Here is a 57,356-nt window from a genome sequence, read left to right on the forward strand (position 1 = left end):
ATAGATTCCCCCGGGCATGCCCGGGGTTCTTTCTGTTACAGCTCCATTCGGAGCTGATCTGAATCCTTCCGACCTTGATGCTCAACGTAGTTCCGTATTGTGTGCTCGTCTAAGCCTACGCTGCTTACAAAGTAACCCGGCGACCAAACAATATTTTCATTCCAATAGACCTTTCCTAGCCATTTGAATGTCTTTCTCATGTTTGACGCTGACTGGGCTTTGAGTTTACCCATCACTTCTGCTATCGAGTATTTCGGTGGAATGACCATCAACATGTGCATATGGTCATTATCAAAGCCCATTCGCTCTATCGTTACGCCGGGCATACTTCGAAGCAGCTTCGGCAACACTTTGCGCAAATACTCCACGACGAAAGGCTTCAGTATCCGACGCCTGTATTTGGTTACCCAGACGACGTGATATTGAAGTCTATATAGACCATGTGATGAGACTCGAACTTCCATCTTCGTAGCATACAGGCCTCGGACTCATTCATCCACGGGTAAACCCGTGGTGTTCTGTCGCTTCGCGACCGGTCACATAAAAAAACCGGCCTGCTGGCCGGTTTTTGCTACAACTTACTGTGGTTACTTACCAGAGCGCTGGTTCATGTAACGGAAGAAGTCACTGTCTGGTTCAACTACCAGAATATCCTGCTTGCTGTTAAAGCTGGCTTTATAGGCATCCATACTACGCAGGAAGCCATAAAACTCCGCGTTCTTTGAGTACGCTTCAGCATAGATTTGCGCCGCTGTTGCATCACCTTCACCACGAAGCTGACGCGCATTACGCTCGGCATCTGCCAGCATTACCGTTACTTTCGCTTCGATGTTAGCTTTAATCACCTCAGCCTGCTCCTGACCCTGTGAACGGTGTTCACGAGCAACGGCAGCACGCTCGGCACGCATACGCTGGAAGATTGAGTTGCTGACTTCGGTTGGCAGGTTGATTTGCTTCACCCGCACGTCAACGATCTCAATACCCAGTTCGTCTGAAGAGCTGGACGCCTGTTCCATCGCTTGCTCCATCAGTTCGGTACGCTCACCAGACACGATTTGTGCAATAGTGCGGCTACCAAACTCAGTACGCAGACCGTTGTTAACCTTTTGCTTAAGCAGCGCTTCTGCCTGCATCTTATTACCGCCGTTTGTTGACAGGTAATAACGGGCAAAATCCTTAATACGCCATTTCACATAAGAATCAACTATCAGGTCTTTCTTCTCTGACGTCACAAAACGATCCGGAGAATCATCCAGCGTTTGGATCCGCGCATCTAACTGACGCACCGAATCAATAAAAGGCAGTTTAAAATGTAAGCCTGGCTCAAATACTGTGGTTTCACCGGTAGCGGCGTCACGCTGTACTTTACCAAACTGGATAACTATCGCGCGCTCGCCCTCTCTCACTACAAACAGTGAGCCGGTTGCCAGCACCAAAACGGTAATTAATGCTGCAATAATTAAATTTTTCATCTGTGCTTATCTCCCACCACGGCCGCTGTCACTTCTCAGGCCGGAGCTTGAAGAAGTCGTATTACGGGAGTTGTTGCCGGTTGAGTTGGCGACATTATTCTGTAATCCCTCCAGCGTGTTGCGCATACGGTTTAAAGTAGCGCTATCGCTGTTCTGATTTTGCATTAGCTTGTCCAGCGGCAGGTACATGATGTTGTTTCCGCCTTTACCGCTGTCAACCATGATTTTACTGGTGTTAGAGAACACCTGTTCCATGGTTTCCAGATAAATCCGCTGACGGGTTACTTCCGGTGCTTTCTCGTATTGTGGCAACAGTTCTTCAAAACGCGCCACTTCACCCTGAGCTTCCAGAATCACACGCTCTTTATACGCCTGGGACTCTTCGTTCATACGGTTAACCTGACCACGGGCACGAGGCTCAATTTCACGGGCATAAGCTTCGGCTTCACGAATAAAGCGCTGTTCGTCTTCCTGAGCGGCAATCGCATCGTCAAACGCGTCTTTTACCTGCTCTGGCGGACGTGCGTCCTTAAAGTTCATATCAAGAATTGCCACGCCCAGGTTGTAAGGCTCCAGGATCGCTTCCAGCTCTTCCCACACCCGCTGCCGGGTAACTTCACGGCCATCGGTAAGCACGTCATCCATGGTTGAGTGACCCACTACGTAACGAATTGCACTATCAAGGGCCTGACTCAGACTCATTTCCGGGCTGGTCACTGCAAAAGTCCAGCGATACGGGTCGACTACCCGGTACTGAACTTCCATTTGTACGCTAACTACGTTTTCATCTTCGGTCAGCATAGAACCAGATGAGGACTGATAACGGATAGACTGCACGTCAACCGGGATCACCGCATCTACGAAGGTAGGCTTCCAGCGCAGGCCCGGTTCTACCAGCGAGTTATACTCACCAAAACGCAGTACCACACCGGATTCGGCTTCACGAATGGTGTAAAAGCCAGATACGACATAGATCACACCCAGCAGAACTACCAGCAGTGCTGCGCCGATACCACCGAGCTTTTTGCCAGAGCCACCGTCGCTGCCGCCGCCCATTTTACCGAGCTTGCCAAACAGGTTTTTAAATACATCATCCAAATCCGGAGGACCTTGGTCTCGTCCTCCGCGATTTTTCCACGGGTCATTATTTTTATCACCCGGCTCGTTCCAAGCCATGCTAGTACTCCGAAAATTTAATAATTTAATACTGAATTCTATTAGTTTTAGATTTCAAAATATATAAAACAGCTAAATCAGTGCTTTACCACAAACTCCGACAAGCCATGATCCAGGCGTTTCTCCAGTCGGTTCCAGTCGGCTGCTGGCATTCGCACATCAACCACCCAGTCACCCTGCTCGTCATAAGCCTGTTGCGAGATACAGTCCAGTTCAAACAACACACCGCGCAAACGACTCTGCGCCGGCGGAATCTTTAAAGTGTAGCTCACCATGCTTTGCGCCAGGCAATCGCTGATAGCTTCCAGCAGCAGCTCAACGCCCTGACCCGTTTTAGCGGATAACCATACCCTGATAGGCGTTCCGTCTTCATCCCGATCAATTTTAGGCTCAACTTCTTCCAATTGATCGATTTTATTGCAAATAATCAATTGTTGAATTTCACCGGCATCAATCTCGTCCAGTACGGCATTAACCTCGTCCATGGTTTCAAGGTAGTTATTGGCCGAATAATCCACCACATGCAGCAACAAGTCCGCTTCCTGGGTTTCTTGTAGCGTGGCTTTAAATGCGGCAACCAGATCATGCGGAAGATGACGGATAAACCCAACGGTGTCGGCCAGGATCACCGGCCCGACTTCCTTCAGCTCCACTTTACGCAGAGTAGGATCCAGTGTTGCAAACAACTGGTCCGCCGCATAAACATCGGCCTGGGTAATATGATTAAAAAGCGTGGATTTACCGGCGTTGGTGTAACCAACCAGTGATAATGTAGGGATTTCAGCCCGCTTACGGGACCGCCGTCCCTGCTCGCGTTGCTTGGCGACTTTTTCCAGGCGCCGTAAAATCGTTTTAATCCGTCCACGCAGAAGTCGACGGTCGGTTTCCAGCTGGGTTTCACCCGGACCACGCAAACCAATACCACCTTTCTGACGCTCAAGGTGTGTCCAGCCTCGAATCAGACGGGTAGATATATGTCGTAACTGCGCCAGCTCAACCTGTAATTTACCTTCGTGGGTCCGGGCCCGTTGAGCAAAGATATCCAGAATCAAACCGGTGCGGTCGATAACCCGACATTTACATATGGCTTCAAGATTTCGCTCCTGTGAAGGAGAGAGGGCATGATTAAAGATCACCACATTAGCCTCGTGGGCTTTCACCGCCGCGGCAATTTCCTCAGCCTTCCCCGAGCCAACAAAAAATTTGGAATGAGGAGAGCTTCTGGACGTGGTTAATACATCTACAGCATTGACACCCGCCGATGAAACCAGTAATTCCAGCTCAGCCAAATCTTCGCGACTGTCTTCATCGGCAAAATTTACATGAACAAGTATAGCCTGTTCACCGGCTTCATAACGGTCAAACAAGCAGATTACCTTTGCAATTACTCACTTTTGCTCTCTGAATCCCCTTGCGCACTTGGCATCGTAAAAGCTCGTGCAGGCACGACAGTTGAGATAGCGTGCTTATATACCATTTGGCTTACGGTATTTTTTAACAGGATAACAAATTGGTCAAATGACTCTACCTGTCCCTGGAGTTTAATTCCATTTACTAAATAAATAGAAACCGGAATACGCTCCTTCCGTAATGCGTTTAAAAATGGGTCTTGTAATGATTGCCCTTTAGCCATTTCAGATCCTTAGTTTTTATTATTAAACCGACAACTTCAAAAATTGTCCCAGCGCTTTAAATATATACCACACCTAATACAACTAAAGTGTGACTTTTGCAGTAATTTTAGTCAAATTATCTTTAGCAAATGTGTCCAGCCAGGTTAATTCCGGCCAACCACGTAACCAGGTGAGTTGCCTTTTTGCTAACTGCCTGGTAGCAATGATACCTCTATCACGCATATCTGCATAGCTTAACTCACCTTTAAGATACTGCCACACCTGACGATAACCTACCGCCCGGATAGATGGCATCTCTTCGTGAAGGTCACCACGCTGATACAACGCCTGTACCTCCTCGACTAATCCTTGCTCTAGCATCAGATCAAATCGTTCTGCTATACGCTCGTGTAACACGGACCGGTCATCCGGCGCAATGGCAAACTGGTCAATCTTGTAAGGACAGCGATAAGTTTCCTTTTCCTGCCAGTGAGTTAACGATTTCCCGGAACTTCTGAAAACTTCCAGTGCCCGGGTCAATCGCTGCGGATCATTTGGATGGATCCGCTTTGCACTGACCGGATCGACCTGCGCCAGCTCATCATGTAATGCCTGCCAGCCCCGTTTCTCAGCCTCTTGTAAAATAGCGTCACGGATCTCCGGATTCGATTTAGGTAGGGGCGAAATACCATTTATCAAGGCATTAAAGTACATTATTGTGCCGCCGACCAGAATTGGCAGGTTACCGCGAGCCTGAATTTCGCCAATCAGCCGGGTGGCATCGGCCACAAAGTCGGCCACCGAATAGGCCTCAGAGGGGTCAATAATATCGACCAGCCAATGCGGCGCTACCGCCATTTCCTCTGCTGTCGGCTTGGCAGTACCAATATTCATTTGTTTATACACCAGTGCCGAATCCACGCTGATTATCTCGGCCGGCAAGTGACGCGCCAGCTCCAGCGCGAGGCCGGTTTTACCGGAAGCGGTGGGCCCCATGATAGACACCACTGGTCCTGTTTGTTTCATCATTTGTTGTTGTTTTCTTTTATCCAGTGAATAACGTCTTGTGGTGCCACGCTAAAACCGTGTTGTTCAAGTATGTCAGTTTGTGCAGAAACTGCCAGCTCATCAAACCACTGCCATAACGGAGCAGGATCAGCTTGCTGTACCAGTAATGCCTTGCCAAGAGCGCTAAGCAATGCATTTTGACTCTGTGGTGATGCCGCGATCATTTCAGGAAATAATGCCGCCCAGGGCAACTGACGTAAACCACCGGGTACCTTTAGCAGGCGCGATTTACCGCCTGCCAGACTCACTTCAAAACCAGCAGAGCTGAGCAACGCCAGACTCTCGGCCACCAGCGGCTGGTTAACTGCCACCGGCATTAATAGCGGCTGGGCAACGCTACTGGCAGCTAGTCTGGCCGTCAGCCAGGGTTGCCACAGCCCCCCGGCGTCGAGCAGAATACACTGCTGCGGCAGACTGTAAAGGCGCTGCTGCAATAAAGTCACAAAAGACAAAGCGTTAGCCTGAGCAGTCCCGGCCTCAGTGGTCGGCGTCATTAGTGCCTGATAGTGTTGCTGATAACGTCCGCTAACGCCACGGGTTGCCGGCGGTGTGTACTGACCACGAGAGGAAGATGCTGCTGCAGGCGCTGAGCGCACCTGAGCTGGTGCCATATCATCCTGAGGGTAATCGCTTGTCGTACGCTGCGCTAATGGTCTGATATAGTCATGGGAAGGCTCATCGCTGGTGACCCCTGACAACGACGATTGATATTCTTCGGTGCTGACCAGCGCATCACACACGGCTTTACAAATAAAGTCATGCACCAGGCGGCTTTGCTGGAATCGTACTTCGTGTTTAGCGGGATGAACATTGACATCCACTTCCCGGGGATCGATAGTCAGATAAACCACAAACGCTGGCTGCTCGGCACTGGCCAGCACTGACTCATAGGCCTGACGCAACGCGTGTAATATTAATTTATCCCGCATGCCGCGCCCATTCACGAAGCTGTACTGACAATCATTACTACTGCGCATCTGGCTGGCATCCCCCAACCAGGCTTCCAGTGTAATACCATCGTAATCGCAACGGGTATGCAGCGCCTGCTGCAAAAATGACTGGCCACAAACCTGACCCACGCGCATGGCCAGCTGGTCCTGTCCCACCGCATTAAAACGTTTAGTCATCTTGCCGTTATGCCGAAGTACAAAAGCCACGTCCGGACGACTCAGGGCTATCCGCTTGATAACCTCTTCGATATGCTGATACTCGGTTTTCTCGGTACGTAAAAACTTACGTCTGGCCGGCGTATTGTAAAAAATATCCACCACATCAATTGTGGTGCCATCCGGATGCGCCGCGGGCTGCAGGGTAACGGCCATATCCCGGCCCTCGCAATTGGCCTGCCAGGCCTGCTCCTGACTATTGGGTTTAGAGGTCAGTGACAGTCGGCTGACCGATGAAATACTGGCCAGCGCCTCGCCCCGAAAGCCCAGAGAGAGAATCTGCTCAAGGTCATCAAGGGTCGCAATTTTGCTGGTTGCATGACGTGACAATGCCAGTTCCAGCTCGTCTTTTGCAATGCCACTGCCGTTATCGCGCAGGCGAATGCGCTTGTGACCGCCTTTTTCGATATCCAGTTCAATTCGCGTCGCCCCGGCATCGAGACTGTTTTCCACCAGCTCCTTGACCACCGAGGCTGGTCGCTCGACAACCTCACCGGCAGCAATCTGGTTGGCCAGTCTGGGGGGCAATAATTTAATTGGCACAGAAAATCCTGTTTGTATGACTAAGCTTAGGTGCTGGGAATAGTAAGAATCTGACCGATCCGGACAATATCACTACTCAGATTATTAGCCGCTTTAATGCTGCTCACTTTTACATTATACCGTTGTGCAAGTAACGATAAAGACTCACCGCTACGCACTTTGTGGGTGCGGGTTTCTGACTTGATGGACGCCCACAGCGTGCCATCGGGTGGCGTTTGCCTGAAGTAGCGTTTAGTAGCCGTTAACATAGCATCGGCCAATTGCTCACGATACTTGGACCAATTCAGGTTTTTCTCTTCCTGGGGATTAGAAATAAACCCGACTTCAACCAGAATCGATGGAATATCCGGCGCGGTTAATACCGCAAAACTGGCGGCCTGAGGCGCTCGTTTATGCAACCGGGTAATCCCTTTTAGTTCGCTAATTACTTTTTTACTGAGGTCGTAGCTGGTCGACATGGAGTGATCCATGGACAGTCCTAAAATTGTTTCAGCCAGATAGCGTTCTGAAGCATTATCTGAAATGACCTCGGCAGCACCACCGAGTAATTCTGAGTGGCGTTCGCTTTTTTCCAGCCAGCGGCCCAGCTCACTGTCGGCACGACGCATGGACAACACCCATACAGAGGCCCCGCGCGGTTCGGGCTGGCTGAATGCATCAGCATGAATGGAAATAAGTAAGTCAGCTTTGTGCTTACGCGCCACTTCAGGGCGACCGTTCGGTGATATATAAAAATCACCACTTCGGGTCATAACCGCGCGCATACCGGATTCAGCATTGATTCGGCTTTCCAGCAGTTGCGCGATACTCAGGGTAATGTTTTTCTCAAAGGTACCGGCGGGTCCGATTGACCCCGGGTCTTTGCCGCCATGGCCGGCATCAATGGCTACGATAATGTCACGATCGCGGCTGGACTGATTCATATCCAGTACCACATCGCTGTTACCCGATGGCGCAGAATCCACCAGATCAACCACTAAACGGTGACCTTTGTCCTCAGCCGGAGGGATGGCAAATAAGGTTGGTTTGGCCTGACGATTCAGCTCGATAACAATGCGGGTGTCTGAATTTTCTCTTGGCGTAGAGTAGCGAACACGTTTTAGCAAAGGGCCTTTTTTATTGATATCCAGTGCCGTGTCGCTTTGTAAATCGGCCAGGTCAATCACCACCCGGTCAGGATTACGCAGGGTAAAATAAGTAAACTCAGGGGAATTTTTGAGATCGAAAACCACCCGCGTACTGCCTTCGGATGGCCATACACGCATATTATTTATATCGTTTGCTGCCGTAACCTTCAAGGTTAGTAAGCACAAACTTATAACAAGCAGTAATTGGTTGCGCAACATACCTAGCCTTGGTGTTAATTTATATTTATCAGGCCGTAAATTCCCCCGAATGACGGTTGGATAAATGAGTCGCTTATATCCTTTTACACAGTTGCAACGCTGAACGTCCTGTCAGTGTCATTGCATCAATGTTAAACCGTCTTCCAGACTTGTCTGGTTCTATACTAATCACTAAATCTGCTGGTGCCAAGTTTTGACCACCATTTTGCGGCCACTCGATCATACATACGCGATTATCGCCGAAGTAATCGCGTATTCCCATAAACTCCAGTTCTTCCGGATCCGCCAGTCGGTACAGGTCAAAATGGTAGACGTCGAGTCCGCTCAGAGAGTAAGGCTCCACCAGCGTATAAGTGGGACTCTTAACATTACCTGAATGACCCAGCGCCTGAATAAAATGGCGACTGAAGGTGGTTTTTCCGGCACCCAGATCGCCCTGTAGATAAACCACAATTCCTCTGGGTAACTGTTGCTTAACCGCCTGCGCCAAATCCACCGCCAGTCTGGCGGTATCCTGTTCCGTTGCCGCGTAAAACGCCCCTTGCGCTAATGCCATAGTGCCTACTGCTAAATTACTGGTTAACCAACGCCCGCAGCGATTCAAACAAATCACTGGCAAGCATGCCGCGCTGACCGAACAAACGGGCCACTTCATCACCCGCTTTAGCATGCATTGAAACGCCATATTTGGTGGCGATGTCCTTGCTTAGCCCCTGGGCCAGCAGCGAACCGAGAATACCACTTAATACATCACCCATACCAGCGGTTGCCATGCCCGGATTACCGTGCTGGCACACCCAGGTCTGGCTTTCGTTATCAATAATGGAGCCTGCACCTTTTAACACACAGGTTGCATGAAATTTTTGCGCGCATTGCTTGGTGCTGTTAAACCGGTCAGCTTCCACGTCATCGACCGAAGTATTCAGCAAGCGCGCTGCTTCACCAGCGTGTGGCGTGATAATACAATCGGTAATGGTATACGACAGCGCATGTTTACTTAAAAGGTTGAGTGCATCGGCATCAATAACCATTGGCTTAGGGTGTGTCTGGCAATGCTTCATAGCTTGCTCGAATGCCGCTAAAGCCCAGTCATCCTGTCCCAGCCCCGGGCCAATAACCACACAGGATGCCCAGTTTAACGCTTCCTGCAAATTCTCGTGAGAAACCATCAGTTCCGGCCGCCCGGCGCTAACCTGCACGGTTGAGCCTTCATGACAAAACACCTTAACCAAACCAGTACCACAGCGCAGTGCCGCTTCACTGGCCAGACGAATAGCGCCGGCAGTACCGCGGTTACCACCAATACACAGCAGTCGTCCGTAAGTACCTTTGTGACTGTTTACCTCACGCGGTGCCATGCCCTTGAATTGCTCGATAGTCAATAAAGTCGCTGTCGACCTGGCCATTTCTACAAAGGCTTTGCCGATGCCCAGATCATCAAATACCAGGCGGCCACAGGACTGTTTACCAGCGCCGGTGGTCAGGCCCGATTTTATCCCCACAAAGGTCACCGTCACGTCAGCTTCAATGCAACGGCCAAGCGATTGCCCGGTGTTAGAATCCAACCCTGATGGAACATCAATGCTCACTACCGGCTTACCGGATTGATTTACCGCATCAATGATGTCAGCAAATTCGTTGCGAATGTAACTGTTAATCCCGGTGCCCAGCAGTGCATCGATGATCAGTTCACATTTTTCAATGTGGGCGGTGCTAAAAGGTTCTATTTTACCACCGGCATCCAGCCATTTTTGTTGCGCCGCTCCGGCGTCGCCCTCCAGAATTCGGTGCGGTTCTACGGCGCATAACAGCACTTGTTTGCCAGCTTCTTTAGCATGTAAAGCTGCAATGTACCCATCGCCGGCATTGTTTCCCTGCCCTACCAGTACCAAAAACACATCGGTATTGGGCAACAATAACTGACACTGTTTAAACACTGCCTTACCGGCACGTTTCATTAGTTCAAACATCTCTACGCCGGACTTTTCTGCCGCTGCGCGCTCATTATCACGAACCTGGTCGGCGCGGTAGAGTTTATATGGTAAGCTGTCGAGGAGTTGAGTATCTAGCATGTGTACATGTCCACTTTACAATCGATAGATCTGGTCAATTTGGTAGACGATATCAAGGCTTGGGCCGTTGCGCTAGGCTTTCAGCAGGTTGGTATCAGTGATATTGATCTTAGTCAGCATGAATACTACCTGCAACAATGGCTGAATAATAATTACCATGGCGAAATGGATTACATGGCCAGCCATGGCATGAAACGCGCCCGGCCCGATGAACTGGTGCCCGGTACGCTAAGGGTTATTTCCGTGCGCATGGATTATCTGCCGCCGGACGCCTCTTTTGCCAAACACCTCAAAGATGGTCACACCGGCTATATTTCCCGCTATGCACTGGGCCGGGATTACCACAAAGTTCTGCGTAAAAAGCTTAAACAGCTGGGCGAACAAATCAGCCAGCATCTGGCCACCACGGCGTATCGCCCTTTTGTTGATTCAGCGCCGGTGCTGGAACACGCCATTGCCGAAAAGGCTGGCATAGGCTGGACAGGAAAACATACCCTTACGTTAAACAAACAGGCTGGCTCCTGGTTTTTTCTTGGCGAATTGTTTATTAACCTACCTCTGCCCGTAGACGAACCGGCACAAGAAAACTGTGGCACTTGCAACGCCTGCATCACCATGTGTCCTACTCAGGCCATTGTCGCACCCTACCAGGTTGATGCAAGGCGCTGCATTTCTTATCTCACTATCGAATACAACGGCATAATTCCGGAATCGTTGCGTCCGGCGATGGGCAATCGCATCTATGGCTGTGATGATTGTCAGCTGGTTTGTCCATGGAACCGCTACGCCCCCTTAACCAGCGAAAGTGATTTCCACGCCAGGGGAGTGTTACATGGTCAGTCATTGTTAACCCTGTTTCGGTGGGACGAGGACACCTTCCTGCGGCATACCGAAGGCTCGCCCATTCGGCGTATTGGCTTTGCCAAATGGCGGCGCAATTTGTGTGTTGCCATTGGTAATGCGCCCTTCGCAACAGATTACCTTACGGCACTGGACGAAGCAGAAGAAACCGCCTGTGAGTTAGTCAGACCGCACCTGTTGTGGGCACGCCAGCAGCAGATTAGCAAACAACATGCGGCATTAACGACCAATCGTCAGGTAGCCAGATTAACCCGCAGCATAGAGAAAGGACTCCCGCGCGACGCGTAAGGCACGCGGGAAGCAGATTATTTGTGGTACTGCGCACTCAGGCGGTGAACAGCTTCAACGAACACACCGGCATGCTCTGGCGGCACATCCAGATGAATCCCATGGCCTAAATTAAAGACGTGGCCACTGCCATCGCCAAACCCGGCCAGAATGTCTGCCACTTCCTGCTCAATGCGAGCTGGCGGCGCGTATAACATTGAAGGATCCATATTGCCTTGCAGTGCGACCTTGTCGCCAACACGGGCTTTTGCATCAGCAATATCGATTGTCCAGTCAAGACCTACCGCATCACAACCTGTTGCGGCAATGGCTTCTAACCACATACCACCATTTTTGGTAAACAGGGTTACCGGCACACGGCGTCCCTCGCTTTCGCGGGTCAAACCTTCAACGATGCGCTGCATGTATTGCAGTGAGAATTCTTTATAATCTCGCGGTGACAACACTCCACCCCAGGTATCAAACACCATGACAGACTGGGCACCGGCGGCAATCTGGGCATTTAAATAGCTGGTAACGGAATCGGCCAGCTTGGCCAGTAACGCATGTAAAATCTGCGGCTCGGCAAATGCCATTTTCTTAATTTTGGTGAACGCTTTACTGGAACCGCCTTCCACCATATAGGTAGCCAGCGTCCACGGACTGCCGGAGAAGCCAATTAAAGGCACCTCTCCTTTTAATTCACGACGAATAGTGCGAACCGCGTTCATCACATACTGCAATTCACCTTCCGGATCAGGAATACCAATACAATCAACATCGGCTTTGCAGGTGATCGGTTTTTCAAAGCGTGGACCTTCACCGGCTTCAAAATAGAGTCCCAGCCCCATGGCATCCGGAATGGTCAGAATGTCAGAAAACAAAATGGCGGCATCCAGCGGGAAACGACGTAATGGCTGCAGCGTCACTTCACAGGCCAGCTCGGCATTTTTACACAGTGACATAAAGTCACCGGCAACAGCCCGGGTAGCCTTATATTCTGGTAAATAACGCCCTGCCTGACGCATCATCCAAACTGGTGTCACATCTACCGGTTGCTTTAGCAACGCTCTTAAATAACGGTCGTTTTTTAATGCTGGGCGCTCAATGCTGCCATTGGTATCTGCCATGGGGTTCCCCGGAATTATTTACACTACAAAAAATTGGCGGCGAGTATAGCAAGATTTAACGAATGTTGCGTAAAAATGAACTCACCGATGCAAATTGGGCCAATTTGCTTGATTTATCGCAAATGCTTTGCTACTACTAGATTCATAAATACAGAAGCCTGACCACAGGCCCCGACGCTAAACAAACTCAAACCCCGCTCTTGCGGGGTTTTTTATGGCCTTTATTCCGCCCTGGCGCGAAGTCGCTCAATTAATACATCCAGCATTTTACCGGCAATCGATAAATTGGATGGCAACTGCGGCAAGTTATCTATGTGGTACCAGTCTGCGTCCACAATCTCTTTTTCGTCGATGACAATATCGCCACTGTCATATTCGGCAAAATAGCCCATCATTAAAGAATGGGGGAAGGGCCATGCCTGACTGCCGAAATACTCGAGGTTTTTTATTTTAACGCCAACTTCCTCGCCTACTTCGCGATGAGTTGCCTGCTCGACACTTTCGCCGCTTTCCACAAACCCGGCAATAATTGAATATATCTGCGTATTGGTGTGGCGTACGCCCCTTGCCAGCAGGATTTCCTGGCCACGGTACACAGCTACTATTGTGCAAGGCGACACTCGTGGATAGCAGCGATGTCCGCACTGGTGACACTGAGTCGCCATTTCCCAGTCGATAGCCTGCGCGGTAGAACCGCATTGCCCGCAAAAGCGATGTGTGCGCATAAAGTGGACGTATTGCCAGGCCCTGGCCAGGCTCTCATAGTTGACCGGCGGCTCGCTACTCAAAAGCTGACGCAACCCGACATTTTGCCAACCCGGCACATCGATGCGTTCAGCGCCCAGATCGATTACGTAAAGGGGGTGGTGTAACGGCAAGTCTTCAGCCTGGAGACGGTGTACCTGGTCCTGGTAATGATGCATAAAAGGTAAATCCTGCCAGCAGAGCAGTGGCAGCAATTCCTCACCTGCTGGAACCAGTATCTGTTCACGGCTAAAAATAAGCCAGTGACCTGGTTGAAGAAGCGCTTTTCCAGTTAACTTTAACATATTGAATACCCCATTTACGTCGAGCTCATCCTAACACAGAGTCTTCGTCCGGCACTATGTATCGCTATTGACACTCATAGGTTTTTCTTAGTCTTTAGGTGAGTAAAGCGAATTAATTGGGCCTGTAATTTGTGAGACTCAAACCCAGTGTTATACTCAGATAAAGATGATGATAGCCTCGTGAGGTAGTCCAGAGTGTTAAATCAGTTAGAAACCGCGCAACAACGCTGGGGTGGCGCCAGCAAAACCATCGACAACTGGCTCGATGAGCGAAAGCAATTGTTAATTCAGTACTGTCATTTGGCCGGTGTTAATTATCAGTCTGCCCACGCCTTACCCAGCGAATCAGAGGTGAACGACTTCTGCGCAATACTGATGGACTATTTGTCCGTCGGCCACTTTGAAGTGTATGAAATGCTGGTAAGCGACGACCAGGACGGTCAACGCCTGAAACAACAAATTTTCCCGCTAATCAGTAAAACCACCGACCAGGCACTGGATTTTAATGACCAGTTTGCCGAAGGCTACACGCAGGAGAACGCTAACCTGTTTGAAGATGCAGTAACCAAATTAGGGGCCGCACTGGATGATCGGTTTGAATTAGAAGATCAATTGATTCAGCGCATGCATCGGCTGGCTGATCATTCACTAACTAATTAGCCTGAACCACTGGTTCCGGTTATGATGGCAGTTATCCAGGCATTAAATTCTTAAAATTCAACATGAAAAATACCACTATAATTAATAAAGCCAGAGCATATTGTCAGCAGCGCGGAGCCAGATTCACGCCATTGCGTGAGAAAGTCTATGAGCTTATGTTGGAAAAACACGGTCCCATGGGCGCTTATGAATTACTGGACGAATTAAAAGAAACCGAATCCAGTGCAAAGCCAGCGACGGTATACCGTGCACTGGATTTTTTACTCGACTTTGGTCTGATCCATCGACTGGAGTCTACCAATGCCTTTGTTGCCTGCTATCATTTTGGGTGTCACCACCCGGTACAGTTTCTTATTTGCGACAGTTGTGGTGATGTCTCAGAGATACAGTCTGAAGGCCTGAAAGAAACCCTGGACAATCAGGCCAGGCAACACGGTTTTAAAATCTCGAAACAAACCATCGAGGCTCATGGCTTATGTGCAGAATGCCAGGAAAGTGAGTCTACGACAGTGGGAGAGGAACAACATGAATGCTGAGTTTGTAAACCCATTTATCGGTGGTTTACTGAATGTTCTTGAAACCATGGCGCAAACCACGCTTACTCCGGGCAAACCCAAGCGCAAAAATGATGATGTTGCACATGGGGATGTGTCCGGACTTATTGGTATGGTGGGCCCGAATGTAAAAGGTTCGATGTCGATTACCTTTGATAAGAACCTGATTTTAAGCATTATGCAAAACATGCTGGGCGAGGCATCCAGTGAAATTGACGCCGAAGTTGCCGACATGGTGGGTGAGATTACCAATATGATTTGCGGTAACGCCAAACGTGACTTAGCCGAAAAAGGCTATGAATTTGGGATGGCGACCCCGGTAGTTGTCTCCGGAAAGCAACACAGTATTAGTCATCAGGTGGACGGTCCCAAGATTATTTTGCCCTTTAATCATGAACTGGGAAAAGCCTACCTGGAAATCTGCTTTGATAAATAATTACTGGCACTCTGAAAAAATTACTCTATCGCCTCGTCCCAGAGGCTTTCATTTAGTCACTGATGACATTATTTCTGCGCTGCCACAAATAAGACAAATCAACGTGGGTTTATTACACCTGATGCTACAGCACACCAGTGCCAGTCTGACGGTTAATGAGAACGCTGACCCATCGGTAAGAAAAGACCTGGAATCCTTTTTTAATCATACAGTTAAAGAAGACACAAGTTATTTTATTCACACCTATGAAGGCGCTGATGACATGCCCGCGCACATTAAAAGCAGCCTGATGGGATGCCAGCTGACGCTGCCTATTCAGCAGGGAAAACTGGCGCTGGGCACCTGGCAGGGAATTATTCTGGGTGAGCACCGTAATCACGGGGGCTCCAGAGCGATTATCGCTACCCTTCAGGGTCAGTCAGATCTATAATGTTAAACTAAAGTTTTATGCTGGCACAGCTTTCGCATAGGACTTCGGGACACACATTTTGCCAACACAGGAAGTCAATAATGAAAAAATCTTCTATTACACTTGCACTAATTGCAGCAGGTTTAATTTCAGCCCCAACATTGGCCCAGGAACAGGACGCTAAGGACTGGGTTGGTGTTTACGGTCTTTACTACAGCACAGACGACGATAAGCCGCAGCCGGCAGCTCAGCTTGACGATGGCTTTGGTCTGGGTATCGAATACGGTTTCCGTTTCGACGAAAACTGGGCAGCCCGTGCATCAGCTTCATATTTGGACATCGATGGAACGAACGGTGGCAGTGACGAAAACGGCCCGCTGATTGGTGTCGATGCCATGTATTTTTTCCAGGACGACCTTTTCTATGCGTTTGGTGGTCTTTATTACCAGAATCTTGATGACGACTACGAGATGATTGGTTACGGTTTAGGTAAACACTGGGCTGTTGATGACAATCTGGCAGTGATCAGTGAAGTAGCCGCTTACCGTGATTTAAGTGACAGCTATTATGATTACAGTGTGAAGTTGGGTGTATCTTATACGTTTGGTAGCGCTTCAAGTTACTCTGAGCCAACGCCAGCACCCATGACGACTGCCGCTCCTGCAGATTCTGATTACGACGGCGTTATCGATACACTGGATCAGTGTCCTGGTACCCCTTCTGGTACGGTAGTCGACAGCAAAGGTTGTAATGCAGACACAGATGGCGACGGCGTTATTAACAGCCAGGATCAGTGCCCTAACACCGCAGCAGGTGTAGCGGTAGATGGTAACGGTTGTGCGATTGAGCCTGACTCAGACAACGATGGCGTGCTGGACAGCAAAGATGCATGTCCTGATACCCCGGCAGGCGACAAGGTACACCCTAACGGTTGTACTATTTTCACCGCCGAAGAAGTTTCTATTGAAGTGCGTATCCTGTTTGCTAATAACAGTGCAGCGATTGAAGACACCAGCGATCCACAAATTGTTGACCTGGCGGCTTTCCTGAATCGTTACGGTAAAACCTCTGCGGTTGTTGAAGGTCACTCTTCAGCACCGGGTGCTGCCGCGTACAATAAAGACCTTTCACTGCGTCGCGCTAAAGCGCTTAAAGCCGTACTGGTTAATCAATATGGTATTGATGCTAACCGCTTAAAAACCGTTGGTTACGGTGAAGAGCGTCTGTTAGATACCGCTAACACCAAAGAAGCGAACCACCTGAACCGCCGTATTGAAGTAAAAATTAGCGAAACTATCGAGATCCCAGCGAAATAATCGCACTTTCCGATCTTTGTAAAGCGAAAGCCACCTGCCTTGCAGGTGGCTTTTTTATGTCAGCCTTGTCATTCCGCTCCCTTCCCAATCTAATTTAACGTTCACGAAAATCGATTTTATTCGCAATATCTAATCAAAAGACCGTTCTATAATTGCTTCATTGAATAGCTACAGACAACGAGGCAACTATGCAACCTATTAACATCGGCATTACTGAAACAGATCGCGAGGCCATTGCTCACGGTTTAAAACAATTACTGGCAGACTCTTACACGCTGTATCTGCAAACCCATAATTTTCATTGGAATGTCACCGGCCCGCAGTTTCGTGAACTGCATTTGATGTTTGAAGAGCACTACACTGAACTGGCTACAGCGGTAGATGATATAGCTGAGCGGATCAGAACCCTGGGCGTTGCTGCCCCGGGAACCTATAAAGCTTTTGCCGCATTGAGTTCAATTGAAGAAGTTGAAGGCGTACCAGAAGCGAGTGAGATGATCAGGTTGTTAACCACGGGGCATGAACAAATTGTCAGAACCTGCCGTTCAGCTCTGGCGCGGGCCCAGCAGGGTGACGACGAGTCCTCTGCCGCTCTGATCAGTGACCGCATGCGCCAACATGAAAAAACAGCCTGGATGCTTCGCGCGATGCTGGGCTAATCAAGGTAGGTAAAACAGAAGGGCAGCGTTCCACGCTGCCCGTTTTCAGGCATTTTGTCGACTCTCACTGACCTTGCCAGACAGTGTATCTTTAATTGCTGCTAACAAAACATCCTTGACTATTGGTTTAGATACGACCCGGCTAAATCCCTGAGCAAGGTACTCCTCAATCTGACTTTCATAGGCATTGCCGGTCAATGCGATAACCGGCAGTTTTGGATGGGATGAGGCAATCGCTTGTTTTAATGCCAGACCATCCATTACCGGCATCTGGATATCGGTTACTACGAGATCAACCGGTGTAGAGCTGATTAACGACAAACCTTCGCGACCGTCTTTTGCCGTTATCACCTGTTTAAACAGACCCTCCAGCATAGCACTGGTTACCAGGTTGTTTATTTCGTTATCTTCAACAACGAGTAATGTGATATCCCCCAGATCCGGTTGACTCTGTATTACTGAATTATGGCTCTTATGTCCTTCACGGGCTGCAATTGGTAAACAGAGTTTGAATGTTGTACCGCTTCCCTCCTCTGATTCCACGTTGACAGTGCCTTTCATTAGTGCCACCAATTCACGGGTAATCGCCATTCCCAGGCCTGAGCCGCCAAACCGCTTTGTGGTGCTGATATCCGCCTGCGTAAAACGGTCAAACAAAGAATCGAGCACGGCTTTGCTCATGCCAATTCCAGAGTCCTTTACGGTAATATTAAGATTACCGTCATCGTACCTGAAACAAACGCGAATACTGCCCTGTTCGGTAAACTTAAACGCGTTACCAACGATATTATTCAGAATCTGCCCCACACGAGTGTTATCGCAGTAAATCTCTTGTGGCAGTTCCGCTAGCCCTTCTACGCGAAAATTGAGCTTTTTGGTATCGGCCAGACTTTCATACAGATGGCTGATATATCCCAGAGTCGCTTCACTCGATAACCATTCTTCGTTTAATTTCACCTTGCCTTCATGGAGTTTTTGCGCGTCAAGAATGTCACTAAGAATGGTGGTCAGCGCCTCTGTGGAACGCATGCCGGCTTCAATCAATACATCCTTTCTGGAGAGATCATGCTGCAATATTTGAAATACCCCAAAAATACCATTCAGAGGGGTTCTTAACTCATGTGACATGTTAGTCATAAAAGCCGTTTGTGATTGAATGGTCTTTTGTTGCTCTTTAATAATGAGATGATCTTTTTGGATTGATGAATGATGCCAGTACTCGTAACTTTTGGTGATAAAAATTATCAGTACAAAGGCAATAGGCAGGTTAAAAACACCCATGCCATACATATCATCAATGTAGGGCGATTTAAGCGATATGCCATAATGAAAATGCAGTACTAACTCTGTCGTCATCACCAGTGATACCCACACTATACCGATCCGGCTGGCGTTTTTACTTACTGCGACCCGAAAAAATAACGGTAACATGATCAACCAAATGGCCACCGGACTCTCAAACCCGCCCCCAGCAAAAAACAGCCGTGTGAATACCAGCAGCAAAAAGCCAGCAAAAATAAACTTGCTTACAGTCTGACAAATTTTGTGTCTGAACCGGGAGAGAACATAACTGGCCCCGAGCAAAATAGTCACAGCAACAAAGTAGATAAAGGTGGAAGGGAGTTCTTCCGCAAGGATTAACTGAACAACAATCCAGCTTAATGAACAAAGAAAAAAGCCCAGGGTTAACCAGGGGGCTATAGGTTTTTCAGTATTGTCATGCTGGGGTAATGAGGTGGGTTCAGCCATACTACGCAAACGCCAGTAACTTTAAATCTGTTAAAAAAAGCGTAGTCTGAGATGGTCAAATCACAACCGTCAATTAGTATAAGATGGTTTATTACATTGTGCTTAATAAACCAAGGAGAGCCATTGGCTCTCCTTGTAGCTAAATAGTAAGAATAACGGCCGCTTAGAGGCTATTTTTGACTAACTGACGTAGCGACGTAGTTGGATGGCCAAGCAATTGCCTAAGCACGTGGCTGTCGTCAAACAAAGCGCCATTGGCAGCACCAGCATCGGAATCTGCCAGCATTTCGGCCACAGGCGCGGGCAAACCCGCTTTTTGCAGTGCGGCACTAAACTCTGCCTGGGGTAAATTAATATACGGAATATCCCGACCAGACTCTTCACTGATAATGGCACACAGTTCACTCAGAGTATAACTCTCGTCACCGGCCAATTCGTACACTTTACCCTGTTGTGGTTCGCTGGATAACAAGACTTTGGCCGCCGCTTCGCCATAGTCCTCACGGGCGGATGAACTGATTTTGCCCTCTTCGGCACTACCGATAAAGCCGCTGTTTTCGAGCGCAGCCGGAATGCTCGCCAGATAGTTTTCAGTGTACCAGCCGTTGCGCAGCAGAACATAGGGAACACCCGATGCCTGCAAGTAAGATTCGGTTTGGATATGCTCTTCGGCTAGCCCTAATGGTGAATCGTTCACATTAAGAAGACTGGTGTAAGCAATTAATTTAACGCCAGCCTGTTTTGCCGCATCAATCACATTTTTATGTTGAGGTAACCGCTGACCCACCTCACTGGAAGAAATCAGCAATAACTTATCCACACCTTCAAGGGCGGTTTTAAGCGCATCCGGGGCAGTATAGTCAGCAACCCGAATATTCACGCCTTGTTCTTTTAATGCGGTTGCCTTCTCTGGGTTACGCACCACCGCAACAATGTTTTCTGCCGGTGTACCTGCTAAAAGATGTTTGATAACGAATTGACCCAGTTGACCTGTGGCACCTGTAACAGCAATCATTCTGAACTCCTTGGTTTTGTTTGTATGACTCGCTTAATTCCTATATAAAGCCTATACTTAGCAAAATAAGGTACCTACCTTTGGGTAAGTGTCGATTTCACTACTAATGACCGTTTTTTGCAGATGAATAACGTTAAAAAAGCACTTGAAGAGCTCACGCTTACGGAAAAATTCAGGCAAGGAAATGTACGGCTGAATGCTTGCCCTTCGCGCAACGTACTCAAGGATGTCACCAGTCGCTGGGGCGTGTTAGTGTTTCTTACCTTGCAACAAGGAACCCATCGTTACAGTGAATTACGCCACAAAATTAACGGCGTTAGCGAAAAAATGCTGACTCAGACTCTACATGCCCTGGAGGAAGATGGGTTTGTATTACGCACTGCCCATCCGGTCATTCCTCCCCATGTTGAGTACAGCCTTACAGAAAGTGGTAAAGAAGTGGCGGTAAGAGTAGAAGAGCTGGTGAATTGGATTGAGGTGAATATTAATTCGATACTAACAGCGAAGGATGAGTACGCTGCTGCGCATAATGAAGCCGGATGAAAAGGCAGGCCCCTGCCCTGATATAACGGGGCCTGACAGTTGTGCTAGATAGCCGCCTCAGTCACTTCACTAACCTGTTCAACACATGGTTTACTCAGGCGATATAAGGTTTCCGGCGTTTGGTACTGAGAATATTCATCCGGGATAAAAGTTGTGCAATAGGCAACCAGTTCTGAACAAAACCAGCTTTCCGGACAATGATTAAATGACCGGAAAAATACGCCCTTAATACCTTTGTTATCAAAGGGCTTACCTATCAGGCTACGCGCACGGTTAAGGTCACCGTCAATTTGACGGTATTCTATGGAGTGATACCGGGCTGAAAAGTCAGCAATATCACTTACCAACACGCCAGCGCCGCCCTTAGCTTCTATCACGTGAGCTTCATCTTCATCCAAGATGCCAACATGAGACCATTGCGATCCGGTTCTCCATCTTATTAAGCGGGAAATCCAGGATCGGTTACATCCAAATACAATGACCATTTTTCTCTCCAATTCATAACAGAACAGCGCAACGAATCGTTCCGTTTACAGAAATACACTGAAGGTTTGATTGCAGGTGTTACGAGATTATTGCGCATACTCAGGCTGGTCTGGCCTGAGACGTGATTAAATTTCGTTCATATTAGTTAAAACTAAAACTCGATGTGTGTCAAAAGCAAAAGTCAAACGGGCGCAAAATTCCTTAACATTTAACATTTGGCTAACCAAACGCCGTTTAAGTAACCGTTTGCTGTAACCTGAAACGGGCTTCAAGGTACCTTTGCTCTTCAATGAGGCACTTTAACTTTTCACACGCCTCCCAAACTGCCTGAAAACTAATATACAGTGGCGCAAACCCCACCCTTAACCGATCCGGCGCTCTGAAGTCGGCAACGACACCGGCCTCGATCCACGCCTGACAAATGGCATAGGCATGCTCATGGCGAAAGGCAAGTTGACTGCCACGTTCTTTTGCTGCGGAGGGCGAAACGCAAGGCAGCACGCTATCTAGCTCCAGCACACGTAAACATTCCAGAAAAAACTCCCCCATAGCCATGGATTTTTGCCTGACCTGCAATATATCCACGTCTTTCCACACCGACAACGCAGCCTCTAACACACTCATAGCGATCACCGCCGGTGTACCTGACAGGTTTTGCTTTACCCCTGCCGCCGGTGCATAAGCCGAACCGAACGTGAAAGGGGAAGCATGGCCCATCCAACCACTCACAGGCTGTTTAAATTGTTGCTGATGCCGCTTAGCTACGTAAATAAACGCCGGCGCACCAGGGCCGCCGTTCAGGTACTTATAGGTACATCCCACAGCAAAATCAGCTTCATGGGCATCGAGATGCACTGGCAGGGCCCCTGCCGAATGCGCCAGATCCCACACCACCAGAATCCCTTTAGCGTGTGCAGTGCGGGTAATTTCTTTCATGTCCAGCAAACGACCAGAGCGAAAGTTAACCTGAGTGAGTAAAAGCACTGCAATACTTTCATCCAGCATCGCCTCAATGCTTTCCTCATCCACCAGAACTAACTCGCATCGGTCTTCGCCCAGTTGCTCACTTAGGCCCTCTATGGTGTAAATATCAGTCGGGAAATTATCTGAGGTAGTCATCACCTTGCGCCTTCCCGGTTGCATACGGATAGCACCACTTAACACCTTAAACAGATTCACCGAAATAGAGTCACAACAAATCACCTGCCCCGGCGCAGCGCCAATCAGCGGCGCTATCTGCTCACCGCATTGTTGCGGTAAGTCGATCCAGGCATGTTTGTTCCAACTGGTAATTAAATCCTGCCCCCATTGCTGAGTCACTACCTCAACCGCTCGCTGCTTCGCAGCCACAGGCAAAGGTCCAAGAGAGTTACCATCCAGGTAAATAACGCCTTCCGGTAAACAAAATTGCTCTCGAAAGGATGCAAGACAGTCCTGCTCATCCAGCTTTTTCGCCACCGCCTGCATTACCTGGCTCCTTTATTTAACACGTTTAATAACTGCTGATAGGCTGCTGTGTGCTGGTGTAACCAGTCAAAATGACCAGCACCGGCAACAATTATCGGTTTACTGCCCACCAGTTCGCTCTGAGACAATGGCACTATGGCATCAGCATCGCCCTGCAATAAAGTGACCTCAGCGACTATTTGTTGTGTAGTCGGTGTCGCCGCGGCGTAAGCCTGTGGTTGTTCTTCAGGTGTGCCGTTAAAAAATAATGGCGTGGCAGTCTGACAACTATTATCTCCCTGTGCATAAGAAACAGGGTCGGTAATGGCAGCTAGCCCGATAACGCCTTCGACAGGAAACGTCACGGATTGTGCGGCCAGTAAAGCCAGATGCCCACCGGCAGAATGCCCCGCCAGATAAACTGGCACATTCTGCGGTAAGTCTTTATCAATCCACTGTTTGATTTTGGGCAAAGCCTGATTGATATCATTTAAACTACCCGGCCAGCCTCCACCTTCATCGCCGGTTCGGCGATACTCGATTGCAAACGTGGCCACACCTTGTTTTGCCAACGCGGTAAACAGCCCGCGGGCATGAGTATAGTCATAAGCATTGAGCCAGCAGCCACCATGAATAAAAACCATGATTGTGCGTGGCTGTTCTGCCGTCGGCCAGTAATAGATGCGCTGCAACTTATCCTTGCCATAAGACTGACTGGCTGGTGCAATCCGGTAAGGCTGCTCGATAATATCGCTGTAAGGCAAATTGGCGTTGAGCGTTTGAGAGTCTGTCGGTGTGCTGTTACACCCCATAACCATTAACACCATTGCCAGTACTACGAGTACCTGCTTGTTCACGACTTACTTCTCCCAAACTGCCTTAAAATTAACCCCGAAAGAGTATCTATTATCAACTTGCGGCGCAACCAAAGCGCAAAAAAGACAAAAAGTTAGTAAGCACAAACATACAGCATATACATTAAAAAATAATAACTGTCATAACAAATGTCATATGCAGACAGCCCGCCAGTCACAGCGCTGTCGTCACACTGCAGTGACGATTTATGGTGCAATAATGCGGTACTGAACAAAGGTACGGTTTTACCTGGTAACTTGAATTCACTGCAAATAGATAGGTATGGAGTACAGACTATGGCAAACTTAATTTCATCTGCGAACAACAAAAAAGACACAATGTCCTCAGCTAATTTTATTGATGGTTTCTGGTTTTACTTTCAGGATGGTGATTCCGATATCGCCGTGCACGGTTCTGCCTGGTCCGGTAAAGAAACGGTTTACGTTAACGATAATCCGGTGTCTTCCAAACGGGAACTTTTCAAACTGGTCAGTGAGCATGAATTTGTTCACAATGGCCACGAGTATCGTGTTCGCTATCATGTAAAAAGCTTAATTCGTGCAGACCTTGAATGTTCTGTTTACAAGGATGGCCAGTTGCTTGCTTCACAAACCAAAGGCGTTGTAAAAACAGCGAAACAAGGCTGGTTACATATTCTGAAGATGTTTGTGTTCGGCATGGTTTTTGGTGCGTCCGCAGCCGCTTTGATTAAGTATCTGACTGCATAAGGAGAAGTGCAGTGGAAATCGACGCGTTGCAGGTCAGGACGCTTCGCCAGCAACATCAGTGGACCCAACAGCAGTTGGCAGAAATGTGTGGCGTCAGCCTGCGGACTATTCAGCGAATTGAGAAAGAAGGCAATGCCGCAACGGAAACCGTAATGAGTTTATGCGCGGTATTTGAAATACCACAGCAAACGCTGCGTGTTGTGCCCGCACCTGACACAGAAACCTGGCAAACAGTCCGTGTGGGCAGGCAACTGTTCAGTATCCTGACGGCTTTGGTGATTGGTGTAATAAGCGGTGGTGCGATGATGTACTGGCTGTTGAGTACAACTTAGCCAAACAGATTACTCTAGCTTAGTATTCGTCAGGTACGTCAGGACCTGCGTAATTATCAAAACGCGAAAACTGGCCCTGGAAGGTTAGCCGGCAAGTACCGATAGGGCCGTTACGTTGCTTACCGATAATAATTTCGGCAACCCCTTTGTACTCACTGTTTTCGTGATATACCTCATCACGGTAAATAAACATGATCAAGTCGGCGTCCTGCTCGATAGAGCCGGATTCACGCAAGTCCGAGTTAACCGGGCGTTTGTCGGCCCGTTGTTCCAGACTCCGGTTAAGCTGAGACAGTGCAATCACCGGGATATTCAGCTCTTTCGCCAGTGCTTTAAGTGAACGTGAAATTTCCGCGATTTCCAACGTACGGTTGTCACTTAACGCAGGTACGCGCATCAGCTGCAGGTAGTCCACCATGATCATGCTTAGCCCGCCCCGCTCACGCGCAAGTTTACGGGCCCGGCTGCGCACATCCATGGGAGTTAGACCAGAAGAGTCATCCACGTAGATGTTGTCTTTTTCCTTAAGCATTGCCATGGTGTTGGAAATCCGCGCCCAGTCTTCATCATCGAGCTGAGCGGTACGAATTTTGGTTTGATCCACGCGGCTCAATGATGCCAGCATACGCATCATGATCTGTTCTGACGGCATCTCAAGACTGAATACCAGCACAGGCTTATCTTCGGCCAGCATGGCATTTTCTGCCAGGTTCATGGCAAAGGTGGTTTTACCCATGGACGGACGAGCCGCGACGATAATCAAATCAGAAGGTTGCAGACCACTGGTTTTTTTGTCCAGATCACTAAAGCCGGTAGTAACCCCGGTAACTTCCCGGTTATCCTTAATCAAGGCTTCCAGACGGTCGATGGTTTTACCTAACACCGACTCAATGCTTTGCGGGCCTTCAGATGCGCCGGTGCGACGTTCGGCAATTTCAAATACCTTACTCTCGGCCATGTCGAGAATATCAGCACTGTCACGCCCTTCCGGATTGTAACCTACTTCGGCGATTTCATTGGCAACACCAATAAGCTCACGGGTAATGGCACGCTCACGAATAATTTTGGCGTAGGCTGTTACGTTAGCGGAGCTGGGCGTATTGCGCGCCAGCTCACCTAAGTAAGCAAAGCCTCCCGCATCTTCCAGCTGATCGTTATTTTCCAGCAGTTCGGAAACCGTAATCAGGTCCACCGGCTGACTTTGCGCCAGTAATTCTAATATCGCTTTAAATACGATTTGATGGGAGCGGTTATAAAACTCGGCATCTGTCACCAGCTCGGACACTTTGTCCCAGGACTCCGGATCAATCAGCATACTCCCCAACACAGCCTGCTCAGCTTCGATGCTGTGTGGCGGTATCTTGAGTTTTTCTACGCTTTTATCGGAACTGGCTGGAACGACTTTCACCTGACAGAAAACCTGATTTATTAACAAGAGCGGTATTATGCGACATTTGCCGCCCGGATTAAACGGAAAATGATCCAATCCCTCACACCGACAGTTATACTTAAGTTCAATCCAAAGGTCACAAGGGACAACCATGAATAAAACGGCGCTACTGTTTTTAAGCGGGTTTTTCACCAGTATGGTCAGTGCACAAAGTTCGCTGGTTGCACTGGAAAGCTATCCTGAACCCGGCGCATCCCATCCGCTCCCCGAGTTTAAAGTGGATGCCAGCTGGCCGCAGTTGCCCGATACCTGGATTATCGGTCAGGTCCCGGGGCTGGCCATCGATAAAAGCGATAACCTGTGGCTGTTACATCGGCCTAACTCGTTAAGTCCTTTGGATCTTGCCCTTGAACAATCCCCGCCTACAGGGGTGTGCTGTGAAGCCGCCCCGCATGTGGTGCAAATCTCGCCGCAGGGCAAGGTCCTGAACAGTTGGGGCGGCGAGAGCATAACGCCTGACATTGATGGCACCAACCAGTGGCCACAAACCGTTCATGGTCTGTTTGTAGATGACACCAACACCGTCTGGATTGGCGGCAATGGCAAGGGCGATCATGTCGTATTAAATTTTACTGCCGACGGCAAATTTATTCGACAGTTTGGTCAGCGCAACAAAACGGATGGCAATCAAAGTAAAGCGGCGCTGGGTAACCCGGCGGATATCTACCACGATACCCATACAACACAGGTGATGATCGCAGATGGGTATATTAATAAGCGTATTATTGAATTTGATACGGCAGGTAACCACTTTTCACAGTATTGGGGGGCTTACGCCAGCCAGCCTGGCGGGGGAACCCGCGACGGCGACTTTGATGTGTCTCAGGCCACCGCTGGTGCCGACAATATCAATACTGATGCCCCTGACTTTGGCGATATCGTTCACTGTGTCACCCAATCGCAGAATGGTCTTATTTACGTCTGTGACCGTCGTAACAATCGTCTTCAGATCTTTAAAAACGATGAACAGGGTAACGCCCGGTTTGTGCGCGATTTAGTGATTGCAGGGCAGACCATGGGACTGGGTACCGCCACCGATGTGGCCTTTTCACCGGATAATAAATACCTCTACGTTGCCGACATGATGAATGGCCGTATCTGGGTGCTATGGCATGAAACCTATGAGCTGCTGGGCAGCTTTGGCCGCCCGGGCCGGTATCCCGGCCAGTTTACCTGGCTGCACAGCGTAGTGGCCGACAGCCAGGGGAATTTGTACACCTCAGAAGTTTCTACCGGTCGACGGGTACAAAAATTAGTGCTTATGCCATAAGCCATTCAGCACAGAGACGGGGCCGAATTACGGCTCTGTCTTCGCGTCGTTATCGGTTCTCCGTTCAGATACAAAGAAACACTCTCCTACTTCCCACAGTCAGCTATCCCAGGTTTATGCTATGGTGGTATTTTCGTTTTTACCTATCCATCAGGGATCACACAATGAAGTATCCATGGGCTATTCATTTCCTTGCCTGTATCGCTCTCTTATCAGCCAATGTCTCGCATGCCGAACAGCTTCGGGCCAGAGACTTAAACATTAAGCCCGGCGTCTTACCCACGGGTAAGCTCAACGCCATTACAGACGTGGCCGGTGTCAAAGTGGGCCACGTAACCTTGCATCAGGGCAAAGCACAGCACACGGGCGTGACTGCAATCATTCCGGCCAGTGGCAATTTACGCCAGAACAAAGTGCCTGCGGCGGTTTTTGTGGGCAACGGTTACGGCAAAATGGCCGGCATCAGCCAAATTCAGGAGCTGGGGGAAATTGAAACCCCCATTGTGCTCACCAATACCTTAAATGTGGCCGAGGGCATCGCGGGTGTGGTGGAGTGGACGCTGAAACAGCCCGGCAATGAGCAGGTGCGCTCAGTGAATGCCGTGGTGGGTGAAACCAACGACGGCTACATTAATGATATCCGTGCCAGATTTATTACCCCGCAACAGGTTATTCAGGCCATTGAAAAAACTGGTAATGGCGCCGTTGCAGAAGGCAATGTCGGCGCAGGTGCCGGAACCCGCGCGTTTGGTTTTAAAGGCGGCATTGGCACCAGTAGCCGAAAACTGCCCGTAAGCCTGGGTGGCTATACTCTTGGCGTGCTTGTACAGAGCAACTTTGGCGGCATTTTGCAAATCGATGGTCAGCCGATAGGTGAAAAGCTTGGCCAGTATTACCTGTCAGAAGCGCTCAACAATGATAGCTCAGCAGACGGTTCGATTATGATAGTGGTGGCCACTGATGCGCCGCTGTCAGATCGTAACCTCTACCGCCTTGCTAAGCGGGCTATGGGCGGTGTAGCCAGAACAGGCGCTAGCCTGACCAACGGTTCCGGCGATTACGTTGTCGCGTTCAGTACCGCGGAGGCTTTGCGCCGCAGCGAAAAAGACACTACTCACCTTGCTCCGTCCTTGTCGAACAACGAAGTGTCTCCGTTGTTTCAGGCAGTGATAGAAGCTACCGAAGAGGCTATTTATAACAGTTTACTGATGGCCGAAGATGTGGACGGACATCGCGGTAAAACCCAGGCTTTACCCATTGGTAAAGTTAAAGCCTTGTTAAGTCAGTAACTCGCCACAGACTTGAAGGGCCTCACTTCATGTGCACTTTACCGCCTATCATTTTATAGGCGGGCACGCCCCGAATTAGCGTATCCCGTGCGAATTCCTGCCCACAGCCGGGGCACTGGCAAGGTATTGAGGTGTAGTCTTCGACAATGCGTTCTTTAAAACACTTTACCAGTGCACCCTTACCACCTTTGCGGTACTTAAATAATGGCGCTTTACACTGTAAACAGAATATCTGCACGGTTTTAACCGGGCCTTTTGCATTGGGTTTTGCCATTGGCTTGTGAAATGATCAATAGGCTGGTCAGGGTAACAAAGTTTTCCGTGAAGATCCCTGTTGACACGCCTGTTGGTTGAGTAAAGCTGTTCGGGAGATACCGGATAGATACTTCGTATCTTCCGGTATGACAGTAAAGGGAGATCCCGGATGATTTCTTGCGAAATCTCCGGGATGACATATGAAAGAGCAGTTTAACTGAGCCAGCCTTTTCGGGGGATCCCGGATGATTTCTTACGAAATCTCCGGGATGACTCTCGGTCAGTAACTAAGTTACTGACCGAGAGTCACCTTACCATTTACGGTGGAGACTCTTACCCGGGCGTTGCCTCTGCCCTGGGTAAAATCAATCCACTGGCCGGGGCCATATTTGGCTTTATTGACTTTATCGTCACTCAACTTATTAATGATCTTACCTCCGGCGTGAGCTTCCACCTCAAAGCGGGCTGAAACGTCTTTGTTAAAGGTCAGAGAGATACTGCCGCCGACAGTGTCTACTTCAACATCGGCATCTGCCTTTAAGCTCATTGACACCCGTGCATCACCGTTTACTGAGGTCATTTCCAGATCACTCACTTCCCCCAATTGCAGTGAAGAATCACCGTTTACGGTTTCAACTTTTACTTCCGGGCTAACACTTTGCAGATCAATTTTGCCATTCACGCTGACCACTTCGAACGGTTCGGCACTGTCATGTTCAGCTTCGATATTGCCATTAACCGCCTCAACCTGAAGCATGCCGGTAATCGCCTTCAGCTCAATATCACCGTTCACCGATTCGATACTGACTTTGCCGCCAAGATTACGCCCTTCGATATTGCCATTCACCACTTCGACAGAAGTACCGCCCTGAGGCCCATCCACTTTCACGTTGGCATTGAGCGCTTCATAGGCGAATCGGCTGCCAGCAGGAACATACACGGTTAAATCATCCTTGGCTTCATCGTCATCTTCCCAACGATAATGGTTATTTTTCACTTCGACATCGATAACTACCGAGTTACCCCGCTTTTCAAAGGTAAACTCTTCCGTCAGCGAGCCTAGTTTGCCGGTGATTCGGACCTGATTTTTATCCCAGGTTTTAATCTCCGCTTTACCGTACACATGTTCCATTTCGACAAAGGGTTTACTGCCGGTATCCAGGGTTTTATCGATTTTTTCTTGCGCAAAGGCATTACCGGATAACAACACGCCAGCCAGTGCGGCGCTCCAGCAAAGCTTTTTAACTATGTTTGATATCATTAAGGTCTGCATAATTCACCTATTAAATTTGTTGCCATTTTGGCGCGTGCACTCGCTCAATCAGGTCAATTTGTTGTTGATAAACGCTTTGCAACATTCGCAATAGCGCCATGTTATTGGGGTCATTTTTAAGTGCCGCTTTTATCGCTTCTGCCGCTGACTCCAGCTCGGTAAGTTGCCCTTGCCAGTTGTCGGCCAGCGCATTCTGGTCCTGATAGGCCACCAGCAATGAGGCTTTTTGCGACTCAAACTGCTTACTCATTTGCGCGACTACTGTTGGATTAGGAGTGTTTACCGGTACCTGGCTCTGGCTCATAAACAGCCAGACCAACACCGCAGGAACAATCAGCCCTGCAGCCACAGCCACAGGCCAGCGGTTAGGCTTGCGTTCTTCCTGCGCCCCCGTCAGGGCCAGTTCGATACCCGGCCATAAATCCCGCGATGGTGTTAGCTCATTGGGTAACGCTTCGAGCTGCTCTTTCATTTTTTTCGACTGGTTATTCATGACTATCTCCTAACCACTCCTCTAATAAGGTTCTTGCTCTGTGGTACTGGGCTTTACTGGTGCCAGTTGCCATATTCAGCATGCGGCCAATTTCGTCGTGGCGGTAGCCCTCAATTGCGTGTAATACAAACACTAACCTCGCTCGCTCCGGCAGTTTTACAATACACTTATCCAGCGCCGAGATATCACAGGCAGGCTCGGCACGCAGTTGCTGCTCGAATTCTTTTTCTAAAGAAAACATACGCTTGAACCAGCCTCGCTGTTTGCGCAGATAATCGATAGTCACATTGGCAGTGACGCTGTGTAACCAGGTTGAAAACTGACTCTTGCCCGAAAAATTAGTCAGCTTCTGCCACACCTGCACAAACACTTCCTGAGTAGCGTCTTCCGCCAGCGCGGCATCACCGGTTAAGCGATAACTCAGTGCGAATACCTGACCAACAAAACGCTCGTACAGCTGCCGGTAGGCCGCCATATCGCCTTGTTGTGCTGCCGCAATTTGTTGCTGCAACTGCTGTTGAGTGAATAACGTTCCGGCATTCACTACCTTTGCCTGCTCTGCCATCATAAGGTGTGTGTCTGTGTGCTCATTATTGGTGTTGTTAAAGGCTTAGTCGTTACTAAAACCCTGAAGGTTTAAACGAGTTAAAAATATTTTTAATGGTATTTCGTAATAACCTGAATTGATTACAATACAACCGTGCCTAAACAAAAGGAACCGTCATGAACATTGCCGCTCTTTATGCAGGAAAGCCTGCTCCGCTTGGTCCCCGTAACGCCCTGACAGCCATCTGTAAGCAACCGGTTGACTATCTCACCGTCCATAGCGACTGCACCGACGAGGATGACCAGGCGAATAAGCGCCTGCACGGCGGGCCGGAAAAAGTGTTGCATCAATACAGTCTGGCCGGGTACGCCTTAATTAGCGAGCATTATCCCACCCTGGCTGACAAAGCAGTGGCCGGCAGTATTGGCGAGAATATCTCCATTGAGGGCATGACCGATGAAACGGTTTTTATTGGTGATGTGTATGCCATGGGCGAGATAATTGTGCAGGTTGGCGCCCCACGAGCACCTTGCAATAAAATTAATCAGCGCTTCGAAACGCCTAACCTCGACCGCTTTACCGGTAATCACGGTATAACCGGGTGGTATTACCGGATACTGCAAACAGGTGTGCTGCGCACCGGTGACAGCGTATCTCTGGAGCAACGTGCAACCAATACGGTCAGTGTCGGCGAATTAATGCGTTCAGTCTATAATCCGGATTACTTTGAAAATGCCAGACAGATTGTAGAACTGGAAGTGCTGGATGACGAGTGGCGGGGAAAATGCGAGAAGGCCCTGAGTAAAGTCGGATAACTCACCCATGCGCTTTACCGGCAAACAGCCTTTCTTTTGTTATGGCACCTTGCTGCTTGCCCGCTACCAGCGGCTGTTATTCGCACAACGTTTACCGGTAACACCCGCCACATTATACGGCTGGCGTATGCGGCTGGGATATGATGGATACCGCTATATTTCACCCGCCCCTCATCATCGCGTTACGGGAGGCGTGATATGGCTAACGCCACAACAGCAACAGGCTGCCGACCGCTGGGAAGACGTTCCTTACTATCGGCGTGAATCACTCAGGGTAAAAGCACGCTCCCGCATACTCAATGTACAGGCCTACACCAGACGCTTTGCTAAAGGGCGGTCCTGTCCGCCTCAGCTGTATTCCACGCATTCAGCCGGCAGGTTAACCCTGCGCCCTTTTCGTTAACCCACAGGTCAATCGAACAAAATTCAATCATCACAGTGGCATACTCTGCCTTTTGGGTGTTTAATTATTAACCACACACCCGGTTACCATAGCAGGAGGCAAGATGGATGTTGCAACAATGATTGACGAAATACTCGTTAAGGAAGGCGGATACGTTAATCATCCCGCCGACCGGGGCGGCCCGACTAATTTTGGGATCACGCAAAAGACCCTTTCTCGCTATCTCGAGGTGGCTGTTACGCCAGACATGGTGAAGGCGATGGATGTGGATACCGCCAAGGACATCTATGAGCTGAATTACTATCGCGTCCCACGCATCGATAAATTACCACCATCGCTACAACCCTTTCTGTTTGATAGCGCGGTGAATCATGGTCCGCGCCGGGCCATCAAATTTTTACAGGAAGTCTGTAATGACGCAGGCTATGGCCCGTTGGTCATTGATGGACTCATGGGCCCCAAAACCAAAGCCCAGGCTTTTGCCTGCCTGCAGGAACTTGGTGACTGGATGGTGGTTGCTCTGGTTGAGGAGCGCCAGATGTTTTATGCCGATATTGTCACCAATGACGCCAGCCAGAATGTGTTTTTAAAGGGTTGGCTGGCCCGCGCCCGCAGCTTTTTACCGGATTATCAGGTGGCATAACCCAGGAGCAGACCCATGAGTAAATTATTTGAAAATCCTATTTCTGCCATCACTGACTCGGTATCCAGAGGCGTAGAAACCGTTGCCGGCGTATTTACTACCAACAAAGAAAAAGAAGCACAGCGCTCCGCAGACGAACAAATGGCATTGCTAAAAACCTATCAGGCCGAATTTAACGCCAGGCAAAACCGCACCTGGGCAGACTCCGTTGCCGATGCGTTTAACCGCCTGATTAGGCCTATGATCGTTACCCTGATTTTGTTTATTTTTGTGATTGCTTATTTTTCACCTTCACGACTGGCCGCGATCACTCAGGCTTTCAGCACCATTCCTGAAGGCTACTGGACACTGCTAAGCGTGATCATTGCCTTTTACTTTGGTGGCCGTATGCAGCTTAAGAGTCAGCAGTTTAAATTCAACGAAACCCAGGCGCAGGCGGTAAAAGCGCTAATCGAAACTAAAGCGGAATTTCGCAAACTGGAAATGAACAATGATGAGCCGGACAAGGTGTTCGGCGATACCCTGGCTAAACAGTCAGAATTTGATGTATCCAGAGCCAATCAGGTTAACCCGGTTGTCGAAGCCGCACTGACACACGTAAAACAAGAGGGTGCCAATAGCCCTGATAAGCCTGCAAGTGTTGAGGCGCTGAAAGCCAAAATAGCCGAAATGCAGCAGGAAGATGAAGAACAAGTGATAAGCAGGCGGCGCTTTGGCCCACGAAAACTTGGCCGCCGCTAGGCTTTTAGCAAGCCGGAATTGTTTTTACAGGCATAAAAAAACCGCGCTGATGCGCGGTTTTTTCAAATCACTTAGCGCTTACGCCTGAGCGATAATTACAACTTTAGCAGTTGCCATTACGTCAGAGTGTAATTGCAGGTCGATGTCGTACTCGCCAGTTTCACGCAGTGTACCAGTAGGCAGTTTAACTTCTGCTTTAGCTACTTCTACGCCAGCTGCAGTAATCGCGTCGGCGATGTCCTGAGTACCAACGGAACCGAACAGTTTGCCTTCTTCACCAGCTGGTGCGGCAATAGTTACTTCGCCAAGCTCAGCAACTTTTTCGGCACGCGCCTGAGCAGCAGCCAGCTGTTCAGCGATTTTCGCTTCCAGCTCTGCGCGACGCGCTTCAAATTTTTCAACGTTTGCTTTAGTTGCAGGAACCGCTTTACCTTGTGGGAAAAGGAAGTTACGTGCAAAACCAGCTTTAACAGTGACAGTGTCACCCAGACCGCCTAAGTTGGCGATTTTATCCAGTAGAATGATTTCCATCGATGCTACCCCTTATTCTTCGCCAAATTACTTATGAGAGTCAGTGTACGGAAGCAGTGCAAGAAAACGTGCACGCTTGATAGCACTAGACAGTTGGCGCTGATATTTAGCGCTGGTGCCGGTAATACGGCTTGGTACAATTTTACCGCTTTCAGTTACGTAGTTTTTTAACGTAGCGATATCTTTGTAATCAATCTCAACAACACCTTCTGCAGAGAAACGGCAGAATTTACGACGTCTAAAAAAACGAGCCATGGTTAATTCTCCTTATTCTTCGCTTGCTGCAGGACGTTCTGCACGCTCGCCACGAGGGGCAGAATCTTCACGACGTTCGCGACGCTCTTCCTTCATCATAGGAGAAGCTTCAGTTACCGCACCTTTGGTACGCATAACCATGTTACGCAGGATAACATCGTTGAAACGGAAAGCAGTTTCCAGCTCAGCAACAGCTTCAGCAGTCGCTTCAGCGTTGATCAGAACGTAGTGTGCTTTATGCAGTTTTTCGATTGGGTAAGCCAGTTGACGACGGCCCCAGTCTTCCAAGCGATGGATTTGTCCGCCATCTGCTTTCAGGATTGTGGTATAACGCTCGATCATACCAGGTACTTGTTCACTCTGGTCAGGGTGAACCATAAATACGATTTCGTAATGACGCATTAATACGCTCCTTACGGTTGTAGCCTCGCGCAGTACAGCCAGCTGCATGGAGACAAGGAACTTAGTTGGTTAGCTGTAAGGGCGCGCATTATATAGAGCTTATCCACACTGCACAAGCTTTATTCAACGGTTAGGCTGGAATTATCCACTTGCGCAATGGGCCTGAGTCATTGCCTGTTACTCCTGATCCCTCAGCAAAAGGTAGAAATCCGGCCAGGCAATCCCAATCAATATAGTTAATTCAGTGATTTAATTAAGTCAGGAGGCTATATGAGCCGGATATTTTTTGTTGGTGCTACCGGAAAAGTGGGTCATCGATTATTACCGCAACTGATTGCTCAGGGCCACAAGGTAACGGCACTACATCGTAAGCCCGAACAAGCAGAAAAGCTGGCTGCACAGGGTGCGACACCCGTTCAGGGCGATATGATGGAGCTGACCGGAAGCGACTACGAAACTCTGCTAAAAGGCCACGATACCATTATCTTTTCTGCTGGCGCAGCTGGCAGCGGTAAAGAACGCACGGGCAAAATCGATGGCGAAACGCCGCCGTTACTTGCCAAAATTGGCCTGGAGGTGGGTGTTAAACGCTTTTATTTAGTTTCTGCGTTTCCTGAGTCGGCCAGGAATGACAATCTTGGCGAGGGCTTTGAATACTACATGAAGGTGAAAAAAGAGGCTGACGCCAAACTGGTTAAGTCTGCACTGGACTGGGTAATAGTGCGCCCAGGCACTTTACTGGATGAAGAGGCTGATAATAAGGTGAGCCTCGACTACGCGCTCACCTATGGCAAAGTAAAACGAGGTAATGTGGCCAATACGCTGGCAGCGCTGATTGCCCAACCTGCTATCACCCGCCAGATACTGGAGTTAACCGATGGCGATGAGGCTATTACCGATGCCATAGGGCGAATCACAACGGCCTGAACTATTCGATATCGCTGCCTGCCCCGCCTTTTAGCAGGCTGAGGTTTTTCAGTAGTAGCGGGATCAGTCCCAGTGCAGCGGTCGCTACGCTCAACAAGGTATTGAGTGAGCTACCGCTGGAATACACAAATATAACCACCAGTACCAGCAGCATCGCAAATACCGGGATTCGCAGCACGCTCCAGGCGCCGGTATCGGCATTATCCAGCCAGACATTGATCACCTGCTCGTTTTCAGCAGTCAAAACAAACTGCCGGAAACTCTCAGTTATTATCGACCACCCTTTATCACGGTATAAGTAGCCCCGGCGCACCAACCGCTCGATAACCACCGCATTAGCGGGATTTATACTTGCACCGTTAGCCAGCTTCCACTGGATCAGTTTTTCCTGACGGGTACACTCTTCCCACTTCCGCCGGTATAAGGCGCCTGCGTTCGTTAGCATAAATTCAATCACCTGTTCCGGCTCCCAGAAATCAGCAACCGAATCTGTTCCTTCTGCTGTATCAGCACCGCTAAATTTGCGTAATCCGTTGGTTTGCTCTCTCAGAATCGCGCTTAAATGCGCAATCTCGGGCCAGGCCTGGCATTCATAATAAATCAATTGCTCAACATCGTAGGGGTTACTCAAGCGCCGTTTCTGAACCGGTGACCAGGCATAATGTTTGGTAAATTCAGAAAACAGTTTACTCCAACCGGCTTTTTCATCACTGGACAGCGCGTTGTCGTCACTGGCCTCCACTTCGTACGCACAAGGGTTTAGTAACCGGTATAAAGGCGCCGTTTCGGCAATAACCAGCAGGGAAATACCCGGTAAATTATGCAATTGATATAAAAATGACAGTGCATGGCGACGTAAGGACGAACAGGTACTGACCTGTTCTACGGCTGAAATCGCCACGATAACCGGGCTCTCAGAATGTCCATGAATAGCCTGCTGCACCTCGGCCAGAAAGTACCCGCCGTTATCGCTACCGCTCAAACATTCCGGCAGCCGGAATACCCGGTTTTCGTACACCGTTATTGTCTGACACTTTAATGCCTCTTCTGCCTGTAAACGTGTCGCATTCAGCACCAGCAGCGAGCCTTCGCTATTGTACTTTAAACACTCACCGATATCAGGAAACTTCGCCTTGTTATCCTGATACTCTGTGCAGTGAGGCAACACGCGGAACTGATCCTGTAAATGCTCGCCCATTAACCGTTGCACCAATAGCTGACGTACCGACAGATAAATCCCCAATGGCAGCCCCAAAAACATGATTAAGGCAATCACAGGCCCGCTACCTTCCTGCGCAGCGGCAAGCATGAGTAAGTCGGCGCGGTAAACCAACTCATCATCATGCGCCGCACCGCGCCGTCCTTCATAGGTAAGATCCTGTTTGGCCGCAAAGGTCAAATGGCTGATAAACTCGGTCTGGCTTGGCGTAATACTGAATATCGCATTAAAGAAACTGTCTGGCCGGATGGTTTCTTCAGTCGGCTGAGGATTAATCAGCACCCAGCTTTTACAGTTAATGCCACAGTCAGATACGGTGGCGGCCTGAATAGCTGGCGGGTAAAAGCTGCTGATTAATTCAGGGAGTTTATAGTCACTTATCAGCACGCATGGAAAAGCGCTTGCTGAGCCAGGATTGCAGGGCGTGGCATTAAGGAAGCTGAGATAGTCCTGATAGCCAAACTGATGCTGTAACATGCTTTGCTTAATATGGCTGGCTTCAAAGCTTGCCTGGCGCTGGAGCAGGTAATCATGTGCGGTAAAGGCAATTAATGACGCGGGCACAGCCGCAGCCAGATAAAGCAACCCGGTTAAATACCAGATATAGCCGGCCGTGTACCGGCGTTTTTCTATCGCCCGATTATCCCGTCGGCGGCAAGATATGAAGGTGTCCGGTTTACCCCACACGCGGAAGGATTCAACCGCCATAGCGACCAGAAAAATGCCCAGCACGGAAAACAGCTGATTAGCCTGAATCAGCTCGCGCTGAGCCCCGGAATAGTCCAGCATATCCACACTGAATAACAGCAATGGGATGGCCAGGAGCCAGGTTTGTGGTCGTCGCCAGAACGAACTGTATGAGGCATCGAAAGTAAATTGCCGGATCAGGAATAAACCTATCAATGCGCAAGCAGCCGCCCACATTACCAGGCGACTGGTAAATGGCAGCACAACCCCCGTTTGGTACTGCAAACACAAAGCGGTGGCAAACAAAATCAAGGCATAGCTTTTATAGCGTTTGAGGTGCTGCGTGTCGAAATAACAGATATCCTGCCAGAACCGTTGCAGCATCAGATATCGCATCACCGCAAAGGCAGGAATAATCACCAGCATAAACAAAAATACGGCCATAAAAACCAGTATCATGTTGTTGGTTTGCAGCGACTCAGGATTAAAGAACACCACCAGCCGCCAGGGAATAGTATTGTGTTCTGGTGCAGCGGCATCCTCTGCCTGCATAGGGCCTATTAATACCGTATGCGGACTGCCCTTATAATCCAGTTTCATCAGCGTTGGGGATGCCAGCTGATTATGCCGCGAGGCAACAAGTAACTCTGGGTTTCGATTTGTCTCAGTGAAAAAGTTTTCGATAAGACTCAGCGAATCGTCACTGTGAAACAGCACATTGCCGGCTTCATCGATTACCGCAAAACCAAAATTGTTAGGCATCACTCTGTCAACCAGACTGCCAAACCGGGTACCGGCAATGATCAGCTGTGGCTCAGACTGGTCCGTATCGTCTTCGGCTTTCTGAAACCCCATCTTCTGATAACTTGAAAAGGTTTGGGATAAACGGAACTGGCTGTATGCTTCAACACTAAAGGGGGCGGGTTCGGCAGAAAATTTGCCGGCGGCAAAAGGAATAGAGAGCATGGCATTCTTACGTCCGTCTTCAATATTAAAAACCCGCTGAATAAAAAAGTTCGAGGTGGCCTCACCAGCCGGTTCGGTGAGTTGCCAGAACTGCCCTGCCAGACCGGCTTTTACGTAATTTCGCTTTGCCAAATCAATGGCCTGCTCAAACACCAGGTGCTCAGAGCTGTACAGCACGGGAAAGTCGCTGCTAACCTGCCCTTTGGCGTTGATCACCGCTACTGTCTCAACAATTCGTTTGCGCGCCAGTCCACCAGCAGAAGCATTGCTATCAGCGGTCAGCGATTGCTGACATATCTGATTATCGTAAACTGCATTTTGTTGATCAGGCGAGCGATGACGCCTGCAGGAATCATCCGTTGCCTGCTGGACAATCGATAATACCGTGCTGACTTCCTGCACGAAGTCATTACTGATTTCCCGATGTAATATACTCAGTTGCTGTGCCTTAACGGTTTCAAAATAGTTAAAGAACAGCTCCTGTATCCAGCCGATGGTGACAATGCCAATAGCCACCACAATACCCAGCATTATCTGACTCTTATCGCCTCTGGCAATAGCATGCGTGGTACTGATATAACGGAGTTTAATAAGCGGTGTAATGGCAATTAAAAACAACAACCCCAGAATTAACCACATCAGCAGTGTGGGGGATAATTTAAGCTTTTGTTGGTTAATCGCGCTTTTTTCAATCACGCCGATCAAATACAGCTCTTGCCCGGCACTCGTTAAGGAAGACGCCATGATGGGGTGCACATACACCCTGAAATCATTATCGCTTACCTGAGTATCAATAAAGTTTGTCCCCTCAATAACCGGCGTAAATGCGGTTGTCTCATCTTCCGTATGGATCGGTGCAGGATGCAGATGGGTAATCCGCTTGATCAGTAAATCTGTTTCGTCACTGAGTTGTGAGGCATGATTAACTACCGACAGCACTTTGCCTTCGGCCTCAACTAACGCCACGGTTTGAAAACGGGCAATCCGCTGTCGCAGCGAATCACTCACCGAGCTGGTCAGGTGCAACTGGTAAAAGGTGTCCGGCTCCGCTGTGTTGTCACAGGGCTTGTTGATGACAAAGCTGGCCTGATCAAACGACGGGATGGATAACGCATAAGGTTCGGGGTTACGAGCGCTCACCACACCGCTGTCGACCAGCCGGATATCAGCCAAATCATCAGAGACCCCCAGCTTATCAATCGCCGTTTTTATGGACTCGTCATTAACACCACAGGTCGATACTGCCGATGTATCAGAAAGGATATATTGAGAAGTAATCTTTACCTTATCGAAACTGCGGTGCAGCGTTCCTTCGATTTGCTTAAGCTCACGAAATAGTAAGGTATTCAGGGTGTCCTCGTTGCTATCCATTTTAAAGTAATAGATAACACCGGAAATAATGGTGCCCAGAGCCAGCACCAATGCGATGAACAGCAGCTTGGAAAGATTACGTTTGAATGGCGTCATAAGCGTCCTGCTGTATAACGTTACATCCTATCGGTATCGAACAGCAGTAACCACCAAACGTTATAGTTGTTGTTATTTTATCTGTACAAATATCAACCAGAGCATAGCCCTACTCTTCGATTAGTTCAACCGTCCAGTTTGTTCAACTGCACAGGCGTATCCGAAAATTCAGCTAGGCGCTGGCCAGCCCCAGTTTCACCGCGAAGAACACAAATAATCCGCCGGCCGCTTTATTCAGCCAGAAACTCAATCCGCCAATACCGGCCAGGCGGTTTCGCAGCCACACCGTACCAATCACCAGCAACAGGCACCAGGATGTTCCGGTTAAGGTAAAGATACCGCCCAGGGCCAGAAACATTTGCGTTTTATCGGCCACATCAGCCGGAATAAACTGCGGGACGAAGGCCAGAAAGAACAGCGCCACCTTGGGGTTAAGTACATTAGTTAAAAAGCCGCCGGTAAAAATCCGTTTTAAACTGGCAGGTTTGAGCTTGCTGCTCCCGGTTTCGGGTTTCGAGGTCTCACGTTTAGCCATCAGCATGGCAAAGCCCAGGTAAAGCAAGTAGACACATCCCGCTACCTTGATCAGCGTAAAGGCCCAGGCCGATGTAGCCAGTAAAGCGCTTAATCCTAACGCTGCGCCAACAATATGCACACTGACACCAGACATGATACCCAGTAACGCCACTACGCCTGCTCTACCCCCCTGTGTGGCACTTCTGGCGATAATGTACAAAGAGTCCGGCCCCGGCAGAATGTTGAGTAACAAACAGGCAAAAATAAAGGGAATAACATTGATGGCGTCCAACATAGCCGGCTTCTGATTACCAAAGTGATAGGATTAAATTACTCCAGCTGTCCAGCCCTCGCAATCCCTTTTACTGGCAATCAGAACAAAAAGCCCGGTGCTTAAACCGGGCTTGTTATCGTGCTTTTCTGTTACAGCTCGCGTAGCCAGATGTTTCTGAAACTGACTAAGTTATCGTGATCCTGCAGCTGGATTGGTGCACAACCATGGGCTTGGTATTTTGGCGCACCAATCCATTCAGTGGTGCCCTGAATTTCCACATGGTTTTGTACCACAACCCCATTATGTATCACCGTCACATAGCCTGGTGTTTTCAGCTTTTCACCGCTGAATGTCGGCGCCGTAAAGATGATGTCATAGGCCTGCCATTCACCCGGTGGGCGCGTGGCGTTTACCAGCGGAATGGTTTGTTTATAAACCGATGCAGCCTGGCCATTGGGATAGGTTTTATTATCATAAGAATCCAGTACCTGAATCTCATAACGTTCCTGGAAAAACACCCCGCTGTTGTTACGCAGCTGTCCGTCCATCCCCTCTTCAGGTTTAGGCGCGCGCCATTCCACGTGCAACTGCACATCACAAAATGACTGTTTGGTGCGGATGTTACCAGTACCTGGTTTAACCGTTACGGTATCGCCACCGAGTGTCCAGGCCGCTGCACCGCCCTTCACCGATTCCCAGGCGGACAAATCGGTGCCATCGAATAACACAATGGCGTCAGACGGCGCTTTGTTCACCGGCGTTGCTACCACGGCAGGCACCGGCTCCCAAACTTCTGTTTTTTGCGCCTGTTGCCAGGGCTCAAGTTTTTCCTCAGTCGCTGCACAGGCACTCAGCGTCGGAGCCAATAGCGCCACCGTGGCGATTGTTTTAAATACATTGTTGCGCATACCATGTGTCCTCATCTTAGGGCAAATTTAACCGCGAGCGGACTACCTGAAATCAGGTCGCCCAGGCTCTGTCACCTTTTTCGTAAGGCATGTCACCGTCAAATTTGCCAGGGATACCTACATAGCGCAGTACTTTGGTTGCACCAACTTCGGAGGTAAAAAACGTAAACAGGGTTAACTGCTTAAACATCGTAAAATAATGCGGTAACGGACTGGTGTCGTCGATATCGCGACTATTCGGGCGCTGGTTTACCGCGCCCCATAAATTACGCTGTGCATTATAGGCTTTGGCTTCCGTGTCTAACTCAGACAGCAGTTCAAAACGCTGGGCACTGCTTAGTGCCAGAAACGGCGTATCAAAACGCTCATCGCTGGCCAGATTAAGCTTACGCAGGCCATCTTTAAAGGCTTGTTGCTGAACCGGGGTATAACAATCAGCAACCAGCACCGCCATCATCTGCGCGCACTGAGCATCCTTTGCGCCGGGTGTGTCGGTGCGGGGCATGATGGTCTCAGCAATTTCGCTCATCAGGCTGATGTCTTCTTTATCAAGGCCCACTGTCGCTGGATCGCTGGCCGGTACTTTCAGGCCCCATGCCATGGCGTTGCTGCCAACAAACGCCGCTCCGGTGGCTGCGGCAATCATTTTGAGAAGGTCACGTCTTTCCATCTTAAATGTTCCCCTTTTTCAGTTCTTCAACGGCAAAGTTAGCCGCTCTGGCGGTTAATGCCATGTAGGTCAGTGATGGGTTAACACAAGACGCCGAGGTCATCGCGGCTCCATCGGTTACGAATACATTAGGTGCATCCCATACCTGATTGTGCGCGTTAAGCACGGATGATTTCGGGTCACGGCCCATGCGTGCACCGCCCATCTCGTGGATCCCCATGCCTGGAGCGTAGTCTGCGTCGTAACCGCGAACATTCTTAAGACCCATCTTCTCGAACATTTCCACCGCATCGTTCATCATGTCTTTGCGCATGGCATATTCGTTCTCTTTGATCTCAACGTCCATTTCCAGCACTGGTAAGCCCCACTTATCTTTCTGGGCTTTATTCAGATACACCTTGTTGTCATGGTTTGGCAGCATCTCACCAAAGGCCGTCATGCCAATTGACCAGCTGCCTGGCTCGCTGAGGGTATTTTTAAGATCGGCCCCAATGCCCATTTCTGCCACATTGCGGTTCCAGCCAGTACGACTTGCAGACCCCTGATAACCAAAACCGCGAACGTAATCGCGCTTATCATCGCCCCAGTTACGGAAGCGCGGGATGTAAAAGCCAGAAGGACGACGACCGTAATAATATTTATCTTCAAACCCTTCTACATCAGCCGAAGCACCCACGCGGAAGTGGTGATCCATAATATTATGACCCAGTTCACCACTACTGCTGCCCAGACCGCCGTCCCACACATCAGTGGCTGAGTTCATCAGCATCCACACTGAGTTTAACGCTGAGGCGTTGAGGAATACGATCTTGCTCTTAAATTCATAGGTCTGATTATTCTCTGAATCGAGAATTTCTACGCCGGTAGCGCGTTTCTTGTCTTTGTCGTAGAGCACCCGGGTCACAATCGAAAACGGACGTACGGTGAGGTTACCGGTTGCCATGGCCACCGGCAGCGTTGATGACTGGGTAGAGAAATAACCACCAAACGGACAGCCTAACCAGCACTTGTTACGATACTGACAGTTCACCCGGTTCTGCTCTGGCTTGGGTTCAGTCATATTGGCACAACGGCCATTAATGATATGGCGGGTGCCTTTAAACGCTTTCTGTAAGCGCTTGGCCAGGTCCTTCTCTACTACGTTTAATGGCATCGCAGGCTGATACTGACCGTCAGGCAATACATCCAGGCCATCGCGGTTACCGCTGATCCCCGCAAAGCGTTCTACATAGTCGTACCAGGGGGCCAAATCGTTGTAACGAATCGGCCAGTCAACGGCAATGCCCTCTTTGGCATTAGCCATAAAATCTTCTTCGTTTAAGCGGTAGCTCTGACGGCCCCACAACAGTGAACGACCGCCCACATGGTAGCCGCGGTACCAGTCAAAGCGTTTTTTCTCGACATAAGGAGAGGTCTGGTGGCTTTCCCACATACCGTAAGTCGACTCATTCAGCGGGTAATCACGTTTAATTACCGGCTCCAGTGCTTTCATTTCCTGGGTCGCCACATCACGGTGCGGATAATTCCACGCTTCGTTGTGCGCATTCACGTAGTCTTTGATGTGCTCAATGTTGCGTCCACGTTCCAGCATCAGCACTTTGAGCCCTTTTTCAGCCAGTTCTTTGGCTGCCCAACCGCCACTGATCCCGGATCCTACAACGATCGCGTCATAAACATTATCTGCCATTATTTCTCCCCTTAAATCGTGTCTTTCTTATGCCCGATTTTGTGTGTTGCCCAATCACACATCACAAATCAGAATGGCTTCGCGCAGCGATTCAATCTGACCCTGAATAGTTTTTGGGGTTGGAATAAATTCCTGAGCTACATATCCGTTAAAGCCCGTTGCATTTATCGCTTTGATAATGGCCGGATAAAAAAGCTCCTGGTTGTCGTTTATTTCATGTCTGCCGGGAACACCGGCGGTGTGATAGTGACCAAAGTACTGATGGTTTTCCCGAATGGTACGAATGATGTCACCTTCACTGATCTGCATATGATAAATATCATAGAGCAGCTTAAAATTAGCTGAACCTAACTGCCTGCACAGGGCAATGCCCCAGGCTGAGTTATCGGCAAAGTAATCAGGGTGATCCACCTTGCTGTTAAACAGCTCCATTTGCAGGATCACACCACGCTTCTCGGCATGGCCGATAATCCGCTTAAGCCCGGTCACGGCGTGTTGCAAACCGGCTTCCGGCGTTACGCCCCGCTTGTTACCACTAAAACAAATCAAATTGCGATAGCCCGCATCGGCAATTAAATCGATGTGTTTCAGATAACGTTCGGTTAGCACATCATGAAAGGCAGGATCGGCCCAACCGTCGGTCAGGTTAAGTTCTGCGCCATTACACATTGAACTGTCGATGCCATATTTTTTCAGCGTGGGCCAGTCGTCTGGCCCCACTAAATCAATCGCACTAAAGCCAATGGCTTTGGCCGCAATACACAACTCTTCTATGGTTAATTCGCTGTATGTCCAGCGCGCCACAGAGTGGTTGATATTGCCTTTGAGGGTTAACTTTGCAATGTCGTTTGGCAAAGCAGCTAACGCCGATGCGCTAAGGCTGGCACCGGTCATGCCCAGCACCAGCTTTTTCAGCACATCGCGCCGGGCATTCACCGTTGTTGCCGTTAACGGCAGTCCCTTAGGATCACGCATCTGCTTTAACGTCTTCTTGCTTAAATACCAGCAAGAACAGCACCAGAACCACCACGGCAAATGCGGCCGGGAACATCCAGATTTGTTGCCATGCATGGCCCGCATCACCGGCATAGTTATCGGTAATCTGACCGGCAACCCAGAAGCCCACCAGCATACCCACACCGTAGGTTGCCAGCGTGATCAGGCCTTGTGCCGCACTTTTCACTTTGTCGCCCGCTTTGGCGTTAGTGTAAATTTGGCCGGACACAAAGAAGAAGTCGTAACAAATACCGTGCAGTGCGATACCAATAATCAACAGGAACAAGCCAGATTCGGCGTCACCAATAGCAAACAAGGCGTAACGCAGTACCCAGGCAGCCATGCCCAGTAACAGGGTCATTTTGATACCAAAGCGGTTAAGGAATACCGGTAACGCCAGCATGAATAACACTTCAGATACCTGACCCAGGGTCATTTTACCGGTGGCATTTTCAACCCCGATTTCGGTTAAGAACGGGTTTGCATTCTGATAGTAAAACGCCAGTGGAATACAAATCAGGACACTTGAGGCAAAGAACACAAAGAAGTTACGATCTTTCAGCATCGCCAGCGCATCCAGGCCAAGCAACTGGCCAAGGCTGGCCGCTTCGGTGCCTTTCGCCGCAGGCGGCGTAGCTGGCAGGGTAAAGCTGTAGATCCCTAGGGCTAATGAAGCAATTGCACACAGCATAAAGGTGTTACGCAGCATCCCGTCAGCAATACCTTGCTGCGAGTCCCACGAGAATACGTAACTGATCACCAGACCCGCAACAATCCAGCCAATGGTGCCCCATACACGAATTTTACCAAATTCTTTGCTCGGGTCGGTCATCTGGCCAAATGAGACGGAGTTTACCAGCGCCAGGGTTGGCATGTAAGCAATCATGTAACCCAGTACGTAAGGGTAGAAGCCGGCAAAGTCGGTCGACATGTACATCATGTACATTAGTGCCGCGCCTACCAGGTGCAGAATGCCCAGAATACGCTCAGCATTAAAGAACCGGTCGGCAATCAGGCCAATGATAAACGGTGCAATGATCGCGCCCCATGACTGGGTCGAGAACGCCATACCAATTTCACTGCCCGACGCACCGAGCGTGCCGCCAAGAAAGGTTCCCAGCGTAACAAACCAACCACCCCAGATAAAAAACTGGAGAAACATCATAATACTCAGACGTATTGTTATTGTGTTCATAGGCTCCTCGCCAAATGTCTGTACTGACCGTACTTTTTGTACCAGTTACGTGTTGTTATTAATCTTTTAAACCCAGGATGCGGCGGTTACGTTCTTCGCTCGCCTCGGCGCCGGCAAAATCATCAAACGCATGCTTGGTAGGTTCAATGATATGGCTGGCAATAAACGGCGCGCCCTCGGCGGCACCCTGCGCAGAGTCTTTCAGGCAGCATTCCCATTCCAGCACTGCCCAGCCATCAAACCCGTACTGGGTCAGCTTGCTGAAGATAGATTTGAAATCAACCTGACCATCACCCAGTGAACGGAAACGTCCGGGACGTTCTTTCCAGTCCTCGTAGCCGCCGTACACGCCGGAGCGACCGGTAGGGTTAAACTCGGCATCCTTAACGTGGAACATTTTGATGCGATCGTGATAACGGTCGATAAAGTCCAGGTAATCCAGTTGCTGCAGCACAAAGTGGCTGGGGTCAAACAGAATGTTGGCACGCGGATGGTTATCCACGGCTTTCAGGAAACGTTCAAAGGTTGCGCCGTCGTGCAGGTCTTCACCGGGGTGAATTTCGTAGCACACATCCACGCCAGCTTCATCAAATGCATCCAGAATAGGCTTCCAGCGTTTAGCCAGTTCAGCAAAGCCTTGCTCAACCAGACCAGCGGGACGCTGCGGCCATGGGTAAACAAGGTGCCACAGCAACGCACCGGAAAAGGTTGCATGAGCTTTCAGTCCCAACCGTTCGCTTGCCTTAGCGGCAAACTTTAATTGCTCAGTTGCCCATTCCGTGCGTTCCTGCGGTTTACCGTGCAGGTGTTTGGGTGCAAAGTTATCAAACAGCTCGTCATAAGCCGGATGCACCGCCACCAGTTGACCTTGCAGATGCGTTGAAAGTTCGGTGATTTCAATGCCGGCATCGCGACAAATCCCCATCACTTCATCACAGTAGTCCTGGCTGTTAGCAGCCAGTTCTAAATTAAAAATATCGTCGTTGCCGGTAGGCATCTGAATGCCTTTATAGCCATTCTCAGCAGCCCACTTAACAATGGTATCCAATTTATTAAATGGCGCTTTATCACTAACAAACTGGGCTAAAAAGATAGCCGGGCCTTTAATTGCAGACATTGTTGTCTCTCCTGCTTAATTCGTTTCTCAGATGCTTGTTATTCAGACGCGATAAAATCGGTCCACTTCGCATCGCTCGCGGTGCTGGCCAGCATGGTTTCGATAAAGGCATTACCGCGTAAACCATCTTCCAGCCCCGGTACGCCATCAGCTTTACCGGTTTGACCGCTGCGTACCGCCTTGGCAAAGAAGGTGTACAGGTTACCCATGGCTTCCAGATAACCTTCCGGGTGACCACCGGGAATACGACACCGCGCCTGCGCTTCTTCGCACAGCCCTGGCATACCGCCACCAGCGCGCAGAGTAACCATAGGCGCAGTCAGTGAGCGCACGATCAATGAGTTTGGATTCATCTGCATCCACTCAAGACCGCCTTTCTCGCCATAAACACGAATCTTCAGGCCGTTTTCTTCACCGGCACACACCTGGCTGGCAATTAAAACGCCGGTCGCGCCACTTTCGAAACGCAACAAGGCCGCACCGTCATCATCCAGGCGACGCCCTTCAACGTGAATGTGCATGTCGGCACATAATTTATTTACTTTGTCGCCGGTAACAAACTCGGCCATATTGAGTGCGTGAGTACCGATATCGCCCATGCAGCCACTGCCGCCTGACTTGCTCGGGTCAGTACGCCAACCCGCCTGTTTGTTGTCCTGCATTTCGATACCTTCGCTTAACCAGCCCTGTGGATACTCCACATAGACTTTGCGAATTTTGCCCAGCTCACCGTTAGCCACCATATGACGCGCCTGCCATACCATGGGATAGCCGATGTAGGTGTGCGCCAGGCCCAGCAGTACCGGTTTGGCAGCTAAAGCTGGCTTAAGCGATTTGGCTTCATCCAGTGAAATCGCCAGCGGCTTTTCGCAGAAGACGTGAATGCCAGCCTCAAGCGCGGCCCTGGCCACTTCCACGTGGAGATGATTTGGCGTAACGATTGCCAGTACCTGTACCCGCTGATCTGCGGGTAATTTGGATTCTTCTTCGATAAGCGTTTGCCAGCTGCTGTACGCTCTGTCTGCGCTGATACTCAGCGACTCTGCGGTTTCCAGATTGTTATCCGCATTACGACTAAAGGCACCGCACACCAGTTCATAGTGTCCATCCAGACCAGCTGCATGACGGTGCACAGCGCCAATAAAGGCCCCCTGACCGCCGCCAATCATACCTAAACGAATCTTCTCTGTTTTTGCCACCTTCGAACCTCGATATGCAATATCATCAAAAAATCAAACTTGTTTAAATTTTGTTAATGATGTAAAAATGTAACGGATTACATCGAAGTATAACAAGTTTACTGTTCAGATCTAGTCCGAACTCATCACAAAATTGTTAACGATCCGGCGGTTTTTTCGATAATTGCCGGAAAATAAGCCAAATAGCGCTAGCCGAATTAACAAATTTTGTTAACATAAAAAAATAAATAATGTTATCGGTTACATCATTCCTTGCGCGAAAGAGGACGGCGAGTTGTCAAATATAAGAGAAGTGGCTGAATTAGCCGGTGTGTCTGTGGCGACCGTTTCCCGAACGTTACAGCAACCTGAACTGGTATCGCCCAAAACCCGGGTAAAGGTTACCGAAGCTATTGAGCAGCTTAATTATAAACCCAACCTGATGGCGGTGAAGTTTCGCTCCGGCAAAACCCATAATATCGTGGTGTTGGTCCCTACCGTGGCAAACGTGTTTTTTGCGCGCGTGATCCGTGGCATGCAGGAAGCGGCAGCAGCAGAGGGTTATTCGTTATTGCTGGTTAATACCATGGGTGACGACGCCACTGAACAAAATTACGCCCGCATGATTCACACATCCCAGGCCGACGGCGTGGTGCAATTACGGGCTTTTAATCCTTTCAACGATAATGACGTGACAGATGAAGGTCTGTTGCCCATGGTCAATGCCTGTGAAATCCTTGACGCTCCAAAATGTCCGACGGTGTCTCTGGATAACCGCCTGGCGGCCGCGGCCATGACAGAGCATTTGGTTGAACTGGGCCACCAGCATATTGCCATGATAAAGGGCCCGGCAGCCAGCCCACTGACCCGCGATCGGATGCTTGGCTTTAAAGATGCATTGCAGGCTGCCAACCTGAGTTACAACGAAGAACTGATGTTCGCCGGGGATTTTACCCTGCAATCGGGTTACGAGGCGGCCGAACGCCTGCTAAAACAGAACCATCCCGTTACGGCAGTGGTATGTGAAAACGATGAAATGGCACTCGGAGCTATTAGCCGCTTCAAAGCGGCCGGGTTACGGGTTCCGCAGGATATATCCGTGTCCGGTTTCGATAATATTGCCTTCTCACATTACAGCGATCCACCGCTAACCACTATCGCTCAACCCGCTGAAGAATTTGGCGAAACTGCCATTAACCTGCTTATAGAAGTGTTAAAAGGCAAAGCTAAACGCGCGGTAAAAGTCATTCTACCGTACCAGTTAATCATCCGTGAAAGCACCGGGCCAGCACCGGCGCACCCGGTCAATCTTTCCGAACCGTCTTAGCGGCTAACATAAGGAGAACTTATTATGTCTCAACACAACAAAATGCCAGGCTTAAGCCGCCGTCGATTTATGCAAATGTCTGCCACCGGCATGGGGGCACTTTTTGGTGCGACTGCTTGTTCCAGTGCATCTAACGTTACCACTGCGGCCAAAGAAAACCGCGTAGGTTTGCAGTTGTATACCCTGCGCAGCATGATGGAAAAGAGCGTACCGGATACCTTAAAACTGGTTGCCAGTGTCGGCTACAAAGAACTGGAGTTCGCCGGCTTCTACGACAATGATCCCAAAGAGGTTAAAGCACTGATGGACGAGCTGGGATTAACAGCGCCGTCGTCACATGTATTGCTGCGCCTGATGTCAACAGACGCCGATATCGAAAAGCAGATCGAAATTGCTAAAATCATGGGTCATAAATACGTAGTCGTTCCTTATATTTTTCCAGAAGATCGCAGTAAGGACATCGCCGGCTACCAACGTCTGGCCGAACGCCTTAACAAGCTGGGTGAAACCTTTAAAGCCAATGGTATCCAACTGGCCTACCACAACCATGATTTCGAATTTGAAAACATGAATGGTCAGGTTCCCTACGATATATTACTGGACGAATGTGATGCCGACCTGCTGGCCATGGAACTGGATTTATACTGGACAGTCAAAGCAGGGCTTAATCCTGTGGATTATTTCAAACGCAACCCAGGGCGCTTTAAGCTGTGGCACGTGAAAGACATGGACACCCAGGGTGAATTTGCCGATGTGGGTAAAGGCACCATTAACTTCGACGATATCTTCGCCAACGGCAAATTAGCAGGCATCGAGCACAAATTCGTTGAGCGCGATAAAACCGACGATCTGGTACAAACTATTTCGCAGGGCTATCTGGCCGTTAGCCGTTTAAACGATAAATACTAGTTTTATCCAGCTAAAGAAAAGGGGCCGAGGCCCCTTTTTTGGTTTTATTACTTCAGGTATTCCCGAATAACATAGTGCAGGATCCCGCCGTGTTCGTAGTAGGTGAACTCGTTAGCCGTATCAATCCGCACTTTAAGCTCCACCGTTTTACTGCTGCCATCGGTTTTGGTAATAGTCATTGAAGTGGTCTTCTGGCCCCGCTCTACGGCGTCGATAGAAAACGTCTCATTACCCTCAATGCCCAGCGATTCAGCACTGTCGCCGTCAGCAAACTGAAGTGGCAGAATGCCCATACCGATGAGATTTGAACGGTGAATACGCTCAAAGCTCTCGGCAATAACCGCTCTTACGCCCATTAACGATGGACCTTTAGCAGCCCAGTCACGACTTGAACCAGTGCCGTATTCTTTACCACCAATCACAATGGCTGGCACCTGCTCTTCTTTGTAACGCATTGCTGCATGGTATATCGACATGGCATCGCCGCTTGGGAAGTGAGTAGTAGCGCTGCCACTGGTACCAGGCGCTAACTGATTTTTTAAACGTACATTAGCAAAGGTACCGCGCATCATTACCTCGTGGTTACCGCGGCGCGAACCATAAGAGTTAAAGTGCTCAGGTGTTACTCCAAGTTCCTGCAGGTACTCACCGGCAGGACTGTCCGGCGCAATGGCACCCGCCGGGGATATATGGTCAGTGGTTATCGAATCCCCCACCTTCACCAGACAGCGTGCATCGGTAATCGATTCAATGGCGTCCGGCGTGGTCGACATCGTATCAAAGAAAGGCGGATGCTCAATATAGGTTGAATCCGGCCAGTCATACACCGAGGTATCCGATACTTCCAGTTCGTTCCACACGCCGCTACCTTTAAACACATCGGCGTATTTGGCTTTAAACAAGTCGCCCGACACATTTTCGCGAATATACGTCTGAACTTCTTCAAGATCTGGCCAGAGGTCTTTTAAATAAACGTCATTTCCGTTGCGGTCTTTACCGAGGGGACTATTAGCCACATCGATTTTCATGTTACCAGCCAGAGCGTAGGCTACCACCAGCGGCGGCGATGCCAGATAGTTTGCAGCCACGTCGGGGTGAATACGCCCTTCAAAGTTGCGGTTACCGGAAAGTACCGAAGTTACCGTTAACTTAGCTTTGCGAATGGCGGTTTCGATAGCGTCTGGCAATGGTCCTGAATTACCAATGCAGGTAGTGCAACCGTAGCCCACCAGATTAAATCCCAGTTTTTCCAGATAAGGCATCAAACCAGCGTCCTCGAGGTATTGAGTAACCACCTGAGAACCCGGTGCCAGTGATGTTTTCACCCAGGGCTTGCGCGTCATGCCAAGCTCCGCCGCTTTTTTCGCCACGAGTCCGGCGGCAATCAGTACAGACGGGTTAGACGTATTGGTGCAACTGGTAATGGCAGCGATAACGACTGCACCATCTTCGAGATTAAACGCTTCATCGCCCAGTTTAACGTAAGATGCATGATCTTCATCTACCACAGGCGCTGTACCACCTTCGGCGACAAAATCACTCTCTTCGGTCACATCAGCAATATCAATTTGCTGTGCCAGCCAGTCATCAAAAGCGTTAGCCGCATTATCCAGTGCAATTCTGTCCTGCGGACGTTTAGGCCCGGCAACCGAGGGCACGACTTTGCCTAAATCCAGTTCCAGCGTTTCATGATACTCTGCGTCTCTGGTGTTATCGTCATGCCACAAGCCGGTTTGTTTAGCGTAAGCCTCTACCAGCGCAATTTGCTGTTCATCCCGCCCGGTTAAATGCAGGTAATCCAAAGCGACCTCATCGAGAGGAAAAATACCGCAGGTTGCGCCATATTCTGGTGCCATATTAGCGATGGTGGCACGGTCGGCAGTGGTCAACGCGCTTAAACCCGGCCCGTAAAACTCAACAAATTTACCTACTACCCCATGCTTACGCAGCTGCTCGGTAATGGTTAATACCATGTCTGTTGCCGTAACACCCGGGTTGAGCTTGCCGGTTAGACGAAACCCCACCACCCGCGGCAACAGCATTGTAACGGGTTGACCCAGCATTGCCGCTTCGGCTTCAATACCGCCAACGCCCCAGCCCAATACACCAAGGCCATTAATCATGGTAGTGTGAGAGTCAGTCCCCACCAGAGTATCAGGATAAACCAGGGTTTCACCACCCTGCTCTTTAGCGAAAACACAGCGGGCCAGATATTCCAGATTCACCTGGTGCACAATACCGCGTCCGGGTGGAACCACTTTAAAATTATCAAAGGAGGACTGGCCCCATTTGAGAAACTGGTAACGCTCCTTGTTGCGTTCCACTTCAATGGCGGTGTTTTTCTGTAATGCATTTTCTTCAGCAAAATGATCCACCATCACCGAGTGGTCGATAACCAGCTCAACAGGATTTAACGGATTAATAGCCTGAGCGTCCCCACCAAGACGGTTAACAGCGTCACGCATTGCCGCTAAATCAACGATAGCCGGCACGCCGGTAAAATCCTGCAAAATGACCCGGGCGGGTACAAAGGAAATTTCGTGATCGGCAGTGTCAGCGGTATCCCATTTGGCAATGGTTTCGATATCGGTGTCGCTGACAAAGTCGGTATGTTCATGTCGAATCAGATTTTCGAGCAGAATTTTAACGCAAAAGGGTAACCGTCCGAGATCAAACTGGCTTCCGAGCTTTTCGAAACTGATAGCTGAATAGCTGCGGTTACCCACAACAAGCGGCGCATAGGTTTGATATTTCATGTTGTACACATCCTTTTTCGGTCAAAATTAAACAAACTCCCAATCCTGATGCATAATCCCAACCAATCATAATTCAACCTAAAATCATACTGTTACAGCTCAACAATTAAACCCTTCAGGCTTAGTATGAAATTTATTCTCACCTGACTGTGTAATACCTGCAGGCCTCACCCCATAGAAAATCGGCTAGCCCATAACCACCAAACATTTAACAAATATTTAATATAAATGATGTACATTGGTTTTAGCTTATGTATGCTTAGCGCTTAGTCTATCGCCCGTGCTTACTGCATAGCGGTCATTCTGCCAATAATCGGATGATTGGTTATATCCCTTCAGTGGAGTATTAAATGCACCCTCTTGTTAACAAACTTGGTTTGGAACCCCACCCTGAAGGGGGATACTACCGGCAAATATACCGCTCTGGTTATGAAGTTACTTCGCCTAAACACGGGTTAGCTCGCCCCGCGGTTACGCATATCTATTTTTTATTATTAAAGGGGCAGGTAAGTCGTTTCCACCGGGTGTTACATGATGAAATCTGGAACCATTATGATGGCGCGCCGTTAACGATTTATCAGTTACATCAGCAACAGCTGCACGAAAAAAGAATTGGCGGACCCGAGGATGACATGGCCGCTATAGTGCCTGGTGGTCATTTCCAGGCCGCAACCTCGACCGGCGACTATTCGTTAGTGGGATGTTCAGTTGCACCGGGCTTCGATTTTGCTGATTTTAGCTTTATCGATGAACCCTGCCTTAAGCAATGGATTGAGCTGGCTCACCCGCATCTGACTAAATTTATATGATCAACGCTGGTAAAAAACTAACTATTTTCGATTAAAAATAATCGGTGCAGGTTTGCGGTGTACATTAACCGTTTTACGCAATCACTCGCGCCGGTAATTTTTATCGCGGTGTGTTGAGAAGACCGCAACTGCTTCTGCAAACCCACCAGGGCACCCATTCCTGAGGAATCAAGGTGTTGTACCTCAGAAAAATCAATTTTTAATACTGAGTCCTCAAGCAGCTCGAGTGGCAGTTGTTTTATGGCTGAAAACACAGACAACGCATTTAACCCGGTCCATACCGGTGGCAACACCAGTGTGTCCGGTGCAAGGACTCTGCCGGAAAAGCAATGCCGGCAAGACGTAGACGCCTTGTGCGGGTCGGAATTACGTAAATAGCAACTACAGCAATTGCTGTTTGCCGCACTAATGCTTTGAAAGCCACTTCCTGTGGGGTTTTCCGTAAAGTTCACTGTATCACCTTTGCCTTAAATCAGCCGTTTTACAAAGCTCGCTTATAGGAGGCATCCCTTCCCGCAGCTCTTTGTACAAAGGTAGTCGATATTCCGGGCTCCGCTAGTATATTCACACGCTAATTTGTTTAACAAACCCTAAAGATTTGCAACACAATGATTTTTTTTGCACAAAAAAGCGGCAAAAAGCCGCTTTTTACCCAATCGAGGCAACTTATTGCTGACAGGTCGTGCGGCTTTTGCCCGTTAACTGACCAGCTACAATAACGTAGGCACAGATCATCATAATCAACAGAGTGCCGGCGCTCTCATGGTCACCAACCAGGTAACTCACAACCAGCATCAGTGCAGCAAACGTCAGCGCAACAATCAAATGGGTTTTAGTGGTGGATTTTAATGCTTTCATGCTCTTCTCCAAACAGGTTAAGGGTTATTCATCGTCCTGAAAAATCTCTTCAATGCGCAGCTTAAACAGCCGGGCTGCTTTAAATGCCAGTGGCAAACTGGGATCAAACTTGCCTTTTTCTATCGCGTTAATCGTCTGACGTGACACATCCAGTCGCTCAGCCAAATCCGCTTGTGTCCAGTCTCTTTCTGCTCGGAGTACCTTAAGACGGTTTTTCATTGATACTTTTTCACTCCCCGATAGGTACCCGCTAAATAGGTCAACGCCATCAGTACCGCCAGATGGGAAATCTCCGCGGCAAACGGCAATACGCCGGTTTTCGCCAGTGCCGAATAAGCAAAACCACCCACCAGGCCTACTCCCAGAGACAGTCCCATGGCTTCCAGCTGAATTTTTTGCTCCAGCTCATCCAGACCATTCAGCATGATCTTATTTGCCCACATCATGCCTGCCCCCAAAAGCAAATTGATTGCCCCCATCACGCCGGTAATTAACTTGTCGCCGTCCCACACAAAGCGGTGCCCAAAATAAATCAGGGCCAGGGAAAGCAACCATGCCAGGGTAAATCCAGCCAGGCGGCGACGGTTATGCTGATTACGCTGGTGTCGTGTGAGTACCTTTGCCTCTTTCATGTCGCAACAACCTTCCATAAAGTAAAGTAGACTTTACTTAAAGTATCACAAAAAAGACAAATGTAAAGCACACTTGTCTTTAACGCACGCAAATTTTGCGTGATTATTTAGCCAGCGGTGCTCGCATAGCTTGTTCGATAGGGCTAACCGAATCGTAGATCGCCTGGCGTTCTTCGTCAGAAATACGATCACTGAAACGTTTGGGCCGAGCAAAAAAGTAGCCTTGCAGGTAATCTGCCCCAAGCTCAGTCAGCATAAGAGCTTCCTGTTCGTTTTCGATGCCTTCTGCAATGACCCTGACACCGTTCTGACGGGCGATTTCAATGAGATGCTTTACGATAACCTGTTTGTAGTGATTAGTGTCTATGCCACTAATCAGTTCCATATCTATTTTCACGTAATCGGGTCTGAGTTGCTCCAGAAGATTTAATCCAGACCATCCCGACCCAATGTCATCAATAGCCACACCAAAGCCGCTTTTGCGATAAAAGGCGAGGATCCCTTTCAAGTGATTCATATCCTGTGCACGATGTGTTTCAACAATTTCAAACACGACGTCGGCAGGTTTAAGGCCCAGTTGATGAATAGCTGATGCGGTAGCCCGTAAACAGTAAGCGGGATCGTAAATACTGGAAGGATTAAAGTTAATAAACACCTTCCCTTTCAGCTTTGCCCGTGAAAAATACTCTACTGCCGAGCGTCTTGCTGTCAGGTCCAGTGCAAATAACAGATCACTCTGCTCCGCCAGCGAAAAAGCAAAGGCCGGGGGAATTAAGCTATTCTCTTCATCAAATAACCGAAATAACGACTCATGGGCAAATATGGCGGGCGCATCGATTGCACCGCCAGCCACCACTATTGGCTGAAACCAGCTTTCGTAGGCATGGTTATCAATGGCCGTGGTTAACCATTGCGCCTGATACCGCCTAACCAGAATTTC

At 49.2% G+C, this 57,356-nt stretch carries 60 protein-coding genes (1 of these 60 running past the window's edge); 20 read left to right on the plus strand and 40 right to left on the minus strand.

The window, feature by feature from the left end:
- Positions 1–35: 35 nt before the first annotated feature.
- The 10 genes from tnpA to BFC17_RS21525 form a co-directional block, all read right to left on the minus strand.
- Entirely contained in the window at positions 36–464 is a 429-nt protein-coding gene (gene tnpA / locus BFC17_RS21480) for an IS200/IS605 family transposase (protein ID WP_070174559.1), read from the minus strand.
- A gap of 123 nt (positions 465–587) precedes the next feature.
- Entirely contained in the window at positions 588–1,472 is an 885-nt protein-coding gene (gene hflC, locus BFC17_RS21485; protein WP_070178583.1) for a protease modulator HflC, read from the minus strand.
- Positions 1,473–1,478: 6 nt separating this feature from the next.
- Positions 1,479–2,648: an FtsH protease activity modulator HflK gene (gene hflK / locus BFC17_RS21490; RefSeq protein WP_070178584.1), complete on the minus strand. Its 1,170-nt coding sequence runs from the start codon at positions 2,646–2,648 to the stop codon at positions 1,479–1,481.
- Positions 2,649–2,725: 77 nt separating this feature from the next.
- Positions 2,726–4,015 (minus strand): ribosome rescue GTPase HflX, encoded by a 1,290-nt coding sequence (hflX, locus tag BFC17_RS21495; protein ID WP_070178585.1) that lies wholly within the window; start codon positions 4,013–4,015, stop codon positions 2,726–2,728.
- A 17-nt stretch (positions 4,016–4,032) separates the two neighbouring features.
- Positions 4,033–4,281, minus strand: coding sequence for an RNA chaperone Hfq (gene hfq / locus BFC17_RS21500; RefSeq protein ID WP_070178586.1), 249 nt, complete (start codon positions 4,279–4,281; stop codon positions 4,033–4,035).
- An 82-nt stretch (positions 4,282–4,363) separates the two neighbouring features.
- Complete coding sequence (gene miaA, locus BFC17_RS21505) at positions 4,364–5,287, minus strand: tRNA (adenosine(37)-N6)-dimethylallyltransferase MiaA (protein WP_217494052.1); 924 nt, start codon at positions 5,285–5,287, stop codon at positions 4,364–4,366.
- Positions 5,287–7,038 carry a DNA mismatch repair endonuclease MutL gene (gene mutL / locus BFC17_RS21510; protein WP_070178588.1) on the minus strand — a complete coding sequence of 584 codons (1,752 nt, stop codon included), beginning with the start codon at positions 7,036–7,038 and terminating at the stop codon, positions 5,287–5,289. Before mutL ends, miaA begins: the two co-directional genes overlap by 1 nt.
- Positions 7,039–7,064: 26 nt before the next feature.
- Positions 7,065–8,384, minus strand: a complete 1,320-nt coding sequence (locus tag BFC17_RS21515) for an N-acetylmuramoyl-L-alanine amidase (RefSeq protein ID WP_070178589.1) — start codon at positions 8,382–8,384, stop codon at positions 7,065–7,067.
- 73 nt (positions 8,385–8,457) lie between these two features.
- Complete coding sequence (tsaE, locus tag BFC17_RS21520; protein ID WP_070178590.1) at positions 8,458–8,940, minus strand: tRNA (adenosine(37)-N6)-threonylcarbamoyltransferase complex ATPase subunit type 1 TsaE; 483 nt, start codon at positions 8,938–8,940, stop codon at positions 8,458–8,460.
- A gap of 16 nt (positions 8,941–8,956) precedes the next feature.
- Positions 8,957–10,456 (minus strand): bifunctional ADP-dependent NAD(P)H-hydrate dehydratase/NAD(P)H-hydrate epimerase, encoded by a 1,500-nt coding sequence (locus BFC17_RS21525; protein WP_070178591.1) that lies wholly within the window; start codon positions 10,454–10,456, stop codon positions 8,957–8,959.
- A 6-nt stretch (positions 10,457–10,462) separates the two neighbouring features.
- Here BFC17_RS21525 and queG point away from each other — a divergent pair, with 6 nt between their 5' ends.
- Positions 10,463–11,605: a tRNA epoxyqueuosine(34) reductase QueG gene (queG, locus tag BFC17_RS21530; protein ID WP_070178592.1), complete on the plus strand. Its 1,143-nt coding sequence runs from the start codon at positions 10,463–10,465 to the stop codon at positions 11,603–11,605.
- Between the two features lie 17 nt (positions 11,606–11,622).
- Here queG and hemE read toward each other — a convergent pair whose 3' ends face one another.
- Both hemE and nudC read right to left on the minus strand, forming a co-directional pair.
- Positions 11,623–12,714, minus strand: coding sequence for a uroporphyrinogen decarboxylase (hemE, locus tag BFC17_RS21535; RefSeq protein ID WP_070178593.1), 1,092 nt, complete (start codon positions 12,712–12,714; stop codon positions 11,623–11,625).
- 221 nt (positions 12,715–12,935) lie between these two features.
- Positions 12,936–13,763 carry an NAD(+) diphosphatase gene (nudC, locus tag BFC17_RS21540; RefSeq protein WP_070178594.1) on the minus strand — a complete coding sequence of 276 codons (828 nt, stop codon included), beginning with the start codon at positions 13,761–13,763 and terminating at the stop codon, positions 12,936–12,938.
- A 195-nt stretch (positions 13,764–13,958) separates the two neighbouring features.
- Between nudC and BFC17_RS21545 the strand changes: the two genes are divergently transcribed.
- The 6 genes from BFC17_RS21545 to BFC17_RS21570 all read left to right on the plus strand — a co-directional run bounded on the left by BFC17_RS21545 (position 13,959) and on the right by BFC17_RS21570 (position 17,797).
- Positions 13,959–14,423: an Rsd/AlgQ family anti-sigma factor gene (locus BFC17_RS21545; protein ID WP_070178595.1), complete on the plus strand. Its 465-nt coding sequence runs from the start codon at positions 13,959–13,961 to the stop codon at positions 14,421–14,423.
- A 62-nt stretch (positions 14,424–14,485) separates the two neighbouring features.
- Entirely contained in the window at positions 14,486–14,959 is a 474-nt protein-coding gene (locus BFC17_RS21550; protein WP_070178596.1) for a transcriptional repressor, read from the plus strand.
- Positions 14,949–15,413: a chemotaxis protein CheX gene (locus BFC17_RS21555; RefSeq protein ID WP_070178597.1), complete on the plus strand. Its 465-nt coding sequence runs from the start codon at positions 14,949–14,951 to the stop codon at positions 15,411–15,413. Before BFC17_RS21550 ends, BFC17_RS21555 begins: the two co-directional genes overlap by 11 nt.
- Positions 15,403–15,843, plus strand: coding sequence for a secondary thiamine-phosphate synthase enzyme YjbQ (locus BFC17_RS21560; protein ID WP_139142163.1), 441 nt, complete (start codon positions 15,403–15,405; stop codon positions 15,841–15,843). Before BFC17_RS21555 ends, BFC17_RS21560 begins: the two co-directional genes overlap by 11 nt.
- Positions 15,844–15,923: 80 nt before the next feature.
- On the plus strand, positions 15,924–17,138 hold the full coding sequence (locus tag BFC17_RS21565) for an OmpA family protein (RefSeq protein WP_070178599.1): 1,215 nt from the start codon (positions 15,924–15,926) through the stop codon (positions 17,136–17,138).
- 188 nt (positions 17,139–17,326) lie between these two features.
- Entirely contained in the window at positions 17,327–17,797 is a 471-nt protein-coding gene (locus BFC17_RS21570) for a Dps family protein (protein ID WP_070178600.1), read from the plus strand.
- Between the two features lie 45 nt (positions 17,798–17,842).
- Here the strand turns inward: BFC17_RS21570 and BFC17_RS21575 are convergent, their stop codons facing one another.
- Positions 17,843–19,546, minus strand: coding sequence for an ATP-binding protein (locus tag BFC17_RS21575; RefSeq protein WP_070178601.1), 1,704 nt, complete (start codon positions 19,544–19,546; stop codon positions 17,843–17,845).
- A gap of 163 nt (positions 19,547–19,709) precedes the next feature.
- Positions 19,710–20,561 (minus strand): SDR family oxidoreductase, encoded by an 852-nt coding sequence (locus BFC17_RS21580; RefSeq protein WP_070178602.1) that lies wholly within the window; start codon positions 20,559–20,561, stop codon positions 19,710–19,712.
- Positions 20,562–20,684: 123 nt separating this feature from the next.
- Here BFC17_RS21580 and BFC17_RS21585 point away from each other — a divergent pair, with 123 nt between their 5' ends.
- A complete protein-coding gene (locus BFC17_RS21585; protein WP_070178603.1) occupies positions 20,685–21,104 on the plus strand; it encodes a winged helix-turn-helix transcriptional regulator in 420 nt (139 codons plus the stop codon).
- A gap of 44 nt (positions 21,105–21,148) precedes the next feature.
- Here the strand turns inward: BFC17_RS21585 and BFC17_RS21590 are convergent, their stop codons facing one another.
- From BFC17_RS21590 to BFC17_RS21600, 3 genes are all read right to left on the minus strand, one after another.
- Entirely contained in the window at positions 21,149–21,502 is a 354-nt protein-coding gene (locus BFC17_RS21590; protein ID WP_229681103.1) for a C40 family peptidase, read from the minus strand.
- A gap of 322 nt (positions 21,503–21,824) precedes the next feature.
- Positions 21,825–23,057: a kynureninase gene (gene kynU, locus BFC17_RS21595; RefSeq protein ID WP_070178605.1), complete on the minus strand. Its 1,233-nt coding sequence runs from the start codon at positions 23,055–23,057 to the stop codon at positions 21,825–21,827.
- Positions 23,057–23,893 carry an alpha/beta hydrolase gene (locus tag BFC17_RS21600; protein ID WP_070178606.1) on the minus strand — a complete coding sequence of 279 codons (837 nt, stop codon included), beginning with the start codon at positions 23,891–23,893 and terminating at the stop codon, positions 23,057–23,059. The genes kynU and BFC17_RS21600 overlap by 1 nt, the downstream gene beginning before the upstream one ends.
- Before the next feature lie 294 nt (positions 23,894–24,187).
- Between BFC17_RS21600 and BFC17_RS21605 the strand changes: the two genes are divergently transcribed.
- The gene (locus BFC17_RS21605; RefSeq protein ID WP_070178607.1) at positions 24,188–24,619 is read left to right on the plus strand and encodes a hypothetical protein; all 432 of its coding nucleotides are present in this window, start codon (positions 24,188–24,190) and stop codon (positions 24,617–24,619) included.
- Positions 24,620–24,630: 11 nt separating this feature from the next.
- Positions 24,631–24,951: a helix-turn-helix domain-containing protein gene (locus BFC17_RS21610; protein ID WP_070178608.1), complete on the plus strand. Its 321-nt coding sequence runs from the start codon at positions 24,631–24,633 to the stop codon at positions 24,949–24,951.
- A gap of 19 nt (positions 24,952–24,970) precedes the next feature.
- Here BFC17_RS21610 and dnaB read toward each other — a convergent pair whose 3' ends face one another.
- The gene (gene dnaB, locus BFC17_RS21615; protein WP_070178609.1) at positions 24,971–26,359 is read right to left on the minus strand and encodes a replicative DNA helicase; all 1,389 of its coding nucleotides are present in this window, start codon (positions 26,357–26,359) and stop codon (positions 24,971–24,973) included.
- A gap of 133 nt (positions 26,360–26,492) precedes the next feature.
- Between dnaB and BFC17_RS21620 the strand changes: the two genes are divergently transcribed.
- Both BFC17_RS21620 and BFC17_RS21625 read left to right on the plus strand, forming a co-directional pair.
- Entirely contained in the window at positions 26,493–27,671 is a 1,179-nt protein-coding gene (locus BFC17_RS21620; RefSeq protein WP_070178610.1) for an NHL repeat-containing protein, read from the plus strand.
- Positions 27,672–27,835: 164 nt separating this feature from the next.
- Positions 27,836–28,960: a DmpA family aminopeptidase gene (locus tag BFC17_RS21625; RefSeq protein WP_070178611.1), complete on the plus strand. Its 1,125-nt coding sequence runs from the start codon at positions 27,836–27,838 to the stop codon at positions 28,958–28,960.
- Between the two features lie 22 nt (positions 28,961–28,982).
- Here the strand turns inward: BFC17_RS21625 and BFC17_RS21630 are convergent, their stop codons facing one another.
- The 4 genes from BFC17_RS21630 to BFC17_RS21645 all read right to left on the minus strand — a co-directional run bounded on the left by BFC17_RS21630 (position 28,983) and on the right by BFC17_RS21645 (position 31,546).
- A complete protein-coding gene (locus tag BFC17_RS21630) occupies positions 28,983–29,234 on the minus strand; it encodes a hypothetical protein (protein WP_070178612.1) in 252 nt (83 codons plus the stop codon).
- Positions 29,235–29,507: 273 nt separating this feature from the next.
- A complete protein-coding gene (locus tag BFC17_RS21635) occupies positions 29,508–30,476 on the minus strand; it encodes a DUF4097 family beta strand repeat-containing protein (RefSeq protein WP_175439616.1) in 969 nt (322 codons plus the stop codon).
- A 22-nt stretch (positions 30,477–30,498) separates the two neighbouring features.
- Complete coding sequence (locus tag BFC17_RS21640; RefSeq protein ID WP_070178614.1) at positions 30,499–30,981, minus strand: hypothetical protein; 483 nt, start codon at positions 30,979–30,981, stop codon at positions 30,499–30,501.
- Complete coding sequence (locus BFC17_RS21645; RefSeq protein ID WP_070178708.1) at positions 30,974–31,546, minus strand: RNA polymerase sigma factor; 573 nt, start codon at positions 31,544–31,546, stop codon at positions 30,974–30,976. Before BFC17_RS21645 ends, BFC17_RS21640 begins: the two co-directional genes overlap by 8 nt.
- Positions 31,547–31,704: 158 nt before the next feature.
- On the opposite strand from BFC17_RS21645, the gene BFC17_RS21650 reads away from it, so the two are divergent.
- From BFC17_RS21650 to BFC17_RS21665, 4 genes are all read left to right on the plus strand, one after another.
- Positions 31,705–32,343, plus strand: coding sequence for an MOSC domain-containing protein (locus tag BFC17_RS21650; protein ID WP_070178615.1), 639 nt, complete (start codon positions 31,705–31,707; stop codon positions 32,341–32,343).
- Between the two features lie 7 nt (positions 32,344–32,350).
- Positions 32,351–32,746, plus strand: a complete 396-nt coding sequence (locus tag BFC17_RS21655; protein WP_070178616.1) for a gamma-glutamylcyclotransferase family protein — start codon at positions 32,351–32,353, stop codon at positions 32,744–32,746.
- A gap of 103 nt (positions 32,747–32,849) precedes the next feature.
- Positions 32,850–33,389 (plus strand): glycoside hydrolase family 108 protein, encoded by a 540-nt coding sequence (locus tag BFC17_RS21660; protein WP_070178617.1) that lies wholly within the window; start codon positions 32,850–32,852, stop codon positions 33,387–33,389.
- A 15-nt stretch (positions 33,390–33,404) separates the two neighbouring features.
- Positions 33,405–34,130 (plus strand): 3TM-type holin, encoded by a 726-nt coding sequence (locus BFC17_RS21665; protein ID WP_070178618.1) that lies wholly within the window; start codon positions 33,405–33,407, stop codon positions 34,128–34,130.
- Positions 34,131–34,208: 78 nt separating this feature from the next.
- Here BFC17_RS21665 and rplI read toward each other — a convergent pair whose 3' ends face one another.
- The 3 genes from rplI to rpsF are packed head-to-tail and all read right to left on the minus strand — an operon-like array spanning position 34,209 to position 35,318.
- Positions 34,209–34,661, minus strand: coding sequence for a 50S ribosomal protein L9 (gene rplI / locus BFC17_RS21670; protein ID WP_070178619.1), 453 nt, complete (start codon positions 34,659–34,661; stop codon positions 34,209–34,211).
- Between the two features lie 27 nt (positions 34,662–34,688).
- Positions 34,689–34,916, minus strand: coding sequence for a 30S ribosomal protein S18 (gene rpsR, locus BFC17_RS21675; RefSeq protein WP_070178620.1), 228 nt, complete (start codon positions 34,914–34,916; stop codon positions 34,689–34,691).
- 12 nt (positions 34,917–34,928) lie between these two features.
- Positions 34,929–35,318, minus strand: a complete 390-nt coding sequence (gene rpsF / locus BFC17_RS21680) for a 30S ribosomal protein S6 (protein ID WP_070178709.1) — start codon at positions 35,316–35,318, stop codon at positions 34,929–34,931.
- Between the two features lie 270 nt (positions 35,319–35,588).
- Here rpsF and BFC17_RS21685 point away from each other — a divergent pair, with 270 nt between their 5' ends.
- Positions 35,589–36,245, plus strand: a complete 657-nt coding sequence (locus tag BFC17_RS21685) for an SDR family oxidoreductase (RefSeq protein ID WP_070178621.1) — start codon at positions 35,589–35,591, stop codon at positions 36,243–36,245.
- A 1-nt stretch (position 36,246) separates the two neighbouring features.
- On the opposite strand, the gene BFC17_RS21690 is transcribed toward BFC17_RS21685, so the two are convergent.
- The 9 genes from BFC17_RS21690 to BFC17_RS21730 all read right to left on the minus strand — a co-directional run bounded on the left by BFC17_RS21690 (position 36,247) and on the right by BFC17_RS21730 (position 49,116).
- Entirely contained in the window at positions 36,247–40,584 is a 4,338-nt protein-coding gene (locus BFC17_RS21690; protein ID WP_070178622.1) for a hypothetical protein, read from the minus strand.
- 172 nt (positions 40,585–40,756) lie between these two features.
- Entirely contained in the window at positions 40,757–41,395 is a 639-nt protein-coding gene (locus BFC17_RS21695; RefSeq protein ID WP_070178623.1) for a LysE family translocator, read from the minus strand.
- 128 nt (positions 41,396–41,523) lie between these two features.
- Positions 41,524–42,282, minus strand: coding sequence for a 3-keto-disaccharide hydrolase (locus BFC17_RS21700; RefSeq protein WP_083271892.1), 759 nt, complete (start codon positions 42,280–42,282; stop codon positions 41,524–41,526).
- Positions 42,283–42,334: 52 nt separating this feature from the next.
- Positions 42,335–42,952 (minus strand): gluconate 2-dehydrogenase subunit 3 family protein, encoded by a 618-nt coding sequence (locus tag BFC17_RS21705; RefSeq protein WP_070178625.1) that lies wholly within the window; start codon positions 42,950–42,952, stop codon positions 42,335–42,337.
- A 1-nt stretch (position 42,953) separates the two neighbouring features.
- Complete coding sequence (locus BFC17_RS21710; RefSeq protein ID WP_070178626.1) at positions 42,954–44,639, minus strand: GMC oxidoreductase; 1,686 nt, start codon at positions 44,637–44,639, stop codon at positions 42,954–42,956.
- 54 nt (positions 44,640–44,693) lie between these two features.
- Complete coding sequence (locus tag BFC17_RS21715) at positions 44,694–45,614, minus strand: hydroxypyruvate isomerase family protein (protein WP_070178627.1); 921 nt, start codon at positions 45,612–45,614, stop codon at positions 44,694–44,696.
- Positions 45,607–46,830 (minus strand): nucleoside permease, encoded by a 1,224-nt coding sequence (locus BFC17_RS21720; RefSeq protein ID WP_070178628.1) that lies wholly within the window; start codon positions 46,828–46,830, stop codon positions 45,607–45,609. The genes BFC17_RS21715 and BFC17_RS21720 overlap by 8 nt, the downstream gene beginning before the upstream one ends.
- Positions 46,831–46,888: 58 nt before the next feature.
- Positions 46,889–47,947: a sugar phosphate isomerase/epimerase family protein gene (locus BFC17_RS21725; protein ID WP_070178629.1), complete on the minus strand. Its 1,059-nt coding sequence runs from the start codon at positions 47,945–47,947 to the stop codon at positions 46,889–46,891.
- 38 nt (positions 47,948–47,985) lie between these two features.
- Positions 47,986–49,116, minus strand: a complete 1,131-nt coding sequence (locus BFC17_RS21730) for a Gfo/Idh/MocA family protein (RefSeq protein WP_070178630.1) — start codon at positions 49,114–49,116, stop codon at positions 47,986–47,988.
- Between the two features lie 304 nt (positions 49,117–49,420).
- Between BFC17_RS21730 and BFC17_RS21735 the strand changes: the two genes are divergently transcribed.
- Together BFC17_RS21735 and BFC17_RS21740 are read left to right on the plus strand one after the other, a co-directional pair.
- Positions 49,421–50,452, plus strand: a complete 1,032-nt coding sequence (locus BFC17_RS21735) for a LacI family DNA-binding transcriptional regulator (protein ID WP_070178631.1) — start codon at positions 49,421–49,423, stop codon at positions 50,450–50,452.
- Between the two features lie 24 nt (positions 50,453–50,476).
- The gene (locus BFC17_RS21740) at positions 50,477–51,361 is read left to right on the plus strand and encodes a sugar phosphate isomerase/epimerase family protein (RefSeq protein ID WP_070178632.1); all 885 of its coding nucleotides are present in this window, start codon (positions 50,477–50,479) and stop codon (positions 51,359–51,361) included.
- 47 nt (positions 51,362–51,408) lie between these two features.
- Here BFC17_RS21740 and acnA read toward each other — a convergent pair whose 3' ends face one another.
- The gene (acnA, locus tag BFC17_RS21745; protein ID WP_070178633.1) at positions 51,409–54,117 is read right to left on the minus strand and encodes an aconitate hydratase AcnA; all 2,709 of its coding nucleotides are present in this window, start codon (positions 54,115–54,117) and stop codon (positions 51,409–51,411) included.
- 350 nt (positions 54,118–54,467) lie between these two features.
- Between acnA and BFC17_RS21750 the strand changes: the two genes are divergently transcribed.
- A complete protein-coding gene (locus tag BFC17_RS21750; protein ID WP_070178634.1) occupies positions 54,468–54,926 on the plus strand; it encodes a cupin domain-containing protein in 459 nt (152 codons plus the stop codon).
- Positions 54,927–54,943: 17 nt separating this feature from the next.
- Here the strand turns inward: BFC17_RS21750 and BFC17_RS22365 are convergent, their stop codons facing one another.
- The 5 genes from BFC17_RS22365 to BFC17_RS21775 all read right to left on the minus strand — a co-directional run.
- Positions 54,944–55,378 carry an STAS domain-containing protein gene (locus BFC17_RS22365; RefSeq protein ID WP_083271893.1) on the minus strand — a complete coding sequence of 145 codons (435 nt, stop codon included), beginning with the start codon at positions 55,376–55,378 and terminating at the stop codon, positions 54,944–54,946.
- A 214-nt stretch (positions 55,379–55,592) separates the two neighbouring features.
- A complete protein-coding gene (locus BFC17_RS21760) occupies positions 55,593–55,784 on the minus strand; it encodes a hypothetical protein (RefSeq protein WP_070178636.1) in 192 nt (63 codons plus the stop codon).
- 24 nt (positions 55,785–55,808) lie between these two features.
- Positions 55,809–56,003: a helix-turn-helix transcriptional regulator gene (locus BFC17_RS21765; RefSeq protein WP_070178637.1), complete on the minus strand. Its 195-nt coding sequence runs from the start codon at positions 56,001–56,003 to the stop codon at positions 55,809–55,811.
- The gene (locus tag BFC17_RS21770; RefSeq protein WP_070178638.1) at positions 56,000–56,416 is read right to left on the minus strand and encodes a hypothetical protein; all 417 of its coding nucleotides are present in this window, start codon (positions 56,414–56,416) and stop codon (positions 56,000–56,002) included. Before BFC17_RS21770 ends, BFC17_RS21765 begins: the two co-directional genes overlap by 4 nt.
- Before the next feature lie 103 nt (positions 56,417–56,519).
- Positions 56,520–57,356, minus strand: partial view of an EAL domain-containing protein gene (locus BFC17_RS21775; RefSeq protein ID WP_070178639.1) — the 3' portion only. The gene runs 303 nt beyond the window's last position; 837 of the gene's 1,140 nt are visible here — the last part of the coding sequence; the start codon falls outside the window, past its right edge; the stop codon is at positions 56,520–56,522.

Source organism: Marisediminitalea lipolytica, assembly GCF_001758465.1.
Classification (GTDB): domain Bacteria; phylum Pseudomonadota; class Gammaproteobacteria; order Enterobacterales; family Alteromonadaceae; genus Alteromonas; species Alteromonas lipolytica.

Excerpts from the sequence above, each read along its gene's own strand:
- BFC17_RS21565 (WP_070178599.1), top strand. The coding sequence starts at position 15,924 with ATGAAAAAATCTTCTATTACACTTGCACTAATTGCAGCAGGTTTAATT.
- hflC (WP_070178583.1), bottom strand. The coding sequence starts at position 1,472 with ATGAAAAATTTAATTATTGCAGCATTAATTACCGTTTTGGTGCTGGCA.
- BFC17_RS21645 (WP_070178708.1), bottom strand. The coding sequence starts at position 31,546 with ATGGCAGAGCAGGCAAAGGTAGTGAATGCCGGAACGTTATTCACTCAA.
- miaA (WP_217494052.1), bottom strand. The coding sequence starts at position 5,287 with ATGAAACAAACAGGACCAGTGGTGTCTATCATGGGGCCCACCGCTTCC.
- acnA (WP_070178633.1), bottom strand. The coding sequence starts at position 54,117 with ATGAAATATCAAACCTATGCGCCGCTTGTTGTGGGTAACCGCAGCTAT.
- BFC17_RS21695 (WP_070178623.1), bottom strand. The coding sequence starts at position 41,395 with ATGTTGGACGCCATCAATGTTATTCCCTTTATTTTTGCCTGTTTGTTA.
- BFC17_RS21690 (WP_070178622.1), bottom strand. The coding sequence starts at position 40,584 with ATGACGCCATTCAAACGTAATCTTTCCAAGCTGCTGTTCATCGCATTG.
- hfq (WP_070178586.1), bottom strand. The coding sequence starts at position 4,281 with ATGGCTAAAGGGCAATCATTACAAGACCCATTTTTAAACGCATTACGG.
- BFC17_RS21640 (WP_070178614.1), bottom strand. The coding sequence starts at position 30,981 with ATGAATAACCAGTCGAAAAAAATGAAAGAGCAGCTCGAAGCGTTACCC.
- BFC17_RS21630 (WP_070178612.1), bottom strand. The coding sequence starts at position 29,234 with ATGGCAAAACCCAATGCAAAAGGCCCGGTTAAAACCGTGCAGATATTC.
- BFC17_RS21710 (WP_070178626.1), bottom strand. The coding sequence starts at position 44,639 with ATGGCAGATAATGTTTATGACGCGATCGTTGTAGGATCCGGGATCAGT.
- BFC17_RS21730 (WP_070178630.1), bottom strand. The coding sequence starts at position 49,116 with ATGATTGGCGGCGGTCAGGGGGCCTTTATTGGCGCTGTGCACCGTCAT.
- BFC17_RS21635 (WP_175439616.1), bottom strand. The coding sequence starts at position 30,476 with ATGATATCAAACATAGTTAAAAAGCTTTGCTGGAGCGCCGCACTGGCT.
- BFC17_RS21620 (WP_070178610.1), top strand. The coding sequence starts at position 26,493 with ATGAATAAAACGGCGCTACTGTTTTTAAGCGGGTTTTTCACCAGTATG.
- rplI (WP_070178619.1), bottom strand. The coding sequence starts at position 34,661 with ATGGAAATCATTCTACTGGATAAAATCGCCAACTTAGGCGGTCTGGGT.
- BFC17_RS21715 (WP_070178627.1), bottom strand. The coding sequence starts at position 45,614 with ATGCGTGATCCTAAGGGACTGCCGTTAACGGCAACAACGGTGAATGCC.
- BFC17_RS21685 (WP_070178621.1), top strand. The coding sequence starts at position 35,589 with ATGAGCCGGATATTTTTTGTTGGTGCTACCGGAAAAGTGGGTCATCGA.
- nudC (WP_070178594.1), bottom strand. The coding sequence starts at position 13,763 with ATGTTAAAGTTAACTGGAAAAGCGCTTCTTCAACCAGGTCACTGGCTT.
- rpsF (WP_070178709.1), bottom strand. The coding sequence starts at position 35,318 with ATGCGTCATTACGAAATCGTATTTATGGTTCACCCTGACCAGAGTGAA.
- BFC17_RS21580 (WP_070178602.1), bottom strand. The coding sequence starts at position 20,561 with ATGATTGCTGTTACAGGTGCCACAGGTCAACTGGGTCAATTCGTTATC.
- BFC17_RS21720 (WP_070178628.1), bottom strand. The coding sequence starts at position 46,830 with ATGAACACAATAACAATACGTCTGAGTATTATGATGTTTCTCCAGTTT.
- BFC17_RS21570 (WP_070178600.1), top strand. The coding sequence starts at position 17,327 with ATGCAACCTATTAACATCGGCATTACTGAAACAGATCGCGAGGCCATT.
- queG (WP_070178592.1), top strand. The coding sequence starts at position 10,463 with ATGTCCACTTTACAATCGATAGATCTGGTCAATTTGGTAGACGATATC.
- BFC17_RS21585 (WP_070178603.1), top strand. The coding sequence starts at position 20,685 with ATGAATAACGTTAAAAAAGCACTTGAAGAGCTCACGCTTACGGAAAAA.
- BFC17_RS21575 (WP_070178601.1), bottom strand. The coding sequence starts at position 19,546 with ATGGCTGAACCCACCTCATTACCCCAGCATGACAATACTGAAAAACCT.
- BFC17_RS21740 (WP_070178632.1), top strand. The coding sequence starts at position 50,477 with ATGTCTCAACACAACAAAATGCCAGGCTTAAGCCGCCGTCGATTTATG.
- BFC17_RS21770 (WP_070178638.1), bottom strand. The coding sequence starts at position 56,416 with ATGAAAGAGGCAAAGGTACTCACACGACACCAGCGTAATCAGCATAAC.
- BFC17_RS21700 (WP_083271892.1), bottom strand. The coding sequence starts at position 42,282 with ATGCGCAACAATGTATTTAAAACAATCGCCACGGTGGCGCTATTGGCT.
- BFC17_RS21725 (WP_070178629.1), bottom strand. The coding sequence starts at position 47,947 with ATGTCTGCAATTAAAGGCCCGGCTATCTTTTTAGCCCAGTTTGTTAGT.
- kynU (WP_070178605.1), bottom strand. The coding sequence starts at position 23,057 with ATGCAGGCGGTGGCGAAAAAGCTGGATGAGCAGGACTGTCTTGCATCC.
- hflK (WP_070178584.1), bottom strand. The coding sequence starts at position 2,648 with ATGGCTTGGAACGAGCCGGGTGATAAAAATAATGACCCGTGGAAAAAT.
- BFC17_RS21625 (WP_070178611.1), top strand. The coding sequence starts at position 27,836 with ATGAAGTATCCATGGGCTATTCATTTCCTTGCCTGTATCGCTCTCTTA.
- BFC17_RS21750 (WP_070178634.1), top strand. The coding sequence starts at position 54,468 with ATGCACCCTCTTGTTAACAAACTTGGTTTGGAACCCCACCCTGAAGGG.
- tsaE (WP_070178590.1), bottom strand. The coding sequence starts at position 8,940 with ATGGCATTAGCGCAAGGGGCGTTTTACGCGGCAACGGAACAGGATACC.
- BFC17_RS21650 (WP_070178615.1), top strand. The coding sequence starts at position 31,705 with ATGAACATTGCCGCTCTTTATGCAGGAAAGCCTGCTCCGCTTGGTCCC.
- BFC17_RS21760 (WP_070178636.1), bottom strand. The coding sequence starts at position 55,784 with ATGAAAGCATTAAAATCCACCACTAAAACCCATTTGATTGTTGCGCTG.
- BFC17_RS21525 (WP_070178591.1), bottom strand. The coding sequence starts at position 10,456 with ATGCTAGATACTCAACTCCTCGACAGCTTACCATATAAACTCTACCGC.
- BFC17_RS21655 (WP_070178616.1), top strand. The coding sequence starts at position 32,351 with ATGCGCTTTACCGGCAAACAGCCTTTCTTTTGTTATGGCACCTTGCTG.
- BFC17_RS21705 (WP_070178625.1), bottom strand. The coding sequence starts at position 42,952 with ATGGAAAGACGTGACCTTCTCAAAATGATTGCCGCAGCCACCGGAGCG.
- BFC17_RS21660 (WP_070178617.1), top strand. The coding sequence starts at position 32,850 with ATGGATGTTGCAACAATGATTGACGAAATACTCGTTAAGGAAGGCGGA.
- BFC17_RS21550 (WP_070178596.1), top strand. The coding sequence starts at position 14,486 with ATGAAAAATACCACTATAATTAATAAAGCCAGAGCATATTGTCAGCAG.
- BFC17_RS21665 (WP_070178618.1), top strand. The coding sequence starts at position 33,405 with ATGAGTAAATTATTTGAAAATCCTATTTCTGCCATCACTGACTCGGTA.
- hemE (WP_070178593.1), bottom strand. The coding sequence starts at position 12,714 with ATGGCAGATACCAATGGCAGCATTGAGCGCCCAGCATTAAAAAACGAC.
- BFC17_RS21515 (WP_070178589.1), bottom strand. The coding sequence starts at position 8,384 with ATGTTGCGCAACCAATTACTGCTTGTTATAAGTTTGTGCTTACTAACC.
- BFC17_RS21605 (WP_070178607.1), top strand. The coding sequence starts at position 24,188 with ATGGCAAACTTAATTTCATCTGCGAACAACAAAAAAGACACAATGTCC.
- rpsR (WP_070178620.1), bottom strand. The coding sequence starts at position 34,916 with ATGGCTCGTTTTTTTAGACGTCGTAAATTCTGCCGTTTCTCTGCAGAA.
- BFC17_RS21765 (WP_070178637.1), bottom strand. The coding sequence starts at position 56,003 with ATGAAAAACCGTCTTAAGGTACTCCGAGCAGAAAGAGACTGGACACAA.
- tnpA (WP_070174559.1), bottom strand. The coding sequence starts at position 464 with ATGGAAGTTCGAGTCTCATCACATGGTCTATATAGACTTCAATATCAC.
- BFC17_RS21555 (WP_070178597.1), top strand. The coding sequence starts at position 14,949 with ATGAATGCTGAGTTTGTAAACCCATTTATCGGTGGTTTACTGAATGTT.